At 71.3% G+C, this 55285-nt stretch carries 58 protein-coding genes (2 of these 58 running past the window's edge); 26 read left to right on the top strand and 32 right to left on the bottom strand.

What is annotated here, in order from left to right:
• The 9 genes from F0U47_RS14505 to F0U47_RS14465 all read left to right on the top strand — a co-directional run.
• On the top strand, nt 1–422 hold the 3' portion of the coding sequence (locus F0U47_RS14505; protein WP_188111362.1) for a class II glutamine amidotransferase. 403 nt of this gene lie to the left of the window's left edge; the window shows 422 of its 825 coding nt (coding positions 404–825); its start codon lies beyond the left edge, outside the window; it ends in the stop codon at nt 420–422.
• 124 nt (nt 423–546) lie between these two features.
• Nucleotides 547–2490 carry a 2-oxo-4-hydroxy-4-carboxy-5-ureidoimidazoline decarboxylase gene (uraD, locus tag F0U47_RS14500; RefSeq protein ID WP_149751175.1) on the top strand — a complete coding sequence of 648 codons (1944 nt, stop codon included), beginning with the start codon at nt 547–549 and terminating at the stop codon, nt 2488–2490.
• A 29-nt stretch (nt 2491–2519) separates the two neighbouring features.
• Complete coding sequence (locus F0U47_RS14495) at nt 2520–3986, top strand: xanthine dehydrogenase small subunit (RefSeq protein WP_149751174.1); 1467 nt, start codon at nt 2520–2522, stop codon at nt 3984–3986.
• Nucleotides 3983–6430, top strand: coding sequence for a xanthine dehydrogenase molybdopterin binding subunit (gene xdhB / locus F0U47_RS14490; protein WP_149751173.1), 2448 nt, complete (start codon nt 3983–3985; stop codon nt 6428–6430). The genes F0U47_RS14495 and xdhB overlap by 4 nt, the downstream gene beginning before the upstream one ends.
• A gap of 18 nt (nt 6431–6448) precedes the next feature.
• Nucleotides 6449–7312: a xanthine dehydrogenase accessory protein XdhC gene (gene xdhC / locus F0U47_RS14485; protein ID WP_149751172.1), complete on the top strand. Its 864-nt coding sequence runs from the start codon at nt 6449–6451 to the stop codon at nt 7310–7312.
• Nucleotides 7309–8592, top strand: coding sequence for a guanine deaminase (gene guaD, locus F0U47_RS14480; RefSeq protein WP_149751171.1), 1284 nt, complete (start codon nt 7309–7311; stop codon nt 8590–8592). The genes xdhC and guaD overlap by 4 nt, the downstream gene beginning before the upstream one ends.
• Before the next feature lie 166 nt (nt 8593–8758).
• Nucleotides 8759–9628, top strand: coding sequence for an aromatic ring-hydroxylating oxygenase subunit alpha (locus tag F0U47_RS14475; RefSeq protein WP_149751170.1), 870 nt, complete (start codon nt 8759–8761; stop codon nt 9626–9628).
• Nucleotides 9629–9633: 5 nt separating this feature from the next.
• Nucleotides 9634–11382, top strand: a complete 1749-nt coding sequence (locus tag F0U47_RS14470) for a Rieske 2Fe-2S domain-containing protein (protein ID WP_149751169.1) — start codon at nt 9634–9636, stop codon at nt 11380–11382.
• A 9-nt stretch (nt 11383–11391) separates the two neighbouring features.
• Nucleotides 11392–12048 (top strand): glutathione S-transferase family protein, encoded by a 657-nt coding sequence (locus F0U47_RS14465; protein WP_149751168.1) that lies wholly within the window; start codon nt 11392–11394, stop codon nt 12046–12048.
• Nucleotides 12049–12321: 273 nt separating this feature from the next.
• Here the strand turns inward: F0U47_RS14465 and F0U47_RS21625 are convergent, their stop codons facing one another.
• The gene (locus F0U47_RS21625; protein WP_223162780.1) at nt 12322–12600 is read right to left on the bottom strand and encodes a ZIP family metal transporter; all 279 of its coding nucleotides are present in this window, start codon (nt 12598–12600) and stop codon (nt 12322–12324) included.
• Between the two features lie 171 nt (nt 12601–12771).
• On the opposite strand from F0U47_RS21625, the gene F0U47_RS14455 reads away from it, so the two are divergent.
• Both F0U47_RS14455 and F0U47_RS14450 read left to right on the top strand, forming a co-directional pair.
• Complete coding sequence (locus F0U47_RS14455; protein ID WP_149751167.1) at nt 12772–13539, top strand: DUF2975 domain-containing protein; 768 nt, start codon at nt 12772–12774, stop codon at nt 13537–13539.
• Nucleotides 13539–13778: a helix-turn-helix domain-containing protein gene (locus F0U47_RS14450; RefSeq protein WP_149751166.1), complete on the top strand. Its 240-nt coding sequence runs from the start codon at nt 13539–13541 to the stop codon at nt 13776–13778. Before F0U47_RS14455 ends, F0U47_RS14450 begins: the two co-directional genes overlap by 1 nt.
• A 16-nt stretch (nt 13779–13794) precedes the next feature.
• Here the strand turns inward: F0U47_RS14450 and F0U47_RS14445 are convergent, their stop codons facing one another.
• From F0U47_RS14445 to F0U47_RS14365, 17 genes are all read right to left on the bottom strand, one after another.
• Entirely contained in the window at nt 13795–14169 is a 375-nt protein-coding gene (locus tag F0U47_RS14445) for a DUF4345 domain-containing protein (protein WP_149751165.1), read from the bottom strand.
• A 35-nt stretch (nt 14170–14204) separates the two neighbouring features.
• Nucleotides 14205–15503, bottom strand: a complete 1299-nt coding sequence (locus tag F0U47_RS14440; protein ID WP_149751164.1) for an RNA polymerase sigma factor — start codon at nt 15501–15503, stop codon at nt 14205–14207.
• 57 nt (nt 15504–15560) lie between these two features.
• Nucleotides 15561–15911: a YciI family protein gene (locus tag F0U47_RS14435; protein ID WP_246159639.1), complete on the bottom strand. Its 351-nt coding sequence runs from the start codon at nt 15909–15911 to the stop codon at nt 15561–15563.
• Nucleotides 15912–16174: 263 nt separating this feature from the next.
• Nucleotides 16175–16957, bottom strand: coding sequence for a GTP-binding protein LepA (locus F0U47_RS14430; protein ID WP_246159634.1), 783 nt, complete (start codon nt 16955–16957; stop codon nt 16175–16177).
• 57 nt (nt 16958–17014) lie between these two features.
• Entirely contained in the window at nt 17015–17845 is an 831-nt protein-coding gene (locus tag F0U47_RS14425; RefSeq protein WP_149751162.1) for a bifunctional allantoicase/(S)-ureidoglycine aminohydrolase, read from the bottom strand.
• The gene (gene allB, locus F0U47_RS14420) at nt 17842–19182 is read right to left on the bottom strand and encodes an allantoinase AllB (protein WP_223162779.1); all 1341 of its coding nucleotides are present in this window, start codon (nt 19180–19182) and stop codon (nt 17842–17844) included. Before allB ends, F0U47_RS14425 begins: the two co-directional genes overlap by 4 nt.
• Nucleotides 19179–20057 (bottom strand): fumarylacetoacetate hydrolase family protein, encoded by an 879-nt coding sequence (locus F0U47_RS14415; protein ID WP_149751161.1) that lies wholly within the window; start codon nt 20055–20057, stop codon nt 19179–19181. The genes allB and F0U47_RS14415 overlap by 4 nt, the downstream gene beginning before the upstream one ends.
• On the bottom strand, nt 20054–21208 hold the full coding sequence (locus tag F0U47_RS14410; RefSeq protein WP_149751160.1) for a glycerate kinase: 1155 nt from the start codon (nt 21206–21208) through the stop codon (nt 20054–20056). Before F0U47_RS14410 ends, F0U47_RS14415 begins: the two co-directional genes overlap by 4 nt.
• Nucleotides 21209–21218: 10 nt before the next feature.
• On the bottom strand, nt 21219–22985 hold the full coding sequence (gene gcl / locus F0U47_RS14405; protein WP_223162778.1) for a glyoxylate carboligase: 1767 nt from the start codon (nt 22983–22985) through the stop codon (nt 21219–21221).
• A 55-nt stretch (nt 22986–23040) separates the two neighbouring features.
• The gene (locus F0U47_RS14400; RefSeq protein WP_281290999.1) at nt 23041–23982 is read right to left on the bottom strand and encodes a 2-hydroxy-3-oxopropionate reductase; all 942 of its coding nucleotides are present in this window, start codon (nt 23980–23982) and stop codon (nt 23041–23043) included.
• A complete protein-coding gene (locus F0U47_RS14395; protein WP_246159633.1) occupies nt 23963–24832 on the bottom strand; it encodes a hydroxypyruvate isomerase family protein in 870 nt (289 codons plus the stop codon). The genes F0U47_RS14400 and F0U47_RS14395 overlap by 20 nt, the downstream gene beginning before the upstream one ends.
• A 52-nt stretch (nt 24833–24884) precedes the next feature.
• Nucleotides 24885–25805, bottom strand: coding sequence for a factor-independent urate hydroxylase (gene pucL / locus F0U47_RS14390; RefSeq protein ID WP_149751156.1), 921 nt, complete (start codon nt 25803–25805; stop codon nt 24885–24887).
• 5 nt (nt 25806–25810) lie between these two features.
• Entirely contained in the window at nt 25811–26143 is a 333-nt protein-coding gene (uraH, locus tag F0U47_RS14385; protein ID WP_149751155.1) for a hydroxyisourate hydrolase, read from the bottom strand.
• The gene (gene uraD / locus F0U47_RS14380) at nt 26140–26634 is read right to left on the bottom strand and encodes a 2-oxo-4-hydroxy-4-carboxy-5-ureidoimidazoline decarboxylase (protein WP_149751154.1); all 495 of its coding nucleotides are present in this window, start codon (nt 26632–26634) and stop codon (nt 26140–26142) included. Before uraD (F0U47_RS14380) ends, uraH begins: the two co-directional genes overlap by 4 nt.
• A gap of 164 nt (nt 26635–26798) precedes the next feature.
• On the bottom strand, nt 26799–27218 hold the full coding sequence (locus F0U47_RS14375) for a helix-turn-helix domain-containing protein (protein WP_149751153.1): 420 nt from the start codon (nt 27216–27218) through the stop codon (nt 26799–26801).
• Nucleotides 27211–27453 carry a thiamine-binding protein gene (locus tag F0U47_RS14370; protein ID WP_149751152.1) on the bottom strand — a complete coding sequence of 81 codons (243 nt, stop codon included), beginning with the start codon at nt 27451–27453 and terminating at the stop codon, nt 27211–27213. The genes F0U47_RS14375 and F0U47_RS14370 overlap by 8 nt, the downstream gene beginning before the upstream one ends.
• Nucleotides 27454–27482: 29 nt before the next feature.
• On the bottom strand, nt 27483–28736 hold the full coding sequence (locus tag F0U47_RS14365; RefSeq protein WP_149751151.1) for a DUF6986 family protein: 1254 nt from the start codon (nt 28734–28736) through the stop codon (nt 27483–27485).
• A gap of 126 nt (nt 28737–28862) precedes the next feature.
• Here F0U47_RS14365 and F0U47_RS14360 point away from each other — a divergent pair, with 126 nt between their 5' ends.
• Nucleotides 28863–29642: an IclR family transcriptional regulator gene (locus F0U47_RS14360; RefSeq protein ID WP_149751150.1), complete on the top strand. Its 780-nt coding sequence runs from the start codon at nt 28863–28865 to the stop codon at nt 29640–29642.
• A gap of 105 nt (nt 29643–29747) precedes the next feature.
• Nucleotides 29748–30350, top strand: a complete 603-nt coding sequence (locus F0U47_RS14355) for an antibiotic biosynthesis monooxygenase family protein (protein ID WP_149751149.1) — start codon at nt 29748–29750, stop codon at nt 30348–30350.
• A 58-nt stretch (nt 30351–30408) separates the two neighbouring features.
• Here F0U47_RS14355 and F0U47_RS14350 read toward each other — a convergent pair whose 3' ends face one another.
• Nucleotides 30409–30858: a hypothetical protein gene (locus tag F0U47_RS14350; protein ID WP_149751148.1), complete on the bottom strand. Its 450-nt coding sequence runs from the start codon at nt 30856–30858 to the stop codon at nt 30409–30411.
• 186 nt (nt 30859–31044) lie between these two features.
• On the bottom strand, nt 31045–31659 hold the full coding sequence (locus F0U47_RS14345; protein ID WP_149751147.1) for a hypothetical protein: 615 nt from the start codon (nt 31657–31659) through the stop codon (nt 31045–31047).
• A gap of 409 nt (nt 31660–32068) precedes the next feature.
• Here F0U47_RS14345 and F0U47_RS14340 point away from each other — a divergent pair, with 409 nt between their 5' ends.
• The 4 genes from F0U47_RS14340 to F0U47_RS14325 all read left to right on the top strand — a co-directional run bounded on the left by F0U47_RS14340 (nt 32069) and on the right by F0U47_RS14325 (nt 35448).
• Nucleotides 32069–32737 carry a DUF4386 family protein gene (locus F0U47_RS14340; protein ID WP_188111361.1) on the top strand — a complete coding sequence of 223 codons (669 nt, stop codon included), beginning with the start codon at nt 32069–32071 and terminating at the stop codon, nt 32735–32737.
• A gap of 4 nt (nt 32738–32741) precedes the next feature.
• Nucleotides 32742–34223 (top strand): sensor histidine kinase, encoded by a 1482-nt coding sequence (locus F0U47_RS14335; RefSeq protein WP_149751146.1) that lies wholly within the window; start codon nt 32742–32744, stop codon nt 34221–34223.
• The gene (locus F0U47_RS14330; RefSeq protein ID WP_149751145.1) at nt 34216–34860 is read left to right on the top strand and encodes a response regulator; all 645 of its coding nucleotides are present in this window, start codon (nt 34216–34218) and stop codon (nt 34858–34860) included. The genes F0U47_RS14335 and F0U47_RS14330 overlap by 8 nt, the downstream gene beginning before the upstream one ends.
• A 381-nt stretch (nt 34861–35241) precedes the next feature.
• Nucleotides 35242–35448, top strand: coding sequence for a hypothetical protein (locus tag F0U47_RS14325; protein ID WP_149751144.1), 207 nt, complete (start codon nt 35242–35244; stop codon nt 35446–35448).
• 20 nt (nt 35449–35468) lie between these two features.
• Here the strand turns inward: F0U47_RS14325 and F0U47_RS14320 are convergent, their stop codons facing one another.
• The 4 genes from F0U47_RS14320 to F0U47_RS14305 all read right to left on the bottom strand — a co-directional run bounded on the left by F0U47_RS14320 (nt 35469) and on the right by F0U47_RS14305 (nt 39340).
• Nucleotides 35469–35711, bottom strand: coding sequence for a DUF3263 domain-containing protein (locus F0U47_RS14320; RefSeq protein ID WP_149751143.1), 243 nt, complete (start codon nt 35709–35711; stop codon nt 35469–35471).
• A gap of 77 nt (nt 35712–35788) precedes the next feature.
• A complete protein-coding gene (locus F0U47_RS14315; protein WP_149751142.1) occupies nt 35789–36673 on the bottom strand; it encodes a universal stress protein in 885 nt (294 codons plus the stop codon).
• A 58-nt stretch (nt 36674–36731) separates the two neighbouring features.
• Nucleotides 36732–37850, bottom strand: coding sequence for an SMP-30/gluconolactonase/LRE family protein (locus F0U47_RS14310; RefSeq protein WP_149751141.1), 1119 nt, complete (start codon nt 37848–37850; stop codon nt 36732–36734).
• Complete coding sequence (locus F0U47_RS14305; RefSeq protein ID WP_149751140.1) at nt 37847–39340, bottom strand: flavin monoamine oxidase family protein; 1494 nt, start codon at nt 39338–39340, stop codon at nt 37847–37849. The genes F0U47_RS14310 and F0U47_RS14305 overlap by 4 nt, the downstream gene beginning before the upstream one ends.
• A 109-nt stretch (nt 39341–39449) precedes the next feature.
• On the opposite strand from F0U47_RS14305, the gene F0U47_RS14300 reads away from it, so the two are divergent.
• On the top strand, nt 39450–40049 hold the full coding sequence (locus tag F0U47_RS14300; RefSeq protein ID WP_149751139.1) for a TetR/AcrR family transcriptional regulator: 600 nt from the start codon (nt 39450–39452) through the stop codon (nt 40047–40049).
• A gap of 12 nt (nt 40050–40061) precedes the next feature.
• On the opposite strand, the gene F0U47_RS14295 is transcribed toward F0U47_RS14300, so the two are convergent.
• From F0U47_RS14295 to F0U47_RS14285, 3 genes are all read right to left on the bottom strand, one after another.
• Complete coding sequence (locus tag F0U47_RS14295) at nt 40062–41183, bottom strand: potassium channel family protein (protein ID WP_149751138.1); 1122 nt, start codon at nt 41181–41183, stop codon at nt 40062–40064.
• Nucleotides 41184–41193: 10 nt separating this feature from the next.
• The gene (locus F0U47_RS14290; RefSeq protein WP_149751137.1) at nt 41194–42183 is read right to left on the bottom strand and encodes a YihY/virulence factor BrkB family protein; all 990 of its coding nucleotides are present in this window, start codon (nt 42181–42183) and stop codon (nt 41194–41196) included.
• 74 nt (nt 42184–42257) lie between these two features.
• Nucleotides 42258–43649, bottom strand: a complete 1392-nt coding sequence (locus F0U47_RS14285) for a cation:dicarboxylate symporter family transporter (RefSeq protein WP_149751136.1) — start codon at nt 43647–43649, stop codon at nt 42258–42260.
• A 136-nt stretch (nt 43650–43785) separates the two neighbouring features.
• Between F0U47_RS14285 and F0U47_RS14280 the strand changes: the two genes are divergently transcribed.
• The 4 genes from F0U47_RS14280 to F0U47_RS14265 all read left to right on the top strand — a co-directional run bounded on the left by F0U47_RS14280 (nt 43786) and on the right by F0U47_RS14265 (nt 47399).
• The gene (locus F0U47_RS14280) at nt 43786–45375 is read left to right on the top strand and encodes a sensor histidine kinase (protein ID WP_246159632.1); all 1590 of its coding nucleotides are present in this window, start codon (nt 43786–43788) and stop codon (nt 45373–45375) included.
• Nucleotides 45372–46064: a response regulator gene (locus F0U47_RS14275; RefSeq protein WP_149751134.1), complete on the top strand. Its 693-nt coding sequence runs from the start codon at nt 45372–45374 to the stop codon at nt 46062–46064. The genes F0U47_RS14280 and F0U47_RS14275 overlap by 4 nt, the downstream gene beginning before the upstream one ends.
• Nucleotides 46065–46146: 82 nt before the next feature.
• Complete coding sequence (locus F0U47_RS14270; RefSeq protein WP_149751133.1) at nt 46147–46593, top strand: hypothetical protein; 447 nt, start codon at nt 46147–46149, stop codon at nt 46591–46593.
• Nucleotides 46594–46655: 62 nt separating this feature from the next.
• On the top strand, nt 46656–47399 hold the full coding sequence (locus F0U47_RS14265; protein WP_149751132.1) for a class I SAM-dependent DNA methyltransferase: 744 nt from the start codon (nt 46656–46658) through the stop codon (nt 47397–47399).
• 16 nt (nt 47400–47415) lie between these two features.
• Here the strand turns inward: F0U47_RS14265 and F0U47_RS14260 are convergent, their stop codons facing one another.
• Nucleotides 47416–48870, bottom strand: coding sequence for a glycine hydroxymethyltransferase (locus F0U47_RS14260; RefSeq protein ID WP_149751131.1), 1455 nt, complete (start codon nt 48868–48870; stop codon nt 47416–47418).
• Between the two features lie 355 nt (nt 48871–49225).
• Here F0U47_RS14260 and F0U47_RS14255 point away from each other — a divergent pair, with 355 nt between their 5' ends.
• The 4 genes from F0U47_RS14255 (at nt 49226) to F0U47_RS14245 (ending at nt 52717) form a co-directional block, all read left to right on the top strand.
• Nucleotides 49226–50947: a nitrite/sulfite reductase gene (locus F0U47_RS14255; protein WP_149751130.1), complete on the top strand. Its 1722-nt coding sequence runs from the start codon at nt 49226–49228 to the stop codon at nt 50945–50947.
• 67 nt (nt 50948–51014) lie between these two features.
• The gene (locus F0U47_RS21270; RefSeq protein ID WP_188111360.1) at nt 51015–51173 is read left to right on the top strand and encodes a hypothetical protein; all 159 of its coding nucleotides are present in this window, start codon (nt 51015–51017) and stop codon (nt 51171–51173) included.
• Nucleotides 51170–51913: a phosphoadenylyl-sulfate reductase gene (locus F0U47_RS14250; RefSeq protein WP_149751129.1), complete on the top strand. Its 744-nt coding sequence runs from the start codon at nt 51170–51172 to the stop codon at nt 51911–51913. Before F0U47_RS21270 ends, F0U47_RS14250 begins: the two co-directional genes overlap by 4 nt.
• 60 nt (nt 51914–51973) lie before the next feature.
• Entirely contained in the window at nt 51974–52717 is a 744-nt protein-coding gene (locus tag F0U47_RS14245; protein WP_149751128.1) for a sirohydrochlorin chelatase, read from the top strand.
• A gap of 16 nt (nt 52718–52733) precedes the next feature.
• On the opposite strand, the gene F0U47_RS14240 is transcribed toward F0U47_RS14245, so the two are convergent.
• The 4 genes in view from F0U47_RS14240 to F0U47_RS14225 are tightly spaced (each overlapping or abutting the next) and all read right to left on the bottom strand, a layout consistent with a single transcriptional unit that may run on beyond the window.
• A complete protein-coding gene (locus tag F0U47_RS14240) occupies nt 52734–53117 on the bottom strand; it encodes a DUF3037 domain-containing protein (RefSeq protein ID WP_246159631.1) in 384 nt (127 codons plus the stop codon).
• Nucleotides 53114–53884, bottom strand: a complete 771-nt coding sequence (locus F0U47_RS14235; protein WP_149751127.1) for a HipA family kinase — start codon at nt 53882–53884, stop codon at nt 53114–53116. Before F0U47_RS14235 ends, F0U47_RS14240 begins: the two co-directional genes overlap by 4 nt.
• Nucleotides 53881–54738, bottom strand: coding sequence for a polyphosphate kinase 2 family protein (locus tag F0U47_RS14230; RefSeq protein ID WP_223162777.1), 858 nt, complete (start codon nt 54736–54738; stop codon nt 53881–53883). The genes F0U47_RS14235 and F0U47_RS14230 overlap by 4 nt, the downstream gene beginning before the upstream one ends.
• Nucleotides 54735–55285: the 3' portion of a GNAT family N-acetyltransferase gene (locus F0U47_RS14225; RefSeq protein WP_149751126.1), read on the bottom strand. The gene runs 16 nt beyond the window's last position; the window shows 551 of its 567 coding nt (coding positions 17–567); its start codon lies beyond the right edge, outside the window; the stop codon is at nt 54735–54737. Before F0U47_RS14225 ends, F0U47_RS14230 begins: the two co-directional genes overlap by 4 nt.

The raw sequence follows: 55285 nt of genomic DNA, 5'->3' as shown, positions 1-55285 counted from the left end.
GCGAGCGGTACTTCCGGTTCGTCCTGCAGTGCATCGCCGAGCGGGGCGATGACACAGCGGGGCTCAGCCACGCCCTCGGCGTACTGACCAGCGAATTCCCCGACGCGAGCCTGAACGCGCTGCTGATGACCCCCACGCAGATGTACGGCGTCCACATCAACAGCCAGGCGTCCGCGCCGGTCACGGGGCTGCGCAAGCTCTTCCGGTCCGAGGACGAGATCCCCTTCCGGCACACCGACGACTACTTCGCGATGGACTACCGGATCACGCTGGACGCTGCGCACGTCATCTCCAGCGGCATCGACCAGGCGGGCTGGACGCCGGTGCCCGACGACACCGCAGCGATGGTGGACCTGACCTCGCTCGATGTCACGCGCCTGGACGGGTGGGCGCCCCAGCGGACGGAGCAAGCTTCGGAGTGAGATCAACAAACTGTTGACATTGGTGACCTGCGCCACATAATCTTCCGCGATAAGTAATCCAGATTCCGCTAAGCGGAAATCTTTGCTCGCAGGCCGAAACCACCTCGCCCCGAGAAGGTGCCCCATGAAACCCTGGAAGTCCAACAGCTTGGCAACCGAAGGATCGCCGCCCCGCCGCGCCAAGCACCCCGTGGACGAGGTGCTTCCCGTCCACAAGCTGGCTGTGTACGGCGCCCAGCACGTGCTCGCGTTCTACGCCGGCGCCGTGATCGTGCCGATCCTCCTCGGGAACGCGATCGGCCTGTCCGACGAACAGCTGATCCACCTGATCAACGCCGACCTCTTCACCTGCGGCATCGCCTCGATCATCCAGAGCGTCGGCTTCTGGAAGGTCGGCGTCCGGCTGCCGCTGCTCCAGGGCGTCACCTTCACCGCGGTCTCGCCGATGATCGCGATCGGCGCAGCCGCCGGTGGCGGCACCGACGGCCTGCTCACCATCTACGGCGCGGTCATCGTCGCCGGTCTGCTGACCTTCCTGGTCGCTCCGTTCTTCAGCAAGCTGATCCGGTTCTTCCCACCGGTGGTGACCGGGTCGGTGATCACGATCATCGGCATCGCCCTGCTCCCGGTCGCCGCGATGGACGCCTCGGGAGGCGGAGCCCACCTGGATCCCACCAGCGGCAAGAACCTCGCCTATGCGATGGGCACGCTCGCCCTGATCGTCCTGATCCAGCGCGTGTTCAAGGGCTTCATGGCCACGGTCGCGGTGCTCGTCGGGCTCGTCGCCGGCACCCTGGTGGCCTGGGCCCTCGGCGACGCCCACTTCGACGCCGTCGGAGGCTCCTCCTGGGTGGGCGCGACCACGCCGTTCCACTTCGGCTGGCCGCAGTTCTCGCTGGCCGCGATCATCTCGATGAGCGTCGTCATGCTGATCACCGCGGTCGAGACCACCGGTGACGTGTTCGCGACGGGCGAGATCGTGGAGAAGCGCGTCGGCCGCGAGGACATCGCCCGCGCCCTGCGCGCCGACGGCCTCGCCACCACGATCGGCGGCGTCTTCAACTCGTTCCCCTACACCTGCTTCGCCGAGAACGTCGGACTGGTGCGGTTGACCCGGATCAAGAGCCGGTTCGTCATCGCCGCTGCCGGCGTGTTCATGATCCTCCTCGGGCTGATCCCCAAGGCGGGGGCGATCGTCGCCGGGATCCCCCACCCCGTGCTCGGCGGTGCTGCGCTGGCGATGTTCGCCACCGTCGCCGTCGTCGGGTTCCAGACGCTCTCGCGGGTGGACTTCAACGACCACCGCAACGTCGTGATCGTGGCGACCAGCGTCGGGCTGGCGATGTACGTCACCGCGCAGCCGCAGGTCGCCCAGGCGGTGCCGGACTGGGCGGAGATCATCTTCGGCAGCGGCATCACCCTGGGCAGCCTGACCGCGATCGTGCTCAACTTCGTCTTCCACCACGTCGGCAAGGACTTCGGCCCCGCGGTCGCAGGCCAGCCTGGCGACACGGTCCGCCTCGACCAGGTCAACCAGATGAGCCGCGAGCAGTTCGTGGAGACCTTCGCCGGCCTGTTCCAGGGTCCGCGCTGGGTGGTCGAGCGTGCCTACGACCAGCGCCCGTTCCGGGACACCCACCACCTGCGCCGGTCGTTCCAGGAAGCCCTGTTCAGCGCCTCCAGGGACGAGCAGCGGCAGCTCATCGAGGCCTATCCCCAGCTCGGCTCGGCGGTCGTCGCCGAGGGGCTCACGGGCGAGGAGTCGCTGCGCGACCAGTCGACCCGCGGCCTGAACCGGCTCGGGGACGTGGAGCAGGAGGAGCTCGCGGAGCTCACCGAGGCCTACCGCGACCGGTTCGGCTTCCCGCTGGTGATCTGCGTCCGCGACGCCGACTCCTTCGACAAGATCGTCCAGGAGGGGCGCTCCCGGCTGGCCAACAGCGAGCACCAGGAGCACGCGGCCTCGCTGCTGGAGATCGCCAAGATCGCCGGCCACCGCTTCGACGACTTCCTCGCCGAGGCCAACCCGATCCATTCCGCCCGGACCCGGTCGGTCGGCAAGGGCTGACGGGTCCTCCGGAGAGGAAGCTGACCACCATGGAGTCACCGAGCGTCACCGTCAACGGGAGAACCGTCCCGCTCGGCGCGGTCGCCCCCCACACCTCCGCGCTCGACTGGCTGCGGGGCGTGGGCCTCACCGGGGCCAAGGAGGGATGCGCCGAGGGCGAGTGCGGAGCCTGCTCCGTCCTCCTCGCCCGGCCGGGGATCTCGACCCCGACCGAGTGGACCCCGCTCAACGCGTGCCTGATGCCGGCAGCGTCCCTGGACGGCCAGGAGGTCGTGACCGCCGAGGGACTGGGGTCCGCCGAGGACCTGCACCCGGTGCAGCGGGAGATGGCCGTCCGGGGCGGCTCACAGTGCGGCTACTGCACGCCCGGCTTCGTGTGCAGCATGGCTGCGGAGTACTACCGCCCTGGTCGCTGCGCTCGCGGCGACCAGGGGGCCGCGGCCCGGGAGGACCATCACGACGGCGAGCACGGCCCGAACGGCTTCGACCTGCACGCCCTGAGCGGGAACCTCTGCCGCTGCACCGGCTACCGGCCGATCCGGGACGCGGCGTACGCGCTCGGCGCGCCCGACCAGGACGACCGGTACGCCGCCCGCACCCACGAGGCGCCACCTGCCCCGCGGGCCACCCGGGTGGCCCGCGAGGACGCCGAGTTCGCCCGTCCGGGCGACCTCGAGGAGACCTTCGCGCTGCTCGCGGACCGGCCGGACGCCGCCCTGGTCGCCGGCTCGACCGACTGGGGCGTCGAGGTCAACCTGCGCGGCACCCGTGCGGCGCTGACCGTCGCGATCGACCGGCTGCCCGAGCTGCGGACCTTCGAGGTCACCGACGAGCACGTCGAGATCGGCGCCGCGCTCAGCCTGACCGAGGTCGAGCGCAGGCTCGACGGCCGGGTGCCGCTCCTGGCCCAGATGTTCCCGCAGTTCGCCTCCCGCCTGATCCGCAACGGCGCCACCGTCGGCGGCAACCTCGGCACCGGCTCGCCGATCGGCGACACGCCCCCGGCCCTGCTGGCGCTGGACGCCGTGGTCGTGCTGGCCTCGGCCGACGGCGAGCGGGAGGTGCCCCTCGCGGACTACTTCACCGGCTACCGCCAGACCGTACGGCGCGCCGACGAGCTGATCCGCGCGGTCCGGCTCCCCCTCCCCCTGGCCGGGCTGACGGCCTTCCACAAGATCGCGAAGCGGCGGTTCGACGACATCTCCAGCGTCGCCGTCGGGTTCGCTCTCGACGTCGAGGACGGCGTCGTACGACGCGCGCGGATCGGGCTCGGCGGCGTCGCCGCGACGCCGATCAGGGCGCTGCGGACCGAGGAGGCGCTCACCGGGCAGCCCTGGCGTGAGGACGTCGTACGACGGGCCGCGGAGGTCCTGACTCAGGAGGGAACCCCGCTCGACGACCACCGTGCCAGCGCGGCGTACCGCTCGGCGATGCTGGGCCAGTCGCTGCTCAAGCTCCACGCGGAGAGCACCAGCCCCCAGGAGGTGCCGGCATGAGCGCACTGTCCGAACGTCCCACCAACCCGGTCGTCGGGCTGGCGATCCCCCACGAGAGCGCGGCGGGCCACGTCACCGGCGAGGCGCTCTACACCGACGACCTGGTCCTGCGCACGAGCCACGTGCTGCACGCCTACCCGGTCCAGGCGCCGCACGCCCACGCCCGCATCACCGCGCTGCGCACCGACCCCGCCTACGAGGTGCCCGGCGTCGTCCGGGTGCTCACGGCGGCCGACGTGCCCGGCGTGAACGACGCCGGCGTCAAGCACGACGAGCCCCTCTTCCCCGACGAGGTCATGTTCCACGGCCACGCCGTGTGCTGGGTGCTGGCCGAGACCCTCGAGGCAGCCCGGCTCGGCGCGGCTGCCGTCGATGTCGACTACGAGCCGCTGCCGTCGCTGGTGACCGTCCGCGAGGCGATCGAGGCCGAGAGCTTCCAGGGCGGACAGCCGCACCTGGAGCGCGGCGACGTCGGGTCGGCGTTCGACGAGGCCGAGCACGTGTTCAGCGGTGAGCTCGAGTTCTCCGGTCAGGAGCACTTCTACCTCGAGACCCACTGCTCGCTGGCGCAGGTCGACGAGAACGGCCAGGTCTTCGTGCAGAGCAGCACCCAGCACCCCAGCGAGACCCAGGAGATCGTCGCCCATGTCCTCGGCCTGCACAGTCACGAGGTGACGGTGCAGTGCCTGCGGATGGGCGGTGCCTTCGGCGGCAAGGAGATGCAGCCGCACGGGTACGCCGCCATCGCCGCGCTCGGGGCGACCCTCACCGGTCGCCCGGTCCGGCTCCGGCTGAATCGCACCCAGGACATGACGATGTCGGGCAAGCGCCACGGCTTCCACGCCCGCTGGCGGGTCGGCTTCGACGCCGGCGGACGGCTGCAGGCGCTGGACGCCACCCTCACCTCCGACGGCGGCTGGAGCCTCGACCTCTCCGAGCCGGTGCTGGCCCGGGCGCTGTGCCACATCGACAACGCCTACTGGATCCCGAACGTGCGCGTGAACGGTCGGGTGGCCAAGACCCACAAGACGTCGCAGACCGCGTTCCGAGGCTTCGGCGGACCGCAGGGGATGCTCGTGATCGAGGACATCCTCGGTCGGTGCGCCCCGTTGCTCGGCGTCGAGCCCGACGAGCTGCGGAGCCGCAATCTCTACCAGGCCGGCCAGGCGACGCCGTACGGACAGCCGGTCGGCCACCCGGAGCGGCTGCACGCGGCATGGGACCAGGTGCGCGCGTCCGGTGACTTCGCCGCGCGCACCGCGGACATCGCCCGCTTCAACGCCGCGCACCCGCACACGAAGCGGGGGCTGGCGATCACGCCGGTCAAGTTCGGCATCTCGTTCAACCTCACGGCCTTCAACCAGGCCGGCGCTCTCGTCCACGTCTACAAGGACGGGTCGGTGCTGATCAACCACGGTGGCACCGAGATGGGGCAGGGCCTCCACACCAAGATGATCCAGGTGGCCGCCACCGCGCTCGGCGTGCCGCTGGAGAAGGTGCGGCTGGCTCCGACCCGGACCGACAAGGTGCCCAACACCTCGGCCACTGCGGCCAGCTCGGGCGCGGACCTGAACGGCGCCGCGATCAAGAACGCCTGCGAGCAGATCCGGGAACGGCTGGCTCAGGTCGCGGCGACCCGGCTCGGCGTGAGCCCCGCCGACGTGCGGTTCGACGACGGCGAGGTCCACGCGGTCGCGTTCTCCGGAGAGCGGGTGTCGTGGGAGGAGATCGTCCACGCGGCGTACTTCCAGCGGGTGCAGCTCTTCGCCGCCGGCTTCTACCGCACCGAAGGTCTGCACTGGGACTCCGCGGTGATGCGAGGCGAGCCGTTCAAGTACTTCGCGTACGGCGTCGCCGCCAGCGAGGTCGAGGTCGACGGCTTCACCGGCGCCTACACGCTGCGCCGGGTCGACATCGTGCACGACGTCGGCGACAGCCTGTCCCCGCTGGTCGACATCGGCCAGGTCGAGGGCGGGTTCGTGCAGGGCGCCGGGTGGCTCACCCTGGAGGACCTCCGCTGGGACGAGAGCGACGGACCCGGACGCGGCCGGCTGCTCACGCAGGCCGCGAGCACCTACAAGCTGCCGAGCCTCTCGGAGATGCCGGCGGAGTTCAACGTCGCCCTGCTGCAGCACGCTCCCGAGGAGGGCGCGGTCTACGGGTCCAAAGCGGTCGGTGAGCCGCCCCTGATGCTGGCCTTCTCCGTGCGGGAGGCACTGCGCCAGGCCGCGGCGGCCTTCGGTCCCGCCGGGACCAGCGTCGACCTCGCGTCGCCGGCCACTCCGGAGGCCGTCTGGTGGGCCGTCCAACAGGCACGCCGGAGCGGCGAGCACGGCCACGTGGCCGAGGGGTCGCCGGGCGTCGTGCCGGACCAGCCGGGGGTCGACGCACACGAGTACGAGCCCGAGTCCGAGCGCGTGCAGCACCAGCTGAGCAGGACGTGACCAGGAGTTGAGATCGCCATGGAGTGGATGAAGGCGGTCCGCCGCCTCCGCGAGACCCGCCGGCCCGGTGTGCTGGTGACGGTGGCGACGGTGCGCGGCCATGCGCCCCGAGAGGCCGGGGCCAAGATGGTCGTCGGACGCGAACGCAGCTGGGGCACGGTCGGCGGCGGCAACCTCGAGGCGGTGGCCGAGGAGCGGGCCCGGGCCATGCTCGAGGACCCCACCTCGACAGCCGAGCTCGTCACCCTGTCGCTGTCGGACAAGGTCCCCTACCAGCACGGCGTCCAGTGCTGCGGCGGCGAGGTGACGCTCCTGCTAGAGCCGCTGCCGGTCGTGCCCGCCGTCGCGGTCTTCGGGATGGGCCACGTCGGGCTGGAGCTCGCGCGCATCCTGGCGCGCCACGACCTCGAGCTGCACCTGGTCGACTCCCGGGCCGACCAGCTGACCCGGGAGCGGCTGACGGTCCTCGACGACGCTGTCGCCGCGGTGCATGCGCACCAGGTGCCGGTGCTGCCCGAGCTCGTCATCGCCGAGCTGCCGCCGGGCACCCACGTGCTGGTCATGACCCACGACCACGCCGAGGACGCTGCGCTGTGCGACGCCGCGCTCCGCGCCACCCACCTGGGCTCCATCGGGCTGATCGGCTCCACGGCGAAGTGGACGCGGTTCCGCAAGAAGCTCGCCGCGGAGGGCCACTCCCCCGACGCCATCGCCCGGATCACCACCCCCATCGGCCTGCCCGACCTCGGCGGCAAGGAGCCGGCGACGATCGCGGTCAGCGTGGCAGCCGCGCTCCTCCAGCAGTTCCAGGCCGAGCAGACCGGCCCGGCCGGGCGCGCCGGACGGACCGAGACCCCTAGCACAGCGGAGAGCACCCGATGACCATCTACCGCGGCACCGTCCTCGACACCCCGGACGACCCGTTCGCAGGCGGCGCGCTCCGCGCCGACGCCGACGCCGGCCTGCTCGTCCGGGACGGGACGATCGCCGAGCGGGGACCGTTCGCCGCCGTCCGCGCTGCTCAGCCCGACGATGACGTCGTGGACCTGCGTGGCGGACTGCTGCTTCCGGGGTTCGTTGACACCCACGTGCACTTCCCCCAGGTGCGCGCGATCGGTGGCCTCGGCCTGCCGCTGCTGGACTGGCTGGAGCGCTGCGCGCTCCCCGAGGAGGCCAGGCTCGCCGACCCGACGTACGCATCGACGGTCGCGCGCGAGTTCCTCAGCGGACTCGTGCAGGCCGGGACGACGACTGCCCTCGTGTTCGGCTCCCACTTCGCGGCAGCCGTCGACCTGCTCTTCACCGAGGCTCAGCGCGTCGGCCTGCGGGTCACCAGTGGTCTGGTCGTCAGCGACCGCCTGCTGCGTGACGAACTGCTGACCACGCCCGAGCGGGCGTACGACGAGGGCCTCGCGCTCGCCGAGCGGTGGCATGGCGTGGGGCGGAACCGCTATGCCGTCACCCCGCGGTTCTCGCTGTCCTGCGGCAACGACCTGCTCGACTCCTGCCGCTCGCTGCTGGGCGAGGTCGAGGGCGCCTACTTCACCTCGCACATCAACGAGAACGACCGCGAGATCGCCACCGTCGCGGAGCTGTTCGGCGTCGACACCTACCTCGAGACCTACGACAGCCACGGGCTCGTCGGACCGCGCAGCGTGCTGGCGCACGACGTGCACCCCACGGACGCGGAGCTCAAGGTCATGGCCGAGCGCGGGGCCAGCGTCGCGCACTGCCCGACGAGCAACGCCTCCCTCGGCAGTGGGCTGTTCCCGCTGGACCGCCACCTGGCGTACGACGTCCACGTCGCGCTCGGGTCCGACGTCGGCGGGGGCACCGGCTTCTCGCTGCTCAAGGAGGGGCTGCAGGCCTACTTCATGCAGCGGCTGCTCGGCGAGCGGGGCTATCCGCTGGCGCCCGTCCACCTGCTGCACCTCGCGACCTCGGCCGGCGCCCGGGCGCTCGGGCTCTCCTCCGAGGTCGGCGACCTCGGCGTCGGCAAGCGGTTCGACGCCCAGTGGCTGCGTCCGCGATCCGGGTCGACGCTCGACGTCGCCCTGCGGCACGCCGCCGACCCCGAGGACGCCCTCGCCAAGGCATTCACCCTCGGCACCACCGGTGACGTCGACACCGTGTGGATCGACGGCGAGGTCGTCGCCCCCTAGCCCGCGTCACCGTCCCGTCCCCCTACGGAGAGGAGCATCCACGCGGTCCCGGTCCCGCACCTCGCGGGACCACCAGCGTCCGACGTTCTGCTGTGCCCGCGTCGGAACGCTTCCGGTCACCGACCGGCAGGCGATGCACAGCCAACTTCGAGAAATCGAGACCGTCATGCCTACACCTCCTTGCACCGACCCCGTCGTCCTCAACCTCTGGCACCCGCTCTCCGCCGTCGCGGAAACCGCGGCCGGACAGGACCACACCACCACCCTGCTCGAGGAGCAGATCGGCTACGCCTGGAGCCCCGACGCCGGAGCACGTGCCTGGCGCACCGGGGCCACGCAGCACCAGCTACCGACCCTCGTGCGCTACGGCTACATCTGGACGTCGCTCGGCACACCACCGAAGGACCTCTTCAGCATCCCGGAGTACGACGAGCCCGACCGCCGCAACATGAACGCCAGCACGATCGGCGTCCACGTCTCGGCGCCCCGGGCGATCGAGAACTTCCTCGACATGGCGCACTTCCCGTTCGTCCACACCGACGTCCTCGGCTCCGAGCCGCACACCGAGGTGGTGGAGTACGACGTCGACGTCTCGGCCGAGCGGGACGAGGTGCTGGCGACCCGGTGCCGCATGTTCCAGCCGAAGGCCTCGGCCTCGTCCTCGGCCGGCGCCGAGGTCGAATACGTCTACCGGGTCCCGCACCCCTACTGCTCGATCCTCTACAAGACCAGCGGCGACGACCCCGGCCGGAAGGACGTGATCGCCGTCTTCCTGCAGCCCGTCGACCAGGAGCACGTCCGCGCCCACCTGCTCCTCTCGGTGCTCGACGACGCGCACGAGGACAAGGAGATCCGCAACTTCCAGCAGTCGATCTTCGGCCAGGACAAGCCGATCCTGGAGAACCAGTTCCCCAAGCGCCTGCCCCTCGACCCGCGATCGGAGACGCCGATCCGGGCCGACAAGTCCGCCGTCGCCTACCGCCGCTGGTTGAGCGGCAAGGGGATCACCTACGGCGTGATCCCGGCGGGGAGGTGAGCGAGATGACCAGGACCCAGCCCGGCCTTCCCGGCCGCGCATGGCACCCCGTCGCCTCGTCCGCTGACGTGGTCCTCCGGCACGTCTTCCAAGGTCGACTGCTCGGGCGTGAGCTCGCGGTCTGGCGGGCGGACGACGGCTACGTCAACGTGTGGGAGAACCGCTGTCTCCACCGCGGCGTCCGGCTCTCGATCGCGGTCAACGACGGGCGCGAGCTCAAGTGCCAGTACCACGGGTGGCGTTACTCCAACCGCACCGCGGAGTGCACCTACATCCCGGCACATCCCGCCGACGCGCCGGCTCGGACCATCTGCAACCGGACCTTCCCCGTGGTCGAGCGGCACGGCCTCGTCTGGACGACGCTGGAGCACGACCGTCCGGAGGACCTGCCGGTCCTGCCCGAGCGCGGGAGCCAGCTCCCGCTGCGCGCGGTCACGGTGGCGGCGCCGGCGGCCGACGTCGTGGGCGCGCTCCGTTCGTACGACGCCGACGACGACCTACGACTGGCCTCCGAGTCGGACCTGCTGCTGCGCTTCGACGGCGCGAGCGGTCCCGGCCTGACGTTGCTGGTGCAGCCGTCGGACGCCACCACGTGCGTCGTCCGCGGCGTGCTCCACGGCGTCGACGAGGCCGATCCGGACGTTTCCCGGCTCACCCTGCTGCGCCTCCACAACCGGGCCCTGAACCGGCTCCGGGCGCGGGTGGAGTCCGAGGTCGGGCCCCTCGAACCCGGGAACGACGAGCCGGAGCTCGAGCTCGTCCCCGAGGAGCTCGCGGAGCTGCCGCCGGCGACCCGACCGGGACGGTCCGCGAGCCTGCGCGTCCGAGTCGAGCGCAAGTGGTCGGCTGGAGTCGACGTGGCCGGCTTCGCGCTCGCGCCGCTCACCGGGCACCTGCCGGTCGCGCAGCCGGGAGCGCACGTCGACGTACACCTCCCGAACGGCTGCGTGCGGCAGTACTCCGTGGTCAACGCTCCGGGTGAGGACGACCGCTACGTGCTGGGCGTGAAACGGGAACCGGAGTCACGAGGCGGGTCCGCCTGCCTCCACGACACGGTCCGGGAGGGCGACGTCCTGGCCCTCTCCGAGCCGCGGAACAACTTCCCGCTGCGGCGGGACGCCGAGCACACCCTGCTCGTCGCGGGCGGGATCGGCGTGACGCCACTCCTGGCGATGGCGCAGACCCTGGCGCACCACGGCCTCGACCACGAGCTGCACTACTTCGCGCAGACCGAGGACCACCTGGCCTTCCACGACCGGCTCGCCGCCCTCGGCGACTCGGTCCGCCGCCACTGCGGGCTGGACGTCGCGGCGACAACAGCGCGGCTCCGGGAGATCCTGGCCGGCCACGCGCCCGGACGGCAGGTGTACCTCTGCGGCCCCGGCCCCATGATCGAGGCGGCTCGGGAGATCGCAGCGGAATGTGGCTGGCCGGTCGAGAAGGTGCACTTCGAGTACTTCCAGAACGGGCAGGAGATCGACAAGGACTCCAGCTTCGAGGTCGACCTCGCGCGCTCGTGCCTGACCGTCCAGGTGCCGCCCGGGCAGACGATCCTGGAGGCCGTGCGTGAGGCCGGGGTCACGATGCCGTCGTCCTGCGAGCAAGGAGCGTGCGGCACCTGTATCGCCCGGGTGATCGAGGGCGAGCCGGTCCATCAAGACGTCTACCTGAACGAGGCGGAGAAGGCATCCGGTGAGGCGATCATGACCTGCGTCTCCCGCTCCGCCTCCCCACGACTCGTCCTGGACCTCTAGGAGGTAGCGATGATCACGCTGTTCGACTACGAGCTGTCGTCCGACTGCTACCAGGCCCGCCTGGCGCTGGCCGTGCTCGGTCTGCACTACTCCCGGGTCGATGTCGAGTTCTACCCGGGGCGGGAGCACGAGACGGAGTGGTTCACCGAGCTGAGCCCGCTACAGCAGCTACCGGTGCTGCGCGACGAGCACACCACGCTGTACGACGCGCAGGCGATCCTCGTCTACCTGGCTGCCCGCCACGACGCCACCGGGACCTGGCTCCCCCGGCGGGACCCGGTGCTCGTCGGTGAAGTCACCCAGTGGCTCGGGCTCTCCCGCGCACTGGCCTCCTCGGCCGGTGCGGCGCGCCTGCACGAGAGCCTCGGCCACGTCACCGACGTCACCGCCGCCAGGGCTCGGGCACACACGCTGCTCAGGACCCTCGACGAGCACCTGTGGTTCGGTGAGCAGGAGGGTCGTAGCTGGCTGTGCGCCGCGGACCACCCCACCATCGCCGACCTCGCCGTGTTCCCCGACGTCGCGCTCAGCGAGGAAGGAGGCGTGTCCCGGATCGACTACCCGGCGGTGCGGCGCTGGACCGACCGGGTCAAGCGGATCGACGGCTTCGTGCCGAGGTCAGGCCTCTTCCCGGGCGGTTCGGCCGCCGCGCCTTGGCCGCGGTAACGGGCGGGTTCAGAGAGTCGCAAGGTAGAACGACAGGGCGAACCCGGCTGTGGTGCTGAGTGCGACCGTCGGTCCGCCCTCTTCGTAGGCCTCGGGCATGAGGGTGTCGGCCAAGGAGGCAAGCACTGCGCCGGCCGCGAACGCTAGCGGGAGGGACAACGTCTCCGCTTCGGCATCTGAGAGGGGCCCTGCGCCGATCAGGACCGCGAGCGTGAGAAGGATGGCGCACACGGTCCATGTTCCGACATCAGGATCGAGCTTCTCGCTGCCGTCCTACTCGCCCCCGGCTCCTTGGGCGACTCGGTCGAGGAAATAGCTGATGAGCGTGAACAGCGCTGCGCCGCCAACGAGTCCCAGAGCGGCTCGCCACAGGCCGCCTTGCTCATAGGAATCCTCGAAGAACTCGAAAGCCAACGCTGTGATGAGAGCGCCCGACGCGAACGCGAGCATCGCCGCCAACACCCTCTTCGGCAGTTCCACTCGTCCGCCCGCGAACGCTCCCAACACCAGCGCACGCGACGCGACCAGACCAAAAAGCACGGCTTGAGTCATACGCCTGCTGCTATCCACCCTCTCCTCCCCCATGACGACGCCAGACCGACCAATCGCACCGAAGCCGCTGCGCCCTGGCCCGTCCGGGTCCCGTCCGCCGTTCCTTGACACCGAAGATCGATGCGGTCACATTGTTTCTCAATAAGCCCGCGTCGAAGGTCAGGAAGGCTCATGCGCCAGAACCGCAGCTTCATGACGGCCAGCTGGATCGCGTTGGCGGCGGCGGCCATCACGACGTTGGGGGCGCTGCTGATAGCCGCCCTCGGCGTCGCCGGGCTGGCCGGCTGGAGCGACCACAGCCATCGGATCAGCCTGGTGCCCGGCACCCACCTGGTGGACCTGAGCTACCAGCCCTCGTGGGAGGTCCGTGCGTACACCGAGGTCTGCCCCCGTATCGACCTCCGCCATCCCCGGCGCGACTGCGAGAACGTCATCCTCCGCGATGCGGACGGCCCCCGCGAGGACCCACCCTTCCTGCTCCCGGACGACGACATCCGAGCGGTATCGGCCCATCTCGAGGGTCGCCTGTTCTTCGACGCCGACCCGGGGTGGAACCCCCTCATCGCGTCCCTGTACGCAATGACGGTGCTCAGCCTGCTGGTCCTTGCCTTCATGCTGTCGCAGCTGTGGCTGCTGCTGCGCGCCGTCTCCCGCGACGCACCGTTCACCGACCAGGTCGTGCGACGACTGCGCGTCATCGGCGTCACCCTGATCGCCTGGGAGCTGCTGGAGCCCTTCCTGTGGCTGTTCCTCAGCCCCAAGGCCTGGGACTACGGCTTCGTCCGCGCCGGCGCGCAGGGGGTGGGCCTGGAGCTGGGGTCGATGGAGCCGGGCGGACCGCAGCTCACGCGGATGGCGTTCGGGGCCCTGTTGCTGCTGCTGGCGCAGGTCTTCCGGCGCGGCGTACGCCTGGAAGACGATCAGAGGCTCACGGTCTGATGGCGATCGACATCCGCCTCGACCATGTCCTGCTCGACCGCCGGATGACCCTCACCGAGCTGGCTGATCGCGTCGGCATCACCATCGCCAACCTCTCGATCCTCAAGACCGGCAAGGCGCGGGCGATCCGTCTCTCGACCCTCGATGCGATCTGCCGAGAGCTCGACTGCCAACCCGGCGACCTGCTGACCCACGTCCCGGACGACGTGTCGGGGCACGCGCGTCCCACCCGTCGGTGAGCTCGGTGGCCCGGCGTCAGCGAACCGTTCGCTCGCGTCGGCCCACCATCTCCACCACCGCCGGCGCCGCGAGCTCGATGCAGAGCAGCAGGTCGTGGAAGCGATGGGGTCGGCCCATGGTCGCGCGGGTCGCCAGCCGTCCCATGCCCCCGAGTGCCATGAGCCCGGCGAGGAGGCGCATCCGGCCGAGGTCTGGCTCGGGACCCGCCGCCGCGTCGAGCCAGCCCAGGCCGTAGCCGGCGAAGACCGGACCCATGAAGCGGACGTGGGAGTCCGTCGTCGCGTCGCCGGTCATGCCGGGCTCGCCGCGCACCCCGCCCACGAGCTCGACACCGCCGATCGCGATGCAGGTCCATCCGGTCACGCGTCCCAAGGTCGTCAGTGCGGACATGAGGGCATCCTGGCATTCGGTCGGCCAAGGCGCGGTCAGCTGCTCGGCGAGGCCGCCTTCTCCGATGCTTCGGCGCGGCCCAGCAGGAGTGCTCGCTCGCTCGCGTTGCGGGTCAACGCCGCTGCCTCGCGGAAGGATGCGGCCGCTGCGCCATGGCGACCGGCACGGGCGAGCAGGTCGGCGCGCACGCTCGGGAGCAGGTGCGAGCCGGCGAGCGCCCCCTCGGGCAGGCGATCGAGCACGGCCAGGCCGGCCTTCGGGCCGGACGCCCGCCCGTGCGCCACAGCGCGGTTGACCTCGACCACCGGCCCTGGCGCGGCCTCGGCGAGCACGTCGTACAGGTTGGCGATGGCGCGCCAGTTCGTCTCCTCGGGCGTGGCGGCGCGCGCGTGGCAGGACGCGATCGCGGCCTGCAGGTAGTACCGGCCGACCGGCGTCCCGCTCGCGGCGAGCCGCTCGGCCCGCTCCAGGGCGGCCAGACCCCGGCGGACCAACAACGCATCCCAGAGACCCCGGTCCTGGTCCTCGAGCAGCACCGGGCGACCCTCGGCGTCGACCCGGGCGGGGCCGCGGGAGGCCTGCAGCTCCAGCAGCGCCTGCAGGCCGTGCACCTCCGGCTCGTCCGGCATCAGCTCGGCCAGCATCCTGGCCAGCCTGATCGCCTCGTTGGTCAGCTCGGGGCGCATCCAGTCGTCGCCCGCGGTCGCCGTGTAGCCCTCGTTGAAGATCAGGTAGATCACGGCCATCACGTCTTCGAGCCGGGCGGAGCGCTCCTCGCCGACCGGCAGCTCGAACTCCGCGCGGACCTCGCTGAGCGTCTTCTTCGCCCGGGAGATCCGCTGGCCCATCGCGCTCTCGGCGGCCAGGAAGCCGCGGGCGATCTCCGCAGTCGTCAGCCCACCGACAAGGCGCAGCGTCAGCGCGGCCCTGGACTCCGGGGTCAGCTGCGGGTGGCAGGACAGGAAGATCAGTCGGAGGACGTCGTCGTCGATGAAGTCCACCTGCGAGGTGAGGTCCGGCATCCCGTCCTCCTCACTCAGGGCGTGACCGAGCTCCTCGGTCTTGCGGCGCAGGGTCTCGGCCCGCCGGAACGTGTCGACGGCGCGGCGCTTGGCGGTGGTCATCAACCACGCCCCCGGGTTGGCCGGGATGCCGTGGGTCGGCCACTGCTCGAGCGCGCTGACCAGCGCGTCCTGGGCCAGGTCCTCGGCCAGGTCGAGGTCCCGGGTCATCCGGGTCAGGGCGCCGATCAGCCGCGCGGACTCCTCACGCCAGGCGGCGCTGATGGTCTCCGCGGTGGTCTCCCCAGTGGTCGGGGCCGGGCGTGGGGCCATGCGGCCAGCCTAGGGACTCCTCCCCCGGCCGGCCGCACGGCCAGCAGCGCAGGTTCCTCAGGCGTCGGACGGCTCCGGCGCCTCGTCCGAGATCTGGCGCAGGGTCGCGACCATCTCGCACTCCGGCCAGTACTTGGCGTGTAGCTCAGCGAACTCCTGCTGCCCGGCGATCGCTTCCTCCAGGCTGTCGTACTGCATGATCGCCCAGCCACCGACGACCTCCTTGGCCTCGGCGTACGGGCCGTCCACCCGGGTCGTCTCGCCCTTGCGGACCACGAAGTTGACTGCGTCCTCGGTGCCGTAGAGGCCGCCGCCGTCGAGGAAGTGGCCGGCTCCGGCCTGCTCCCCGATGTACTTGTCCATCGCGTCGAACAGCGCCTGCGGCGGCGCGCCGATGCCCTCTTCCATCCTCACGAAACCCATGAAACGCGGCATTGCTCGCTCCTCAACCCTTGGTGTCCACCGCTCGTCGGTGGCCGACTCGCACGTACGTCGAACGGCATCCTGCGCCTTCGACATCGCCCACGAAGATATTTTCGCCGGCGTGTGTGGACTCGATCAGGCGGCGGCAGGCTCGTGCAGCAGCGTTGGTTCCTGCGCCAGCTCGAGGCATCGTGCGAACGCGTCGGCGACGTAGGTGGGAGCGTTCAGCCCCGCCCCCTGGGCCCACATCAGCCGGCTTCGGACCGCGCCACGGACCGGGCGAACTCGTCGATCTCGCCGCGTCGGCGGATGTCGAACGCAAGCATCATCTCGCCGACCTGACGCAGCTCCTGCGGCGAGTTGGCTCCGACAGGGGCGAACGAGATCGACCGCAGCCGGCGGGTCAGCCACTGCTGCCACGGAGTCAGGCGCGCCCACAGCTCGCGGGCGGACATCTGGTAGTACGCATAGTGGCCCGGCTCCTGCCGACGGATGGGTGCCACGGCGGTGACCGCGATCGCGTCCTCTCCCATGGAGAGCAGGCCCTCGTAGAGGTGCTGATAGGCGAGCACTGCAGAACGTTCAGTGGTCATGCCGGTCAGGTAGTAGAGCATCCGGACGACGTCCTGGATCGCTGCCAGGTGGGCGATGCCGCCGAGCACCCGTAGCTTCAGCGGGACCGTCGAGACGTTCGGAGCGGACTTGGGCAGACCGAGCTCGGCCTGCAGCTGGTCCAGGATCAGCCCGTGCTGGAGCTCCTGGGGGCCCCACACCTGCCGGTAGAAGTACTGGTCGAGCTCCGGCGGCTCCGGCATGAGGACGTCGAGCTCCCGCACGTTGCGCTCGACTTCGAGCTCCGCGCGCGCCATGTAGTCCAGCACGCGGCCGTAGCGTCCGATGACCTCCTGCGGCCGGCGGACCGTGAAGTCCACCGACGTCACGTCCAGCGGCGGGTGTTCCTGCTCGAGTCGCGCGACATGGCGCTCCAGGCGTGACAACGAAGACTTCGGCTGGGCGGCGACCGGGCTCATACCCTCTGTTCGTCGCCGCGCGGTCCCTGGATTGGCGGCCAGCTCTCGCGGCGCGTGTCAGAGGAGCTGCCGGCTCAGCTTGGCGTGGCGGTTGACGTCCTTGTAGAGCAGGTAGCGGAACCGGCCGGGGCCGCCGGCGTAGCAGGCTTGCGGGCAGAACGCCCGCAGCCACATGAAGTCGCCCTCCTGCACCTCGACCCAGTCCTTGTTGAGGAGGTACACCGCCTTGCCCTCGAGCACGTAGAGGCCGTGCTCCATGACGTGCGTCTCCGGGAACGGGATCACGCCACCGGGCTCGAAGCTGACGATGTTGACGTGCATGTCGTGGCGGACGTCCGCGGGGTCCGCGAAGCGCTGGGTCGTCCACCGCCCGTCGGTCCCGGGCATCTCGCCGCCCTCGACCTCGGTCTCGTTCGTCACGAACGGCTCCGGGACGTCGATGCCGTCGACGTGCTCGTAGGCCTTGCGGATCCAGTGGAACGTGGTCGGCTCGGTGCTCTCGTTGCGCAGCTGCCAGTCACAGCCCGGCGGCAGGAACGCGTAGCCGCCAGGCGTGAGCTGGTGCTCCTCGCCGGCGACCGTGAGCCGGGCCGTGCCCTCGACCACGAACAGGACGCCCTCGGCGCCCGGGTCGAGCTCGGGCCGGTCGCTCCCCCCGCCCGGGGACACCTCGACGATGTACTGGGAGAACGTCTCGGCGAACCCCGACAGCGGCCGCGCGATCACCCACAGCCGGGTGTCGTCCCAGAACGGCAGGGCGCTGGTGACGATGTCGCGCATGGTGCCGCGCGGGAGGACGGCGTATGCCTCGGTGAATACCGCACGGTCCGTGGTCAGGTCGGTCTGGTCGGGCAGGCCGCCCTTCGGCGCGTAGTAGCGGGGGTTCATGCGTCTCCTCTTCTCAGCAGCCGGCCGCGGGGGTCCGCGTCGACGTCGATCCGCGCGCCGCGCAGCCAGGTGCTGCGGACGACGCCGGCCAGCTCCCGTCCGGCGTACGGCGTGACGGCGTTCTTGTGGTGCAACGCGCGGGCGTCCACCACGTACGTCTCCTCGGGAGCGAGCACGGCGAAGTCCGCGTCGCAGCCGACGGCGATCCGGCCCTTGTGGCGCATCCCCGTCTGCGCGGCCGGAGCCGCGCACATCCAACGGGCGACGTCGACCAGGTCGAGGCCCCGTCGGCGTGCCTCGGTCCAGACCGCGGACAGGGAGATCTGCAGCGAGGAGATGCCTCCCCAGGCCGCGCCGAAGTCGCCCTCCTCGAGCCGCTTCAGCTCGACCGTGGACGGCGAGTGGTCGGACACCACGAGGTCCAGCGTCCCGTCGCGGAGACCGTCCCAGAGCCGGTCGCGGTTGTCCTGCTCCCGGATGGGCGGGCAGCACTTGTACTGGGTCGCGCCGTCGGGGATCTCCTCGGCGGCGAACGACAGGTAGTGGGGGCAGGTCTCTGCGGAGACGCGCACTCCCCCGCGTCGAGCATCGGAAAGCAACGGCAGCGCCTCGGCGCTGGACACGTGCAGGACGTGCACCCGGCAGCCGGTCGCCCGCGACAGGTCGATCACCTGCTGCACCGCGCGGTTCTCGGCGTCCCGCGGTCGGGAGGCGAGGAAGTCGGCGTAGCGGCCGCCGTGCGGGTCGGGCGCGTGGTCGATGGCGTGGGCGTCCTCGGCGTGCACGATCAGCAGCCCGTCGAAGGTCGCGATCTCCCGCATCGCCGCCTCGAGCCCTGCGCTGTCGAGCGGCGCGAACTCGTCGACGCCGGAGTGCAGCAGGAAGCACTTGAACCCGAAGACGCCGGCGCCGTGCAGGGGGCGCAGGTCGGCGAGGTTGCCGGGCACGGCGCCGCCCCAGAAGCCGACGTCGACGTAGGACTGGCCGGCTGCGGTCTTGCGCTTCACCTCCAGCGCGGCGAGGTCCACCGTCGGCGGGATGCTGTTGAGCGGCATGTCGACGATGGTCGTGACGCCGCCCGCGGCGGCCGCCCGGGTGGCGCTGGCGAAGCCCTCCCACTCGGTCCGGCCGGGGTCGTTGACGTGGACGTGGGAGTCGACGACGCCCGGCATCAGCACCTCGTCGTCGCCCAGCTCGACCACCTGCTCGGCGGTGAGATCCGCGTCGAGCGGCTCGACCGCGACGACCGTCCCGTCCTTGACGCCTACCGCGAGCGGACGCTGACCCTCAGCGGTGACCGCCCGCTCGGCGCGGACGACCAGGTCCAGCTGGCTCACCCGCCACTCCTCTCGTCCATCCACCCGGCTGCGCGAACCGGGGTCCGCTGCCGGCCGAGGCCCTCGACCTCGAGCTCAACGACATCACCGTCCCGCAGAAACGGCTTGGGGTCGGGGCGCCCCGCCGCGACACCGGCCGGCGTGCCGGTGAGGAGCAGGTCCCCGGGCTCAAGGGTCATCAGACCGCTGAGGTAGCACAAGAGCTCCGCCACGGAGAACGCCATGTCGGCCGTGCTGCCGCGCTGCCGCAGCTCTCCGTTGACCCGCAGCTCGAGCGCGAGCGCCTGCGGGTCGGCCACGTCGTCGGGCGTCACGAGCCACGGACCGGCCGGCGTGAAGGTGTCGCAGCACTTGCCCTTGGCCCAGGTCGGGCCGTCGGCCGCCAGGTGGCGCTCGGTCACGTCGTTGACGGCGACGTAGCCGCCCACCGAGCCGAGCGCACGCGCGGGGTCGTCGCACCGGCGCAGGGTCCGCCCGACCACGACGCCGAGCTCGACCTCGTGGTCGGTGGCGGTGCTGCCGGGAGGCAGCTCGATGCCGTCTTCGGGGCCGCACACGGTGCTGCCTGGCTTGAGGAAGACCACCGGCCGCTCCGGCACCGCGGCGCCGCTCTCGGCCGCGTAACACCGGTAGTTGAGCCCGATGCCCACGACCTTGCCCGGCCTCGCGACCGGCGCACCCCGGCGCGCGCCCGGCGGCACCGCCGGGAGCATCCCCGAGCCGAGAGCCGCGGCGACCGCAGCCAGGGCGCGGTCGTCCGCGAGCAGCGCGCCGTCGATGTCGCCCACCACCGAGGCCAGGTCGCGCAGGACGCCGTCGGCGTCGAAACCTGCCGGCCGCTCGGAGCCGGCCCGCCCGACGCGCAGCAGCCTCATGCCGGCCCCCGGCCGAGGGGGACGGCGAGCGACGCGAGCCGGTCCGCCGCGATCCGCTCACCGAGCCGCTGCAGGAGCGGGACGGGCTCGGCCATGCAGCGTCGTACGTCGGGCTCCAGGTCGGTCAGGGCGTACGCCGCCGCGACCCTGGCCTCGCGCAGCCGGTCGCTGTCGAGGCTGGTGCGCCCGCAGACGGCGACGACCGGGATCCCGGCAGCACCGGCGGCGGCCGCGACCCCGGCGACCACCTTGCCGTGCAGGGTCTGCTCGTCGAGCGAGCCCTCCCCCGTGACCACGAGGTCGACGTCGGCAAGGCAGTCGGCGAACCCCATCAGCTCCAGCACCAGCTCGATCCCGGAGCGCAGCTCGGCGCCGAGCAATGACAGCGCGGCGAAGCCGACACCGCCGGCCGCACCCGCTCCGGGGACCTCCCGGTCGTCCTCACCGGTGGTGGCGCCGACCACGTCTGCCCAGTGGGTCAGCGCGCGGTCGAGCTGCCGCACCTGCGCCGGGTCGGCGCCCTTCTGCGGGCCGTAGACGGCGGCCGCGCCCCGCGGACCGGTGAGCGGGTTGTCGACGTCGCACGCGACGGTCAGCGCGACACCCGCCATCCGCGCGCGGAGCGGGGACAGGTCGAGCGTCTGCACCGCGCCCAGCGCGCCGCCGCCCTCACCGACCTCGCCGCCGTCGACACCGAGCGTCCGCGCACCCAGGCCGCGGACCAGCCCGAGACCGCCGTCGGTCGAGGCACTACCGCCAATGCCGAGGACCACGCGCCGACAGCCGGCGTCGACCGCAGCAGCGATCACCTCGCCGGTCCCGCGGCTGGTCGCGCTCATCGGCGCGGGGACACCGTGGGGCAGCCGGGCGAGCCCGGACACCGCGGCCATCTCGACCACCGCGAGGTCGTCCTTGCGGGCGTACGCCGTGCGCACCGGCTCACCGGTGGGACCGGTCGCGACGACGTCCACCAGGGCAAACCCGGCCGCCTCGGCCGCCGCGAGCGTGCCGTCGCCACCGTCGGCGACCGGGACGGTGGCCACGACCGCGTCGGGTCGCGCCCGTCGTACCCCGGCTCCCACGGCTGCGGCGACCTCGGCCGCGGTGAGCGAGCCCTTGAACTTGTCGGAGGCGATGAGGACCCGGGGCATCGGTGGGCCCTCAGTCCAGCAGGGCGATCGCGGTGGGGGCGTCCTCGCCGCGCTCGGCCAGCTCCTCGAACTCCACGACAGCGTCGATCTCGGTGCCCATCGACACGTTCGTGACGCGCTCCAGGATGATCTCCACGACGACCGGCACCTGGAACTCGGAGATCAGCTTCTTGGCCTGCTCCAGCGCCGGCAGGATGTCGTCGGGTTCGGAGACCCGGATCGCCTTGCAGCCGAGTCCCTCGGCGACCTTGACGTGGTCGACACCGTAGGCGCCGACCTCGGGCGAGTTCACGTTCTCGAAGGACAGCTGCACGCAGAAGTCCATGTCGAACCCGCGCTGCGCCTGGCGGATCAGGCCGAGGTAGGCGTTGTTCACCAGCACGTGGACGTAGGGGATGTTGAACTGAGCCCCGACCGCGAGCTCCTCGACGAGGAACTGGAAGTCGTAGTCGCCGCTGAGGGCGACGACGGTCGCCTCCGGGTCGGCGGTCGCCACGCCCAGTGCGGCCGGCAGCGTCCACCCGAGCGGGCCGGCCTGGCCGGCGTTGATCCAGTGCCGTGGCCGGTAGACGTGCAGCAGCTGCGCCGCCTGGATCTGCGAGAGCCCGATGGTGGTGACGTAACGGGTGTCGGGCCCGAACGCCTTGTTCATCTCCTGGTAGACGCGCTGCGGCTTGACCGGCACGTCGTCGAAGTGCGTCTTGCGCTGCATGGTCCGCTTCCGGTCGCGGCACTCCTCGGCCCAGGCAGAGCGGTCGGCGAGCTTGCCGGCGGCCTTCCAGTCCCTGGCGACCTCGACGAAGGCCTCCAGCGCCGCCCTGGCGTCGGACACGATGCTGTAGTCGGGCGCGAAGACCCGGCCGATCTGGGTCGGCTCGATGTCGACGTGCACGAAGGTCCGGCCGCGGGTGTAGGTGTCGATGCTGCCGGTGTGCCGGTTGGCCCAGCGGTTGCCGATGCCGAGCACGAAGTCGGACGCCAGCATGGTCGCGTTGCCGTAGCGGTGCGACGTCTGCAGGCCGACCATCCCGGCGGTCAGCGGGTGGTCGTCGGGGATCACGCCCCAGCCCATCAGCGTCGGCACGACCGGGACGCCGGTCAGCTCGGCCAGCTCCACCAGCAGCTCTGCCGCGTCGGCGTTGACGACGCCCCCGCCGGCGACGATGAGCGGCCGCTCGGCGGCGTCGAGCATCGACAGGGCCTTCTCCGCCTGCTGGCGGGTCGCGGCCGGCCTGGTGACCGGGAGCGGCTCGTAGGTGTCGATGTCGAACTCGATCTCGGCCAGCTGCACGTCGATCGGCAGGTCGATCAGGACCGGGCCGGGACGGCTCTCCCGCATCAGCTGGAAGGCCTTCTGGAAGGTGCCGGGCACCTGGGCGGGCTCGAGCACGGTGACGGCCATCTTGGTGAGCGGCCGGGCGATGTCGGCGATGTTGATCGCCTGGAAGTCCTCCTTGTGCAGCTTGGCCACGGGTGCCTGGCCGGTGATGCACAGGATCGGGATCGAGTCGGCCGCTGCGGCGTAGAGGCCGGTGACCATGTCGGTGCCGGCGGGTCCGGAGGTGCCGATGCAGATGCCGATGTTGCCTGCCTTGGCCCGGGTGTAGCCCTCGGCCATGTGGGAGGCGCCCTCGACGTGACGAGCGAGCACGTGCTTGATGCCGCCGTGGGCCTTCATTGCGCTGTAGAACGGGTTGATCGCGGCGCCGGGCAGACCGAAGGTCTGGGTGGCCCCCTCCTTCTCCAGGATGAGGACCGCGGCGTCGACTGCACGCATGCGGGGCATGGGACTTCTCTCTGTGTTGACGGGGTTCGACGGGTGGAAGGGCAGGTCAGGAAGAGGCGAGCCCGCTGAGACGCTCGACGCCGCGGAGCAGCGCGGAGTGGTCGAGGCCGCCGTCGCCGGAGGCCTTGGCGGAGGCCATCAGCTGGGCGACGAGCGCCCCGAGAGGTACGACGACGCCCGCCTCGCGCGCGGCCGAGGTGACGATCCCCATGTCCTTGTGGTGGAGCTCGATCCGGAACCCGGGGTCGAACGAGCGGGAGAGCATGTTCTCCTTCTTCTGGTCCAGCACCTTCGAGCCGGCCAGCCCGCCGCCCAGCACCTCGAGCGCGGCCTTGGTGTCGACGCCGTACGCCTCGAGGAAGACGACGGCCTCGGCGAGCGCCTGGATGTTGGCGGCCACGATGAGCTGGTTGGCAGCCTTGACGGTCTGCCCGGAGCCGTTCGCACCGACGTGGACGATGGTCTTGCCGACCACGTCGAAGAGGGGCTTGGCGGCCTCGAAGTCGGCGGCGTCGCCGCCGACCATGATCGAGAGAGCGGCGTTCACCGCGCCCGCCTCACCGCCGGAGACCGGCGCGTCGAGGAGCCGGAAGCCCTGCTCCTTCGCCGTGACGGCGAGGTCGACGGTCACGTCGGGCCGGATGCTCGAGAAGTCGATGACGAGGGCGCCCTGCCGGGCGTTGGCGAAGACCCCGTCCTCGGCGGTCAGCACCTCTTGGACCTCGGGTGAGTCCGGCACCATCACGCAGACGACCTCGGCGCCGTCGACCGCGTCGGCGATCGAGGACGCGGCTCGGCCACCGGCTGCCACCAGCGGCTTGGTCCGGTCCGGGGTGAGGTTGTAGCCCGCGACCTGGTGGCCTGCCTTGGCGAGGTGGACGGCCATCGGGCTGCCCATGATGCCGAGGCCGATGAATGCGATGTCGGTCATGTCCTTCTCCTGTCCGTGGTGGGGGTCGTGCCCTGGGTCAGCCGGCGGTGCCGGCAGTGCCGGCGGTGCCGACTGGGCCGCCAGCGCCGACTGGGGCGCTGGTGGCCGCGCGACGGTCGCGCGGGAGCCAGCCGAAGCTGGCGAGGGTGGGGCCGGAGGGCTTGTACTCGAGGCCGACCCAGCCGCGGTAGCCGCCGGCCTCCAGGTCGGCGAGCTGCTGCTCGAGCGGCAGCGTCCCGGTGCCGGGCTCGTTGCGGCCCGGTGCGTCGGCGATCTGCACGTGCGCGACCCGGCCGGCGTGCTCGGCGACGACCTTGTCGACGTCGTCGCCGTTGACCGCGAGGTGGTAGAGGTCGGCGAGCAGGCCGAGGTTCCTGACGCCGGACGCCTCCCGGACCCGCTCGATCACGGCGAGCACGTCGGCAGCGGTCCGGAGCGGGTACCGGTCGGCCCCGCTGACCGGCTCCAGCAGGACGGTCCCGCCGATCCGGGCGACGGCGTGCCCGGCGAGCGCGAGGTTCTCCACGGCCACCTCGCCCTGCTCGGTCGGCGCGGCGTCGTCGACGCGGTTGCCGTAGAGGGCGTTGAACGCGCGGCAGCCGAGCTGCTCGCCGATCCCGGCGACGACGTCGACGTTGTCCCGGAACTCCTGTGCGCGCGCCGGCCACGACACCAGTCCGCGGTCACCGCCGGGCATGTCGCCGGCGAAGAAGTTGAGCCCGACCAGCTGGACGCCCGCGTCGCGGACGGACCGGATGAAGGCGTCCACGTCCTTGTCGGCGGGGACCGCCTCCGCGAAGGGCCACCAGAACTCGACGCCGTCGAAGCCGGCGCTCTTGGCGGCCGCGGGGCGCTCCAGCAGGGGCAGCTCGGTGAACAGCAGGGAGCAGTTCACCTCGAAGGGCAATGAGTGCAGCATCGTTCTGGTCCAGTCCTTCCGGATCGTCGGGTTGCGGGCCTCAGCAGAAGCCGGGCACGGCGTGCCAGGCCGAGCCGGGCTCGGAGGCGTCCTCGCGGAGCACGGTCGCCTCGATCAGCCCGTAGGGCCGGTCGGCGGCGACGAAGACCTCGCCTGCGTTCTCCAGGCCGAAGGGCGACAGGTCCACCAGGAAGTGGTGCTTGTTGGGGGCCGAGAAGCGGATCTCGGCGACCTCGGGGTGCTGTTCGAGGACGGACTCACCCATGCCGTAGAGCGTCTGCTGGAGCGCGAGGCTGTGGATCTCGGCGAACCGCTGCAGGAGCAGCGCCTTGATCCCGTCGAAGGACTTGTCCCAGTCGATCTCGCCGCGCTCGATGGACGGGCTGTCGTAGCGCCACCGGGCGACCAGCGACGTGGCGAGGATCCGGTCGTCGGTCTCCTGCAGCGTCGTGTACTTGTCCTTGAGGTAGCCCTGGAACTCCGAGCCGGTGGACTTGAGGACGGTCAGGTCGTTGATGCCGGAGACGACGTGGGCCCGACGGTCCGCGCCGCTGCCGTCGACGTTGACCACGGTGGTGCGGATCCCGGAACCGGAGCGGACGAAGGAGTGGTCGTGCCCTGCGCCGTCCACCGCGATCCGCTCCCAGGGGTACTCCTCGACCTCGACCCGCGCCCCGTCCGCGGCGGGCGCGGCGGCGATGAAGTGGTCGGCCAGGGTCAGGGCGTACTCCTCGATGGAGCGGACGCCCTTCTCCTTGGCGAAGGCGAAGCAGGTGTTCTTCTGGGTGTCGGTCGGGAGGACGTCCTTCTGGTCGCCCACGGTGTGGGCGTCCTCGAACCGGCCCCGCAGCGACGTGGAGACGTTGAGGTCGCGGATCTGGTGGCGAGCCGAGTCCCGGTAGACGCGGAAGACTCGGTTCTCGGCCTTGCCGTACTGGTTGGCGCCTAGGCGAACGGTCATGGGATTCAGCTCCCTCTGTAGGTGGAGTAGGCGAACGGGCTGAGCAGCAGGGGTACGTGGTGGTGGCTCTCGTCGCGCACCGCGAAGGTGAGCGCGACCTCGGGGAAGAAGCAGTCCTGGCCGGTCGTCGCGGCGTACGCCGCCACGTCGAACACGAGCCGGTAGGAGCCGGGCGCGACCTGGTCGGGGCCGAGATCTCCCACGCGGCCGTCGTCGTCGGTGTGGGAGGTGGCGAGGACCTCCTCGCGGTCGGCAACCAGGCGCAGCAGCCGGACAGGGACGCCCGCGGCCGGCCGGCCGCGCGCGGTGTCGAGGACGTGGGCGGTGACCTGGCTCATCCCGCCAGCACCTTCCGAAGTCGGAGCACCGCGATCTTGCGCAGCTCGTCGGCGACCACCGCGGCCTCCGTCTGCTCGTCGTTGCCCAGGCGCTCCCGCAGCGCGGCGAGAACGTCGTCTCCGGAGAGGCCGGTGGCACAGATCAGGAAGACCCGGCCGAACCGCTCCTCGTAGGCGCGGTTGCCCTCCAGGAGGGCGTTGCGGGTCCGGGCGTCCGTGGAGACGCCGGACTGCTCCTCCCGGGAGAGCTCTGCGTCGGCGCCGCGGCCTTCCGCACGCTCCCCGATCCGGGGGTGCGCGGCCAGCGCGCGGTCCACGTCCGCAGGGGCGAGCTCGCGCGCGGCCTTGTCGGCGGCGTCGAGGGCGGACTCGATGTCCGGGTAGGGCCGGCCGTCCCGGACGGTGGCGGCCCAGCCGGGCACGTCGCAGCACGTGAGGAGTGCCGACGTGGCCACGTCAGCGGGCGCCGAGTTGAACTCGTCCAGGGTCACGTCAGCCACCTTTCTCGCTATGTGGAATAGCACTTCCGAACAACGGAAGCCTTGCATGTGGCCGCCGTCACGTCAACAGTTTGTTGAAAAACTGTTGGAAGGTGGCCGCCAGCGCCCGGCGAGCCGGGTCGCTGGAGTGGCGGGACGAGCGAGGAGAGCCGGGCCTAGGAACCAGCGCGGTTGAGGTAGTTGTAGACCGTGAACCGGCTGACCCCGAGGGCCTCGGCGACGGTCTCCGCGGACTTGCGGTAGGTGAACGCCCCGCGCTCCTCCAGCAGCCGCACCGCGCGTTGCTTCTCGGCGCGGGAGAGCTCGACCAGCGGCACGCCCAGCTCGTCGGCGAGGCCCTCCAGGAGGCGGCCGAGGTCGCCCACCGCCTCGGACCCGGCGGCAGTCGGTGAGGGCAGCCGGACGCCGGCCACGACGTCGCCCTCCCACACGAGGGGTACGTCGTCCGCGCCCATGTCGTCCGGCGCCACGAGCCGTCCCTGGACCCGCTCCAGCAGCGGCTCGAGCGCGCTCAGCAGCGGATGGGCGGCGTCGACGACCGCGGCCTCGTCACCCCGGGCCCTCTGCTCAGGCATCGGGGCGCTCGACTTGCAGGGTGATCCGGGTGGCGCCGTTGTCGATCGCGGCGCGGAGCACCGCCGGCAGCGCGTCGTACATCGTGTCCTCGTCGCCGGTGACCGAGGTCCCGAAAGGGCCGAACTCCGCCTCCAGGCCCGCCGCCTGTACCGCGTCGAGGGCGGCTGTCACGTGCGCGGGCGGCTCCCCCTCGCCGTGGAACGGCTCGGTGGTGAACTCCGCTCTCAGGCGCATGGGGGAAGGTTACTCGCGCGCACCGGCGGTCAGGAGGACCGACGGCGTGCGAGCGCCGCGAGCCGGTCGCGGTCGGTGTCCACCAGCCGCTCGACCTCGGACTCGTCGACCGCGCCGCACTCGACGCCACGCAGCACGAAGCCGGCGAGGGCGGTCGCGGTGGCGGGCTCGTCCAGGAAGCCGGAGTCGCCGCCGCCGAGGTAGGCGCGCAGCCGGGCCGCGGCGCTGGGAAGGCCCTCGCGGTAGAAGGCGTAGGTGGCGGCGAACCGGCTCGGCAGCTGCGCGGGATGCAGGTCCCACCCCTGGTAGAAGCCACGCTCCAGCGACCGGCGGACGAGCCGGGCATGCAGCCGCCAGCCCGCGTGCACCGCCTCACGGTCGCCGACCGGGAGCACGTTGGTCGAGCCGTCCGAGACGAAGACGCCGGTCCCGGCCGCCGCCACCTGCATGACGGTCTTGGCGTGGTCCGCGGCGGGATGCTCCATGCTCTGGTACTCCGCGGCGATGCCGCAGGAGGCCGAGTAGTCGTAGGTGCCGTAGTGCAGGCCGCTGCACCGACCGTCGGCGGCGTGGATCATTCGCGCGACGAGGACGGTGCCGTCGGGACCCAGCACGGACTGCGGGGTCTCGACCTGGATCTCGAACCGGAGCGCGCCGGACGCGAGCCCGTGCGCCTTCTCGACAGCGGCGCAGGCGACGACAATCGCCTCCACCTGGTCCACCGAGGTCACCTTGGGGAGCGTCAGCACGAACCCCTCCCCCAGGCCGTCGGCTGCGGCGAGCTCGCCGACGAACCGGTGCAGGGTGCGGACGCCGCGGGCGCGGGTCGGCGCCTCGAAGCTCTTGAACCGGATGCCGTGGAACGGCGCAGCAGCGCCGTCGGCCAGCGATCGGGACAGGGCCGTCGCGGCCGCCGTCACGGTCGCGTCCTCGTCCTCGTCGGACCGCGCGCCGTAGCCGTCCTCGAAGTCGATCCTCAGGTCCTCGATCGGCTCGGCTCCGAGCTTCGCGTGCACCCGCTCGTAGACCTCGTCGGCCAGGCCGGCCGGCAGGTCGAGGAGGCCGGCGAACGCGCCCGGTCCCCCGCCGTGCTCCTCGAGGACCGCGCGGGCCTGCCGGCCCCAGGCCGGGACGGTCTCCGCGTCGTACCTGTCGGCGGGGACGTAGACCGTGTGCACCGGTTGCCGCACGCCCCGGTCGCCCGGGAAGTCCCGGGCGAGCTCCTCGTCGGCGGTGGCGAGACGGGCGTCGAGGTCGCGGGTCAGCTCATCGAGCGAGGTCACGGGGCCACCACCAGGTCACGCTTCTTTCGGTTGTCCGATTTTCCGTATCGCGGAGGCTACTATCTGCTGTACGGAAGTCGCAACGGCGTGGGCCGAAGCGGCCCGCGTGACCAGAGGAGAGAACCCGTGAGCGAAGAAGCGGCGGACGCCGCACCCGAGCGGCGCGCCCGGACCGGCGGGGTGCAGTCCATCGAGCGGGCGTTCACCGTGCTCGAGGTGATGGCCGACCTCGGCGGCGTGGCGGGCCTCTCGCGCCTGTCGGAAGCCTCCGGGCTGCCCCTGCCGACCATCCACCGCGTGGTGCGCACGCTCGTCGACATCGGGTACCTCCGCCAGGAGCCGTCAAGGCAGTACGCACTCGGCCCCCGGCTGATCCGGCTCGGCGAGAGCTCCGCGCGGATGCTGAACATCTGGGCGAGGCCGCACCTCGTCCGGCTGGTCGACGAGCTGGGCGAGTCGGCCAATCTGGCCATGCTCGACGGCGACCAGATGGTCTATGTCGCCCAGGCGCCCTCGCGTCATTCGATGCGGATGTTCACCGAGGTCGGCCGTCGGGTGCTCCCCCACTGCACCGCGGTGGGCAAGGCGATCCTCGCGGAGATGCCGGCCGACCAGGTCAAGGAGCTCCTGGACCGCACCGGCATGCCTCGCTTCACCCCGCAGACGATCACCGAGCAGGACGCCTTCTTCACCGCGCTGGAGAGGATCGCCGAGCAGGGGTACGCCATCGACGAGAGCGAGCAGGAGATGGGCGTACGGTGCGTCGCGCTGACCGTCCCGGGTGCGCCCGCTCGGCTCGCCCTCTCCCTGTCGGGCCCGGCCGTGCGGATGACCGAGGACCTCGTGGAGCGCGCCGTGCCCCTCATGCGACAAGCAGGTGCTTCGCTGGCGCGCGACCTGGCCTGAGGCAAAATCGCGCAGCGGGCTATGGCTTCCTCGCGTCCAAGGGAGTAGGCAGGGAGGACCGGTGGTGCCGGCCGGGCACTGCCCCGTCCCAGAGAGGAATGAGCCGTGTACGCACGATCCACCACGCTCCACGGGAAGCCCGACAAGGTCGACGCGGGCATCAAGTTCGTCAAGGACGAGGTCGCGCCCCAGCTCGACCAGATCGAGGGGTGTCGCGGCCTCTCGCTGCTGGTCGATCGCGAAACCGGTCAGTGCATCGCCACCAGCTCCTGGGAGAGCGAGGAGGCCATGCGCGCCAGTGACGAGAAGCTTCGTCCGATGCGCGATCGCGGGCGGGACATCCTCGGTGCGTCCATGCAGATGGACGAGTGGGAGATCCTCCTCATGCACCGCAACCAGCACGGCGAGTGCTGCCGGGTCAGCTGGCTGCAAGGGGACGTCGACAGCCTGACGGAGACGTTCCGCACCGGGATCCTGCCCGAGCTCGAGCGGACCGACGGGTTCTGCAGTGCCAGCCTGCTGGTGAACCGGTCGACCGGGCTGGGCTGCGCCACCACGACCTGGGAGTCGCGCGCGGCCATGGAAGCCAGCCGCGCAGCGGCCGACGACATGCGCAGCCGGGCCGCGAACGAGACGGGCGGCGAGATCGTCGACGTCCACGAGTTCGACCTCGCCTACGCGCACCTGCACGTCCCTGAGATGGCCTGACGATCACCTCGTTCGACCGAGCCCGTCCCCCTGGGCGGGCTCGGCCGCAAGGTGGCCGTCACCCGACCGTCACCTGCGGCCACCGCCTGGTCAGCTCGCGCAGCCCCTCGCGCGTGATGAACGACGGGTTGCTGCCGGCCGCCATCTTCAGCACCTCGATCTGCCCGAGGAGCGGATGCTCGACCAGCTCCGCGCGCAGGACCGGCGGCTCCACGGGCCCGAGCTCGACCGGCATCGTGAGCTCGGGCGACCCGGGCTCGGCCGCGCCGGTCGTGCGGCCCTGCGCGTAGATGCCCGCCGGGATGCTCGGGTCGCCACCGCTGACCCAGAGGAGCACGGGCTGACCGGCGGCGATCAGGTCGGCGCGGTACGTCGGCCGCACGCACCGAGCGGTGACCGTCCGGAAGCCGCTCCGCACGAGCTCCCCGACGGGCTGCTGTCGGGGATTGGTCTTGAGCACCCAGGCGCCGAGCGACTCCGGGGTGAGGGCTCTCGCTCTCGGTGCCACGTCGAGCACGCTATCCAGAGGTGCCCAGCGGCCGTCCATCTCCCGCTGGATCTTGTCCCAGCTCCGGGCCGCTCAGCGGCGATCGTGCTCCCGTTGCGCACCGCGGCGGCCGCGTACGCCGTCGACACGGCCTCACCTGACGCGGGAAGCCGTGGTCGTCGGCGACGCGACCGCGCGCGGCCCCCCTCAGGTCTCCGGAGTCGGCGTGTTGTCGACCAGGATCAGCCCGCGGTTCGCGTTGCGCAGCACGGTGATGTGGCTGCCGGCCACGTTGCGCTTCAGCCGGATCGCGCCGATCCGGTGGTGGCGCCCGTCACCGGGCTGGTGGTTGTAGGCCAGGTTGTTGTTCACCGCGATGTTGCGGCCCACATTGTTGTCCCGCAGCATGATCCGACCGTCGTTGCGGGTGACCCTGATGTTGTTGTTGACGGTCATCCAGCAGATCGCGACGTTGTGGGAACGCGTCACCTTGATGTTGTTGCCGACCGGCGGGTCGACCCGACAGCCCGGGGTGCCGATCTTCACGGTGCGCTCGGACCCGCGGATGTGGATGTTCCGCTGGACCTCAGTGTTGATGACGAACACGCTGCCCGAACCGTGCAGCGCCTTCAAGTTGCCGGTCACCAGGGCGTTCCTGAGGTAGCAGGAGGCGCCTGCAGGCACGGTGACGTTCGTGTAGGTGCCCGTGAACGGGTCGTTCCTGGTGTTGTCGCAGACGAGGTCGGTGACCACGCCGGCGGCTTGGGTGGAGGAGCCTTGTGCGGAGGGGCTCAGCGTGACGGGCGCTGCCAGGGTCCCCATGACCAAGAGGGCAGCACAAAGTAGCCGCTTGTCCATGTCCATGTCTTTCTCGAGGAGGGAGCACGCCCGGCTGCTTGACGCCCCGAGAATCCGCGTGTCAACTGGGCGACCGCTCATTACCCCGAGCCTGAGGAATTAGCACTCGGCAAAAAGGTAAAGATTTTCGGACAGTCCCGGCACCGGGACACCGCGAGTACGTCTTCGAACACTTGCACCCTTGAGCCCCCACCGCCAGACCTGCGCCCTGACCATGGCACCTGCGACATGGCGTGACAGCCGGCCGCCTTGCGCGCGGTCATGCCGATTTGCAGCATTCGGCGGGACTCAACTGCGGCCGAGCGCCCGGGTCCCGCAAAGACGGGACCGTGAGCCCATGCGCCGGGACGGGGTCGACCACGACAGTCGGGACATGAAACGAAACCGAACCCTCGTCATCTCGGCGCTCCTTGCCAGCCTGGGCCCACTCGCGGGCAACGGGCTATGGGCCGGCCCCGGCACCGACGGCGACAAGATCCTCGCCGACGCCCGGGATGGGCTCCCCACGATCGCGTACGTCGGCCTGACGCTCGAGCTGCTCGGCTTCGCCGCGCTCGCCGTACTCTTCGCCTGGCTTGTCACCTTCCTCTTCGAGCGCGCATCGGTCGCCGCGGTCACGACGGCGATCACCGGCACGGCCATGCTCGCGGTGAAGGTCGGGTCCGCCGGGCCGATGATGGTCGTGCACTCCATCCCGGAGAAGCTCGATGCCGTGACGGCGGAGGCGCTGATCTCGATGAACGACCAGTCGTTCGTGGTCTCCGGCTTCCTGATGTGCGTCGCATTCCTTGCGGCCGGGATCGGGCTCCTGGCCACCGAGTTCCCCCGCTGGCTCTCCTGGTGGGCAGCTGTCGCGGGCGGGCTCGGAGTCGCCGCCGGCATCGTCGGGATAACCCGGCCGGACAGCTACGTGCCGATCCCGTTCCTCCTCTGCCTCGTCTGGATGATCGCCGTCGCTATCACGTCGGTCATGCGCCCCGACGACGCCGCTTCGGTGATTCCCGCAAAACGGGTCGACCCTCACGCCGCTGCAACAGAATGACGAGGTGAGTACGTCGCGTGGAGCCACGGTCGCCGCATGGTGGCCGTGGCTCGCGCTGCCCGCCCTCGCGACGGGCCTCGTCTCGGCTGGCCTCGCCCTTGGCCTCACCGATCCTGACGGAAATTGGATCAAAGGGGAGGCGTGGGTCAACGTGCCGCTCGCCATCGGGTTCAGCACCGTCGCGGCCGGGATCTGGTCGACCCGCCCGCACCCGGTCGGCCTGCGTCGTCTGGCCGTGCTCTACACGGTGGTCGGCCTCGGCGCCGCGTTCGTACTCCCGGCCCACGGCTGGGCCCGCAGCGACGTGGCCGGCGACGCCTTCGCTGCATGGGTCTCGAACTGGGTGTGGTCACTCGGGGCCGCGCCGCTCCTCGGGGTCGGGCTGCTGCTCTATCCCGACGGTCACCTGCCCGGTCGCCGGTGGTGGCCTGCCGCCGCCATCGGCCTGACCGGTATGGCGACGCTCACCGCGTCCGCGGCGCTCCCACCCGGTCCGCTTGCGGACCACACCAAGTTCGACAACCCGGTCGGGTTTGGGAGCCGGGGTCTGTGGGAGGTCGCCGGAGGGGTCGGTTTCGGACTCCTCATGCTGGGCGCGGCGCTCGGGGTGGTGGCTCTAGTCGTCAAGTTCCGGCGAGCTCCGACGGGCGGTGACGTCCGTGGCCAGGTCGGCGGCTTCTCGCTCGCTGGCGCTCTGGTCGTCGTGGCCGCCTCACTCCCTGAGAGCGACGACGTGACCACCAATCTGCTGGCACTGGCTGCGGCGACCGCGCTGCCCGTCACGGTCGGGGCCGCCGTCGTACGCCACTCGCTGCTCGACCAGCGCGCGGACGTCGAGGGACTGAACCGGCGCGTCAAGGACCTGTCGGCCTCCCGCCGGCACATAGTCAACGAGCGCGAGGAGGAACGCGTCCGGCTGCGTCGCGACCTGCACGACGGCCTCGGCCCCTCGCTCGCCGCGATCGGGCTCGGCCTGCGTCAACTGGAGCAGCGCAAGGACGCCGGCGACAACGGCGTCGTACGCGAGCTCGCGGACGAGGTGCAGAGAGCCGTGTCCGAGGTACGCCGCATCTGCGACGGCCTGCGCCCGGCTGCACTCAACGAGCTCGGCCTGGCCGGCGCGCTCACCGAGTCCATCGAACCACTCCAGCGCTTCGGCCCGCGGGTCACTCTCACCGTCGACGCACTCCCCCCGCTGACCCCCGCGGTCGAGGTGGCCGCCTTCCGGATCGTCATGGAGGCGGTCACGAACGCAGTACGTCACGCGGACGCGCAGCACGTCCAGGTCCACGTCGCGTACGACGACGGGGTCGCCGTGAACGTGGCCGACGACGGCCGCGGCCTTGCCGACGACCGCGTGCCGGGCGTGGGCCTCCGCGGCATGTCCGACCGGGCGGACGAGGTCGGAGGCCGACTCACGGTCAGGTCCACTGCGCCTGCAGGCACCGCAGTCCACGCCTGGCTACCGGCGGCCGACCATGACTGAGTCCGTGCGTGTTCTCGTGGTCGAGGACCATCCGCTCTACCGGCAGGCGGTCGGCTCCCTCGTCGACGGGATGCACGGATGGCAGGTCATCGGGTCGTACGCCGACGCCGAGAGCGCACTGCCACGAGCCTCGGAGGCCGATCTCGTCGTGCTCGACCTCGGGCTGCCCGGCGTCGATGGAATCGAGGCGACCGGACTGTTCAAGGCTGCGAACCCGGACCTAGCGATCTTGGTGCTGACCATGTCGGAGGACACGCCAGTGCTCACGGCTGCGCTGAGAGCCGGTGCCCAGGGCTACCTCGTCAAGGGCGCCGAGCCAGAGGACATCGAGCGCGCCCTCCAGGCTGTCGCGCGGGGTCAGGTTGTTTTCGGCGAGCAGGTCGCCGCCGCCGTACTCGCCCAGGCCGGTCGGCGCACGACGGTGGCCGTTGACTCCGTGTTCCCGACACTCTCGGGCCGCGAGGTAGAGGTGCTCGACCTCATCGCCGCTGGTCGATCCAACGCCGAGATCGCCGCGTCGCTGGTCGTATCACCGAAGACGGCCAAGAACCACGTCTCGAGCATCCTCACAAAGCTCGGCTGCACGCGCACCGAAGCCGTCGCCCGCGCCCGCGACGCCGGCCTCGGCCGACGTTGAGCCGCCTCGACGTCGCGGAAATGCTTGAGCCATTCTGGTCTACTGCAGACGGTACGACGCTCGCCTGATCTCGCGGCATAGTCGGGCGTCGCGCACGGCAGCGGGCGAGCATGCTTACCTCTTGCCGCGGCCTGTCGGGACGTGCCCTGTGTTGGCCGCGCGCAGCGCCCCGTGGGCGCCCGTTCCGCCGGCCCGTCACGTGGCTTGGCGTGCTCGGCACGCTGCTGGGCAGCAGCGAGAAGGTGGGGCTGTTGTCAGCTCGCATCGATGCCCGCCTCGCCATTGTCGTCACGGGGGCTTGAATGGCAGTGATGGTGTTCTCGGCCACTTCAACGACACGTCAGTGGGTCCTTAAGGGAACATCTGTTCTATTGTGGATGGATGGGTGGCGTGCGGCACGTGTGGGTGCGGCCGTCGTTCACGCCCACCGAGATGCCCGGTCTGGTCCTCGGGTGGCGGCAGTCGCCTGAGTGGGAGGCACAGGTCGTGTACGTCGATCCGCGCGGCCGGGTCGCCCTCGAGTGGCTCTCCCCCGACCAGCTGAGGCCGGTCCAGGGGCAGCAGCGGACCGGGTCGCGGTACGGCTGACGACAGGTCTTCCTGGCCGGTCAGGCGACCCGGCGCTCCGAGCGCTGGATCCGCCGGGTCGCGCGCATGCGGCGGAGCCGGCGCACCAGCACGGGGTCGTGCGCGAGCGCCTCCTCGCGGTCGATGAGGTCGCTGACGATGCGGCCGTGGTCGGACCCGCTGAGACCGAACCGGCGGCGCGCCGCGTCGGCGCGGCTGGCGCCGTACCGCCACCAGTGCCGCTCGAAGGCGAGCAGGGAGCGCTCGAGCTCGGTCAGGTGCATGACTCCACCGTGGCGGCCTGGAATGACGGATCGGCCGCGTTCTCACGTCACGGACGGAGATCCTGGCGTGGTCCTCGTCACGGCCGGGGGACGACGACCACCGTGCACGGGGCGTGCTCGACCAGCGTGGCCGCGACGGATCCGAGCAGGAGGTCGGTGAGCGTCGAGCGCTCGCGTGAGCCCACGACTGCCACGTCCTTCCCGTGGGCCAGGTCGAGGAGCACGTCGTCGGCCAGCCCGTGCGCGAGCTCGACCGTGACCGGCACGTCGGGATGGCGCGCCCGGAAGGTGCTCAGCATCTCGGCGACGATCTGCCGGTGCTCGACGTGGACCTTGTCCGACACCTCGCGCGTCGGCAGGTCGATGCCGGCCCCCGCCGCCCAGAAGCAGTGCGCGACGGTGAGCGGTGCACCGCGGGAGGCGGCGAGCCGGAAGGCCTGGTCGAGCGTCGGCAGCGAGCGGTCGCTGGCGTCGACGCCGACCAGGACGCCGCCTCCCGACGGCACCCCACGACCGAGGCGCACGACCGCCACCGGGCAGTGCGCGTGGCGGGTCAGGCCGACCGAGACCGAACCGAGCAGCAGCCGCTTGACCGGACCGCGCCCGTGCGAGCCGACGACGACGAGGCCGGCGTGCTCGGACGCCTCGATCAGGAGATGGCGGGCGTCCTCGGACCTCCAGCCGGTGGTGACCTCCAGGTGCGGGTGCTCGGCGAGCGCCACGTCCCGCGCACTCGCCAACAGCCCTTCCGCGCCCTCGACCATCGACTTCTTGAGGGCGTGGACGTCGACGAGCGGCTGGGCCATCCAGTACGGGTCGACCGCGCCGAGGGCGTGCAGGACCATCAGCGGCCGCTGCTCGCGCTCCGCCTGGTCGGCGGCCCAGGCGAGGGCGCGGGAGGAGTGCTCCGAGCCGTCGATGCCGACCACGACGGCTCCCGCGGGGATCCGCAGCGCGTCCATGCCTCGATCGAAGCACGCATCGGCTCCGATTCCCAGCACCGGTCCCTGGGCATCACCCCTAGCGACGCACTCCCGCACCACGGGGGACGAAGACCGGCACTCCCCGCTCCCCGACGTGCACGTCGAGGATCGCGTGGTGGTCGGTCGTGCCGAAGAAGCTCTGGTTGGCGACCAGCACGCTGCGGCCGGCGAACGTGACGTTCGACGGGGTGTCGTAGGGGACCGCCGAGCCGTTGTCGCCGGCCAGGGGAAGCGCCGGCACCCGCTCGACCTCGGTGAAGTCCTCGTCGAGCACCACGAGCTGGTTGCTCCCGGCGTTGGCGACGTAGACCCGGCCGGAGCGGGCGAAGCTGAAGCCGTCCGGCAGGTCCATCGGCCGCGACTGCCAGAGCTTCGTCAGCGTCCGCTCACCGCGCAGCGGCACCCGGTAGAGCTTGCCCTGTGCGACAGCCGGGTCGCCGAGACCGAGCGACGTCTGCTGCATGACGAACAGCGCGCGGCGTCCCGGCCCGAGCGCCAGGCCCGCGGTGCCGAGTTCGATCCCGTCCAGCCGCCTGTCCGCGAGCCACACCCGCGCCCGGCCGCCGCCCGGCGGGACCCTCCAGAGCACGGCCTGGCCGTAGTCGGTGAGGTAGAGCGCGCCGTCCGGCCCCCAGGCGGCGTAGTTCGGGATCGGGCCGGCGTCGTGGAGGTTCGGCGTGCAGCCCTCGCCGGGCTGTCCGGGCGCGCAGGCCGGGAGGTCGCGGAGCCGGGAGTACGTCGACCAGCGGCCGCTCTCGAGGTCCAGTCGCATCACCTTGCCGGTGCTCTTCTCGAGCACGACCAGCCGTCCCCGGGCGTCGACGTTCGCCACCTGCACGCCGTGGCTGGCCTCGAGGTCCTGGCCCGGCACCTCCCACGACCGGAGCAGGTCGCCGCGTCGAGACCACTCGCGGACGATCGACGGCACGGTGTCGCCGCGCGGGTTCGAGAAGGTGCCGGCGTAGACCCGTCCGTTCGGGTGGACCACCACGTTCGCCGGGTACCCGGGCGCCTGGACCTTGGCGAGGACCTCGGTGTGCCAGCGCTCGCGCTCGTCGGCGACGGTTCCGGACCCGCCGGCCGGGGCGAGGACCACGAGGAGCGAGCCGAGGATCGCGCCGAGCAGTGCGGCGAGGGTCGTGCGTCGGACGGTCATGACAGCTTGTCCAGCACCTCGCGCGCGGCCCTCTCCCCCGCCCGCACGGCGCCGTCCATGAAGCCGGACCAGTAGGTGGACGTCTCGGTGCCCGCCCAGTGCACCCGGCCGAACGGGCGACGGATCTCCGGGCCGTGGGTGGAGATCACCCCCGGCCGCGGGAGCGCGATCGGGCCGCCGGCGGTCCACCGCTCGAGCGTCCAGTCGTGCTCGGTGTACTCGATCGGGTGCAGCGCCTGCTCGCCGAACATCTCGGCGAAGCCCTCGAGCACGGCCCGCTTCCGCTCGGCCCGGGGCAGGCGGCCGTAGGTCCGCCACGTCGACCCACCGACGAACGCCAGCAGCACGCCCGGCGCGCCGGAGGCGGGCGTGTTGTCGAAGACGACGCGGGTCGCACCCTCGTGGGACAGCCCCGACCCGGACAGACCGGCCTTGCGCCAGAACGGGGTCTCGTAGACCGCGTCGCACTTCATCAGGTTGCCCATCGGCATGCCCGCCAGCAGGTGCCGGCGCCGTGCCGGCAGCTGCGGCGACCAGTCGATGTCGAGCACCAGCGGCGGCGGGCACGCGACGACCACCCGCTTCGCCCGCACGGTGCCGCGGTCGGTGTGGACGTGGGCCCAGGCGTCGCGCTGGACGATGCGTCGCACCGGCGCGCGGAGCGCGACCCGGTCACCCAGCTCGCGCGCCATCCGGATCGGCACCATCTGCGAGCCGAGCTTGAACCGGGAGTCCTGCGCCCCGCCAGCCGTGCTGGAGGAGCGCTCGAACGTCCCCACGTGGCGCTCGTTGCCGGCGGTCGCGATGAACCACGCGAGGAAGAGCACCGAGACGTTCCCGGCGTCGGAGCCGAAGCTCGGCTGGAAGTAGCACTCCAGGAGCGTGTCGGTGTCGGTCGAGAGCGTCTGCCGCGCCACCCACTCCTTCACGGTGACGGCGTCCCACTCGGCAGCCCGCGGATGGCTCCACGGCGCGTCGACGGCGATCTCCGAGGCCATGCCGTTGATCCGCTCCTGCAGCAGGGCGGCGTCGACCAGGATGCTCGGGTCCGGCGGGACGGTGCCGGTGTACGTCGAGCGGCGGCCGTTCTTGACGTAGACGTTCTCGCCCTCGACGTACTCCTTGAAGGTCCGCACGCCGAGCTCGTCGGCGAGCCGGAGGATGCGGTCCTGCGTCGGGCCGACGAAGGCGCCACCAGCCTCGATGACGCCGCCCGCACGCAGGTGGTGGTTGAGGACCCGGCCGCCCACCCGGTCCCGCGCCTCCACGACGAGGACCTTCGCACCGCGCGCCCGCAGCACTCGCGCGGCCGTCAGCCCGGAGATGCCGGCGCCGACCACGACCACGTCCACCCGGTCGGGCAGCGGCCCGCTCGTCGTGGCTGCGGTCGCGGGGGCCGAGGTCCACGGCCCGCTGGCCAGACCCGTCGTGCCTGCCGCGCCGATCGCGAGACCGCCGAGCAGCTGCCGACGTCCGAGCCCTGTACCCATGTCCACCTCGCGCCATCAGGTCACTTGACCTAGAACCTAACGAGACCGCCCGTTCGTCGTTACGCCAGACACATAGGCTGAGACAGAAGAGGCAGAAGGAGGATCGCGAATGGCGCGCATGCCGCTGGCACAGCGACGGCAGCAGCTCGTGGACGCCGCCATCGCCGTCCTCACCCGCGACGGCGTCCCGAAGGCCACCACCCGGGCGATCGTCGCGGAGGCCGGGACGTCGCTGAGCGTCTTCCACTACTGCTTCGACTCCAAGCAGGAGCTCCTCGATGCGGTCATCAAGAGCCTGGTCGGCACGACGGTGGACCTCGCCGAGGCGTCATTCGAGGCGGGCGCGACCCGCCAGCAGATGATCCGGGCCGGGCTCGCCGCCTACTGGTCGCACGTCACGTCCAACCCCGACCGCCATCTGCTCACCTACGAACTCACGCAGTACTGCCTCCGCACGCCCGGCTATGCCGCGGTCGCGCGCCAGCAGTACGACCACTACGCCCACGCGTTCATCGCGATCCTGGACGCGCTCGGCGCCGAACCGGCCGTGCCCCTCGAGACGATCGGGCGCTACTGCGCGGCCATGATCGACGGCCTGACGCTCGACTGGCTGGTGCGCCGCGACGACCGCAGCGCCCGCCAGGTCCTCGACCTGCTCGCCCACCACATCGACGAGGTCATGCTGCAGCCGGAGGCCGCGGCGAGCTGACCGGCCCGGTCCTCAGTCCTCGTGGTCGTCGCTGGCGAAGTCCTCGTTGTGCGTGCCCGGCCGCGGGGCCCACGGCAGCTCCTTCGCCGGACGTACGACGACCAGCCGGTCGCCGCGCGCCAGCAGGGTCACGACCGGGTCGAAGTAGCGGTAGACCTTCTCGTCCCGCACGACGGCGATCACCTGGTCCGGCAGTGACTGCGGCGGCACACCGACCTCGTTGACCAGCAGCTCACGCTCGGCGACCTCCAGACCCTCTCCTCCGTAGGTGAGCAGGTCCTCCATCACCGTGCCGAGGGTGGGCGAGAGCGTCGAGAGGCCGAGCAGCCGGCCGACGGCGTCGGCGGAGATGATGACCGAGTTGGCGCCGGACTGCCGGATCAGCGGGGCGTTCTCCTGCTCCCGGACGGCCGCGACGATGAACGTGTCGGGGTTGAGCTGCCGCACGGTGAGGGTGGCGAGCACGTTGGTGTCGTCACGGTCGGTCGTGACGATCACCTGGTCGGCGGTGGCCACGCCGGCCCGGCGGAGCACCTCTCGTCGGGTCGCATCCCCCGTCACGACGGCGAGCTGGTCGGCGTGGGCCTCGGCGAGAGCCTCGGGGCTGGGGTCGACGACGACCACGCTCTCGCGGTCGAGCCCGTTGTTGACGAGGGTGTCGACGGCGCTGCGGCCCTTGGTGCCGTATCCGATGACGACGACGTGGTGTCCCATGTGCTTCCTCCAACGGGCGATGCGGAACATCTCGCGGCCGCGCTGTGCCAGCACCTCGAGCGTGGTGCCGATCAGCAGCACCAGGAACGCGATGCGGGCCGGCGTGATGACGAAGGCGTTCACCAGGCGGGCCTGGTCGGACACGGGCGCGATGTCGCCGTACCCGGTCGTGCTGAGGGTGACCGTCGTGTAGTAGATCGCGTCGACCAGCGAGACCGTGCCGAACGGGTTGGCGGTGGTGGCGTCGCCGGAGTCGCGGTAGCCGCCCCGGTCGATCATCACGAGGACGACCGTGCCGGCCAGGATGCCGAACGCGGCGAGGATCCGCCGGCCGAGCTCCCACCACGGCGAGCGCTCGCGCTCCGGCAGCGCGACCAGGCTCGTGGCCTGGTCGGCGTCCGGGGACAGAGGGGCGCGCACAGCGGCGAATCTAGTCGACGTCGACCTGTGCGCCGCGCTCCCTCGCCTGCGTCACCCGGCTGCGGAGGCGGGTGACCAGCTCCCGCCGGGCGCGGGTGGTCACCTCCTGCGGGAAGACGGCGTCGAACGCGGCGTTGACCGCGGCACCGATCAGCACGGCCAGCGCCAGGAGGTAGAGCCACAGGAGCACCGCGATCGGCGCGGCGAGCGGACCGTAGATGGAGCGGGAGTCAGCGGCCGTCACGGTGAGGAACCAGCGCAGGACGTAGGAGCCGAGGATCCAGGCGACCAATGAGAACGTGGCGCCAGGGAGGTTGAAGCTCCAGTTCGTCCGGACCGGCACCGAGACGTGGTAGAGCGTCGCGAGGAAGCAGATGCAGATGACGATGATCGTGGGCCAGTAGAAGGTCATCAGGAACTCGGCCCGCTCCGGGAGCCAGTCGCGGACCAGGGTCGGCCCCGCGAGCACCAGCGGGATGGAGACCGCGCCGGTGATCAGCGCCAGGATGTAGAGGACGAATGACAGTGCCCGGGTCTTGACGATCCCCCGGCTCCCGCCGAGGCCGTGCATGATCGTGATGGTGTCGACGAAGACGTTGAGCGCGCGCGAGCCCGACCACAGCGACAGCACGAAGCCGATCGAGATGACGTCGAACCGGCCGCCACGGAGCACCTGGTTGAGCGTCGGCTCGATGACCTTGTTGACCGCACGGTCGGTCAGGAACGTGGAGAAGAGCTCGAGCACCGCCTCGCGGATGTCCTCGATCTGACCCGCGGTGAAGTTCTCCGAGACGTAGCCGACGCCCCCGATGAGCGCGAAGATCAGCGGCGGCACTGAGAGCACCGCGAAGAACGCGCCCTCGGCGGCCAGGCCGGTGACGCGGTATCTCAGACACGAGCCCACCGTGGTGACGACCAGGCGCCAGACCAGGTGCAGGAAGCGCCGGTGCCAGGGCTGCGGCGACGGGACTCCCCCGGCGCCCGGGTCCTCGGCGCTCATGGCCGCAACCGTAGTCGCACGCGACACCGGGAGCCGCCACGCCGCGCGTGGTCCGGCTCCCGGCGTCGTCAGCGTCACACCAGGGCGGGCGCCTTCTCGGAGGAGTCGCGCTGCGCCTCCTCGGGAGCCGTGTCACCGTGGTCGTCGACCATCGTGGTCTCGTCGAACGGGTCGTCGCCGGCCAGCACCCGGTCGAGCTGGGCGCGGTCCACACCGCCGGTCCAGTGGCCGATGAGGACGGTGGCCACCGCGTTGCCGGCGAAGTTGGTCAGCGCGCGGCACTCCGACATGAACCGGTCGATGCCGACGATGAGGCCGACGCCGTCCACCAGGTCGGGACGGTGCGAGCTCAGGCCGCCCGCGAGGGTTGCCATCCCCGCGCCGGTGACACCGGCAGCACCCTTGGACGCGATCATCATGAACAGCAGGAGCGAGATCTGCTCCCCGATCGACAGCGGAGACCCCATCGCGGTCGCGATGAAGAGCGAGGCCATCGTCAGGTAGATCGCGGTGCCGTCGAGGTTGAACGAGTAGCCGGTCGGCACCACCACGCCGACGGTCGGCCGGTCGACGCCCGCGTGCTCCATCTTCGCGATCAGGCGGGGCAGCGCGGACTCGGACGACGACGTCGACAGGATCAGCAGGAACTCACGGCCGAGGTAGCGCAGCAGCGAGAAGAGGTTGACGCCCGTCGCGAGCTTCAGGATCGCGCCGAGCAGCACGAACACGAACACCGCGCAAGTCGCGTAGAACCCGATCATCAGCACCGCAAGGCTCTTGAGAGCGTCGAGGCCGGTCTCGCCGACGACGCCGGCGATCGCACCGAACGCACCCACCGGAGCGACCCACATGATCATCGCGAGCACCCGGAACACCAGCCGCTGGAGGTGCCCGACGCCGCGGAGCACCGGCTCGCCCGCCGAGCCCATCGCCTGGAGGGCGAAGCCGACGAGGAGCGCGATCAGCAGGGTCTGCAGGACCTCGCCGGAGGTGAGGGCCGACAGCATCGAGTCGGGCACGATGCCGAGCAGGAAGTCGGTCGTGCTGGCGTGGCCGGTCTCGGCCGCCTGCTCGGCGCCGGCGGACGCCGTCTCCTCGGTGATGTGCAGCCCACCGCCGGGGTTGAGCACGTTGCCGACGACCAGGCCGATCGCGAGCGCCGCGGTCGACATGACCACGAAGTAGAGCATGGCGAGACCGCCGACCTTGCCGACCCGGGCGGCACTGCGCACGGAGCCGACTCCGAGGACGATCGTGCAGAAGATGACCGGCTGGATCATCATCTTGATCAGGGCCACGAATGCCTGGCCCAGCGGCTTGAGCTCGACGGCGAACGACGGCGCCGCCAACCCGACGGCGATGCCGGCGGCGACGGCGACGATGACGGCGACGTAGAGGTAGTGGGTTCGGTCCCGGCGGGCCCGACGGCCCGCTGCTGCGGGTGGGGTGGCGAGCTGGTTGCTCATGGTTGACCTCCTGGGGGTGCCGGCGGTCCCGGCTTTCCCCGACTGTCCCGAGCGGAGTGACCTGCGTCACCGTTGCGTTCGTTGTGTTCGTGACGCCCGCCACATCACCGGCCCCGACCTGCGTGACAATGACGGAGTGCGTCGCCCCCGCTTCCTGACCGACATCTCGGTCGCCCGGCAGGTCCTGCTGCTGCAGGTCGGGGTGGTCGTCGTCCTGGTCGCGACCGCGATCGCGTTGACGGCGTACGACGCGCGCCGGGACGTGCGCGACCACGCCACCGACCGCGCTGTGGCCGTGGCCGAGGCGGTGGCCGACGCCCCCACCGTCCGCGCCGCGGTCCAGTCCCCCGACCCCACCTCGGTCCTCCAGCCGTACGCCGAGCAGGTGCGGGTCGACACCGACACCGACTTCGTCGTGGTGATGGCGCTGGACCGCACGCGCTACACCCATCCCAACCCGGACAACATCGGCAAGCCGTTCGTCGGCGACCTCGGGAGCGCGCCGGAGGGCGAGGTCTTCACGCAGGAGTTCATCGGCACCCTCGGCCCTTCGGTCCGCGCGGTCGTGCCGGTCCGCGACGGTGACGAGGTCGTCGCGCTGGTCTCGGTCGGCATCACGGTCAGCGACCTCAACCGCGAGCTGCGTCGCGACGTGCTGGTGATCCTGCTTTGCGCGGCCGCGGTGCTCGCCGTCGGTCTCGTCGGCGCCGGGCTGGTGAGCCGGCGGCTGCGGCGGATGACGCACGGGATGGGCGAGCGTGAGATCGCGCGGATGTACGAGTACTACTCGGCGGTCCTCCACGCGGTCCGGGAGGGCCTCCTGCTGCTCGGCCCGGACGGTCGCGTCGAGCTCGCGAACGACGAGGCCCGGCGCCTTCTCGAGCTGCCGGACGACGTCGTCGGCCGCCAGGTCGGCGAGCTGGGCCTCGCGCCCGGCCTGGTCGCGGCCGCGCTCGGCCGGACCGCAGAGTCCGACGACCTCTACCTCGCCGGGGACCGGATGCTCGTCGTCTCCACCGCGCCGGCGCGGTGGGACGGCCGCGAGGTGGGCTCGGTGGTGAGCCTGCGCGACCACACCGAGCTGCGCTCGGTGACCGGTGAGCTGGACGTGGTCCGGCGGCTCACGGAGTCGCTCCGCTCGCAGAACCACGAGTCCGCCAACCGGCTCCACACGGTGGTGTCCCTGATCGAGATGGGGCGGCCGGACGAGGCCGTGGACTTCGCCACCGAGGAGCTCCAGGTCGCCCAGCTGCTGGCCGACCGGGTGGTCGGCGCGGTGGACGACCCGGTGGTGGCCGCGCTGCTGCTCGGCAAGTCGGCGGAGGCGACCGAGCGTGGCATCGACCTCGCGATCACCGGCAGCGTCGCCGACACCGGCGAGGTCCCGCGCCGGGACGTCGTGACGGTGCTCGGCAACCTCGTCGACAACGCGTTCGACGCGGTCGCCGACGCCGAGGAGCGCCGGGTGACCGTGCACCTGGAGCGGGACGGGCAGTCGCTGGTCATCACGGTCGACGACAGCGGCCCGGGCCTCGACGACGAGGACGCCGCCCGGGTGCTCGAGCGCGGGTGGACGACCAAGGCCGCGCCCGGCACGGGCCGCGGGCTCGGGCTTGCGCTCGTCGTACAGGTCGCGCGGCGGCACCGCGGCGACGTGACCGTCGGCCGGTCCGCGCTCGGCGGGGCGCGGTTCACGGTGACGCTGCGGCCCCAGGAGCCGTCGTGACGGCGCGGGTGCTCGTCGTGGAGGACGAGGTGCGGGTGGCCGAGGCGCATGCGTCGTACGTCGCCCGCGTGCTCGGCTTCGAGGTCGCCGGCGTCGCGCACTCGGTGGCCGACACCATGCGGCTCCTCGACGCGGAACGGGGCCGCGGTCGCCCGGTCGACCTGCTGCTGCTCGACATGAACCTCCCCGACGGCCACGGCCTCGGGCTGCTCAATGGCGTGCGCGCCGCCGGTCACCTCTGCGACGTGATCGCGGTGACCGCGGCCCGCGACACCGACGTGGTGCGGCACGCCGTCGCCCAGGGGGTGGTCCTCTACCTGCTGAAGCCGTTCACGTTCGCGACGTTCCGCTCCAAGCTCGAGCAGTACGCCGCCTACCGGGAGCAGTTCGCGGCCACGCCGCGGGAGGTCGTCCAGGACGAGGTCGACCGGCTGCTCGGCTCGCTCCGGCCCACCGGCACAGCGCCGCTGCCGAAGGGGATGAGCGCCGAGACCCTGCGCGACGTCACCACTGCCGTGCGCGACGCGGCGGAGGGCATGTCCGCCAGCGAGGCGGCGACAGCGGTCGGGATCTCCCGGGTCACCGCCCGGCGCTACCTCGAGCACCTCGCCGGCGTCGGCCTCGCCGAGCGGCAGCCGAGGTACGGCGGAGGCGGCGGCCGCCCCGAGGTCGCCTACCACTGGCGCTGACCCACACAGGCCAGCCAGCCGTTATCCACAGGCCGGGTCGGAGGGTCTCCCGTACGTCGGTCGAGAGGGACACGATGACGCCATGACGAAACCTTCTCGGGAGCCTCACTTCCCCGTCCTCACGACCGATGCCGACGTCACCACGATGTGGCGGACCATCATCGAGCCCCTCGGCTGGCACACCCGCCGGATGTACTTCGTGCTCGTCGACCCCGACGGCCGTCCGCACCCCAACGTCGTCGAGCTCGACGAGATGCCCACCGCCTTCGGCGCTGACGACGCGGCCCGCTTCGTCGAGCTCCTCGCGATGCTCGTCAGCGGTCTCGGCGGCGACGCGTGCAGCGTGGCGCTGATGCTCGCGCGGCCCGGTGGTGGCGGACTGTCCGAGGACGACCGCGGGATGTGCCGCGAGCTCTATGCCGCGGCCCGGGCCGCCGACGTGCGCCTGGAGCTGCTCCATGTCGCCACCGACACCGCGATCATCCCCGCGCCGATGGACGAGATCCTCCCCCGCACGCGATCCGCCTGAGCGATGCGGCGGGCGGAAACTCGGTCGACAGCCTGGCTGCCGGCGGACCAGGGTGGTGGACCGTGACCAGCAGCAAGGTGTGGAGCGCCGCGACCGCGGCGCGCTACGACGAGGAGGACGCGGCGATGTTCGCGCCCGAGGTGCTCGCGCCGACGGTGGACCTGCTCGCGGAGCTCGCGGGCGACGGACCGGCGCTGGAGCTGGCGATCGGGACCGGCCGGGTCGGCGTACCGCTGCGGGAGCGCGGGGTGCCCGTCACCGGGATCGAGCTGTCCGCGCCGATGGCGGAGCGGCTGCGCGCCAAGGTCGACGAGGCCCGGCTCCCGGTGACGATCGGCGACATGGCGACGACTGTCGTCGACGGTGCCGGTTCGTTCTCGCTCGTCTACCTCGTCTACAACACGATCTCGAACCTCCTCACCCAGGACGAGCAGGTCGCGTGCTTCGTCAACGCCGCGCGACACCTAGCTCCCGGCGGCAGGTTCCTGGTCGAGGTCGGGGTTCCCCCGCTCCGGCGGCTCCCACCGACGCAGGGAGCCGTCCCGTTCGACGTCTCAGACGCCCACGTCGGGTTCGACACGTTCGACCTCGCCACGCAGCGGTCGACGTCCCATCACTTCACCCGCACCGCGGACGGGACCTGGCGGCGCGACGCCGGCGACTTCCGGTACGCCTGGCCGGCCGAGCTCGACCTGATGGCGCGGATCGCCGGCATGGAGCCGGAGGCGCGCTACGCCGACTGGGACCGCAGCCCCTTCACCGGCGAGAGCACGAAGCACGTGTCGGTCTGGCGCAAGTCCGCCTGACGACCGCGGGCGGACCTCAGGCCAGCTCGAGCCCGGGGTAGAGCGGGTGCTTGTCGAGCATCTCGACCGAGGCGTCCTTGACCTTGTCGGCCACACCCTCCGCCAGGACGTACGACGCCTTGGACGGATCGCCCGCCTTGGTCGTGCCGGGGGTGGTGTTCTGCAGGACGTGGACGATCAGCTCGGCGACCCGGTCGAACTCGTCGTGCCCGAAGCCGCGGGTGGTCAGCGCCGGGGTGCCGAGCCGGATGCCAGAGGTGTACCAGGCGCCGTTCGGGTCGGCCGGGACCGAGTTGCGGTTGGTGACGACGCCGGCGTCGAGGAGAGCCGACTCCGCCTGGCGGCCGGTCAGCCCGAACGACGTCACGTCGAGCAGCACGATGTGGTTGTCGGTGCCGCCGGTGACGAGCTTGCCGCCGCGGCTGAGGAAGCCCTCGGCCAGCGACTTGGCGTTGTCGGCGATCTGCTGGGCGTAGGTCTGGAACTCCGCGGTCCGCGCCTCGGCGAACGCCACCGCCTTCGCCGCCATCACGTGCGAGAGCGGACCACCGAGGACCATCGGGCAGCCGCGGTCGACGCTCGGGGCGTACTCCTCGGTCGCGAGGATGAAACCGCCGCGCGGGCCGCGCAGCGACTTGTGGGACGTGCTGGTGACCACGTGGGCGTGCGGGACCGGGTCCTCGTCGCCGGTGAACACCTTGCCCGCCACCAGGCCGGCGAAGTGCGCCATGTCGACCATCAGGGTCGCGCCCACCTCGTCGGCGATCTCGCGCATCTTGGCGAAGTTCACGCGCCGCGGGTAGGCGGAGTAGCCCGCCACCAGGATCAGCGGCTTGAACTCCTTGGCCTTCGCGCGGAGGGCGTCGTAGTCGAGCAGCCCGGTCTCCGGGTCGGTGCCGTACTGCTGCTGGTGGAACATCTTGCCGCTGATGTTCGGGCGGAAGCCGTGGGTGAGATGGCCGCCGGAGTCCAGGCTCATGCCGAGCAGGCGCTGGTTGCCGAGCTCGTGGCGCAGCTTCTCCCAGTCGGCGTCGCTCAGGTCGTTCATGTTCTTGACGCCGGCGTTCTGCAGCCACGGCCCCTCGACCCGGTGGGCCAGGATCGCCCAGTAGGCGGTGAGGTTGGCATCGATGCCGGAGTGCGGCTGGACGTAGGCGTACTCCGCCCCGAACAGCTCGCGGGCGTGCTCGGCGGCGAGCGCCTCGACGGTGTCGACGTTCTGGCAGCCCGCGTAGAAGCGGTGGCCGACCGTGCCCTCGGCGTACTTGTCGCTGAACCAGGTTCCCATGGTCAACAGCACGGCCGGGGACGCGTAGTTCTCGCTCGCGATGAGCTTCAGAGACGCCCGCTGGTCGGCGAGCTCCTGGCGGGTGGCGTCGGCGATCCGCGGCTCGACAGAGGCGATCACGTCCAGCGCCTGCTGGTACGCACTGCTGACGAGGCTGCTGGAGTTGGGGTTGACCGGGCTCATGCGGAAGATCGTAGGGGGGACGGGCGTTCCGATCACTGTGACCCCGTTCGTAGCCGCCCGCACTGCGTGTGACGTGCGTCGCAACAACGGCGTTCACGCGGCGGAAGGCGGAGATCACCGTCCGCATCGCGAGACGTCCGTCCACATCATGAGATCCCGATTTGTGGAAGCTCCGTCCGCGGACTGAGACTGGTTGACATGGTCTCTGCTGCAACGCACAAGTTCCTCGTGGTACGCCGCCACGTGGACCTCGGGCGTACCCGCAGCATGATGTGTTGGCCCCGCTGATCCGCATCGCTCCCAGACCTCAGCCGCGCGTTGTACGCGCCCATCAGCGAAGGACCTTCGTAGAACCATGGCCGACCTGCGCTTCGACTCCCAGCCGCCGAAGTTCACCGACGTCCCGCGTCCCCGCCGTGCCGAGGGCCAGTGGTCCTTCGGCTACCGCGAGCCGCTGAACAAGAACGAGGAGAGCAAGAAGAACGACGACCCGCTCAACGTGCGGGACCGGATCCTCTACGTCTACTCCAAGCGCGGCTTCGACTCGATCGACCCCGCCGACCTCCGCGGCCGGTTCCGCTGGATGGGTCTCTACACCCAGCGCAAGCCCGGCATCGACGGCGGCAAGACGGCCTCCCTCGAGGAGGAGGAGCTGGACGACCGCTACTTCATGCTGCGGGTCCGCACCGACGGCAAGCTGCTCTCCCCCGCCGCGGTCCGCGCGCTCGGCGAGATCGGCGTCGACTTCGCCCGGGACACCGCCGACGTCACCGACCGCGAGAACATCCAGTACCACTGGATCGAGATCGAGAACGTCCCGGCGATCTGGGACCGTCTCGACGCCGTCGGGCTCCACTCGATGGAGGCCTGCGGCGACTCGCCGCGGCCGTTCCTCGGCTCGCCGGTCGCCGGCGTCGCCGCCGACGAGATCATCGACGGCACGTCGGCCCTGGAGGAGATCGAGCGCCGCTACATCGGCCACAAGGACTTCTCGAACCTCCCCCGCAAGTTCAAGACCGCACTCACCGGTCACCCGAGCCACGACGTCTCGCCCGAGACCAACGACGTGTCGTTCGTCGGCACGGTCCACCCCGAGCACGGCCCCGGCTTCGACGTGTGGGTCGGTGGCGGGCTGTCGACCAACCCGATGCTCGCCCAGAAGCTCGGCGTCTGGATCCCGCTCGACGAGGTCCCGGACGTGTGGTCCGGTGTCGCCGGCATCTTCCGCGACTACGGCTACCGCCGGCTGCGCTCGCGCGCCCGGCTCAAGTTCCTCGTCGCCGACTGGGGCGTGGAGAAGTTCCGGGAGGTGCTCGAGAACGAGTACCTCGGCAAGAAGCTCGTCTCCAACCCGTCCCCGGAGTCGCCGGTCGGCCACCGCGACCACATCGGCGTGCACCCCCAGAAGGACGGCAAGTTCTACGTCGGCATCGCGCCGACCGTTGGCCGCGTCTCCGGCAGCCTGCTGGTCCAGCTGGCCGACCTGCTCGAGGAGTACGGCGTCGCCGGGGCCCGCCTGACGCCGTACCAGAAGATCGTGCTCATCGGCGTCGACGCCGACCAGGTCGACGGCCTCGTCGCGCGCCTCGATGAGATCGGGCTCTCCGCCCGGCCCTCCAACTGGCGGCGCAACACGATGGCCTGCACCGGGATCGAGTTCTGCAAGCTGGCGATCGTCGACACCAAGGACCGCGCCCGCGACCTGGTCGACGAGCTCGAGCGCCGCTTCCCCGAGCTCGACACCCCCATCACCGTCAACGTGAACGGCTGCCCCAACGCCTGCGCCCGCACCCAGGTCGCCGACTTCGGCCTCAAGGGCCAGCTCGTCCTCGACGACGACGGCAAGCAGGTCGAGGGCTTCCAGGTGCACCTAGGCGGCGCGACCGGGCTGGGCGCCAACTTCGGCCGCAAGCTGCGCGCCCACAAGGTCACCAGCGTCGCGCTCGACGACTACGTCAGCAGCGTGGTCAGCAACTACCTCGCCGACCGCAAGGACGACGAGCGGTTCGCCGACTGGGTCGCCCGCGCCGACGAGGAGCTGCTCCGCGGCGACAAGACGCTGGAGTCCGTCCAATGAATCACCCCACCCGATTCTTCGCCTCCTCCGCTTCGCTCCCCCAGCGAACAATCGTGCGGGGACCCCGATGACGGAGCGCGCAGTGCCGTTCCACTGCCCCTTCTGCGGCGAGGGCGACCTCTACCCGCACGGGGCGACCCACGGCGCCTGGGAGTGCCGGTCGTGCCTGCGCGCTTTCTCGTTGAAGATGCTCGGTCTCGTGCGGCCGGGAGGTGAGCCGCGATGAGCGTGTCCACCGCCAAGGCCCGCCTCGCCCGCGGTGCCCACACCGACGGCCGCTCGCCCGAGGAGCTGCGCGAGATCGTGTCCCATTGGGGCGCGGAGCTCGAGCTGGCTCCCGCGGAGGTGATCATCGAGTGGGCCGCCGCCACCTTCGGCGACCGGTTCTGCGTGACGTCGTCGATGGGTGACGCCGTCCTCGCGCACATCGCGTCCAAGGTCGTGCCCGGCATCGACGTCGTGTTCCTCGACACCGGCTACCACTTCGCCGAGACAATCGGCACCGCCGACGCCGTGCGCCACACACTGCCCGTCAACCTGCTCACCATCACGCCTGTGCAGAGCGTGGCCGAGCAGGATGCCGAGTACGGCAAGGACCTCTACAAGCGCGATCCCGACCTGTGCTGCAAGCTGCGCAAGATGCAGCCGCTGCAGGACTCCCTGGCCGAGTACGACGCCTGGGCCACCGGTCTGCGACGCGCGGAGACCCACAACCGGGTGATCGCACCCGTGATCGGCTGGGACGCCAAGAAGGGCAAGGTCAAGGTGTCCCCGCTCGCCCGTTGGACGGACGAGCAGGTCGAGCGCTACATCGCGGACAACGGCGTCCTCGTGAACCCCCTGGTGTACGACGGCTATCCCTCGATCGGGTGCTGGCCGTGCACGCGCCGAGTAGCCCCGGGCGAGGACCCTCGCAGTGGGCGCTGGGCCGGCACCAACAAGACCGAGTGCGGGATCCACTCGTGAGCACATCCCCCCGTGACTCATCCACTTTCCCCTGCACCACATGAGAGGAGACAGCTCCTGATGGCCGCTCCTGCACTGGTGGCCCTGGCTCACGGCAGCCGGGACCCACGCTCCGCCGCGACGGTGACCGCCCTTGTCGACGAGGTCAAGGCGCTCCGCCCCGACCTCCGCATCGAGAAGGCGTTCCTCGAGCTCGCCAAGCCGGGCTTCCAGACCGTCGTCGACAAGCTGGTCCGTGCGGGCCACGACGAGATCGTCGTCGTACCCCTTCTGCTCAACGAGGCCTTCCACGCGAAGGTCGACGTGCCCGAGGTGATCGCCGAGGCGACCGCCCGTCACCCCGGTCTCCAGATCCGGACGACCGACGTGCTCGGGCTCGAGACCCGGTTCCTCGAGGTCCTCGACGAGCGGATGCGTGCCGCGCTCAAGGACGCCCGTGTCCGCGAGCTCGACGCGCTGGTGCTCGCCGCCGCCGGCTCGTCGGACCCGCTGGCCAACCAGGCCGTCGCCCGGCTGGCGCGGCTCTGGGGCGCCCACCACAAGCTGCCGGTGACGGCCGCCTACGCCGCGGCCGCTCCGCCGGCCACCGGTGAGGCGGTGCGGGCATTCCGCGCCGAGGGACGCCGGCACATCGCGGTCGCGTCGCTCTTCCTCGCGCCGGGCAGCCTGCTCGACCGCGCGACCGAGCTCGCGTTCGAGGCCGGCGCCGTCGCCGTCTCCGAGCCGCTCGGCGCACACCCGGAGATCGCCCGCACCGTGCTCGCGCGCTACGCGGTCGGCGCCGTGGAGCTCGTCCCCGTCTGACCCCAACCCAACCCGGTCAGCCGACCAGGCGACCGAACAGGTGCTCCAGCTCCCGGGCCGGATCCGCGGTGACACCACCGTGGACCGGGCCGGGCTGGAGCACCGTTGATTTCGGCGCCTTCAGGAAGCCGAAGCGCTGGGTCAGCGGCTGGCCGGACAGCGCTCCCCCGCGCTCGTCGCCCGCGCACACCCCGTCGACGAACGCGAGCGCGTCGCACACCCGCTCGACGTCGAGCAACGGGTCGACCGCCCGCAACCGGTCGGCGTCGCAGTGCCAGGTCACGTCTAGGAAGTCGGCTGCCTGGCAGTAGACCACGACGCCGACGTTGACGAACTCCTCCCGATCGACGCGCGGCACGCAGCGCAGCACGACGTACTGGTAGGGCATCGAGGTGCTCACGCGGCACCAGCCACCGGCAGCCACTGACGGGTCGCGAGCCGGGCCGCGAGGAAGGCGACGTACGACGCGCGGAGCTGGTCGGGTGTCTCGGCGCCCGGCACGGGCTCGAGCCAGGCGTCCGGGACCTGCGCCACCACGTCGGTGAGGTCGGACGCGGAGAGGAGACCCGCGATCTCGGCGTCGGCGGCCGGGAGCCCGTGCCGGTAGCTGCCGAGCACGTGGTCGGAGCTGTCCCACGGCTGGCGGGCGAAGCGCTCCGGGTCGGTCACGCCGCCGCTCCAGGCGTGGTGGAAGTAGAGCGCCGCCCCGTGGTCGATGACCCAGAGGTCGTCGTGCCACAGCAGCAGGTTGGGGTTGCGCCACGAGCGGTCGACGTTCGCGCAGAACGCGTCCAGCCAGAGGACCCGGGCGGCGATGTCGGCGTGGGGGGCGAGGTCGCCGTCGTACCCGAACGCGCCGGGGAGGAAGTCGATGCCGAGGTTGAGCCCGACGCTCGCGCGGAGCAGGTCCTGCACCTCCTCGTCGGCCTCGTAGCGCGCGAGGTCGGCGCCGAGGTCGAGGACCACCTGGCGCGGCGTCCGGAGCCCGATCCGCTCGGCGAGACCGGCGACGATCACCTCGGCGACCAGGACCCGCACGCCCTGGCCGGCGCCGCGGAACTTGCAGACGTAGGTGCCGAGGTCGTCGGCCTCGACCACGCCCGGGAGGCTGCCGCCCTCGCGGAGGGGGGTGACGTAGCGGGTCACCGTGACGGTCGGCAGGCTCACCGGAGCGGGTCCTCCTCGGTCAGCCGGCGCTTCTCCTCGGCGACGTCGAAGTCCGCCTTGGGCCACTGCGGGCCCATGTCCTCGAGCGCGGCGAGCAGCAGGCTTCCGATCGCGAGATTGCGGTACCACTTCCGGTCGGCCGGGACCACGTGCCATGGCGCCGCCCCGGTGTTGGTGCGCTCGATCGCGAGCTCGTAGGCCTCCTGGTACACCGGCCACTGCGACCGCTCGTCGATGTCGCCGGGGTTGTACTTCCAGTGCTTGTTCGGATGGTTGAGACGGGCGAGCAAGCGCTCCTTCTGCTCGGCGGGCGAGATGTGGAGCATGCACTTCACGATCGTGGTGCCGCCCTCCACGAGGTCTGCCTCGAAGGCGTTGATCGCGTCGTAGCGCCGCTCGATCTCCTCCGGCGGCGCCAGCGACCGGACCCGGGCGATGAGGACGTCCTCGTAGTGCGACCGGTCGAAGACACCGACGTATCCGGCCTCGGGCAGCGCCTTCGCAATCCGCCAAAGGAAGTCGTGCGCGCGCTCCTCCTCTGTCGGAGCCTTGAACGAGGTGATCCGCACGCCCTGCGGGTCCATCAGGCCGACCGTCGAGCGCAGGGTCCCGCCCTTGCCCGAGGTGTCCATGCCCTGGAGGACGAGCAGCAGGTTCCGGCTCCCTCCGGACCGGCCCTCGGCGAACAGCCGCTCCTGCAGGTCGGCGAGCGGGTCACCCATCCCGAGCAGGACCACCTCGCCGTCCTTCTTGGCGCCGGTGAACCCGGGTGTCGCATCGGTGGTGATGGACGCGAGGTCGACCGGCCCGGCCGGCACGCGCAGCGAGGCAGCCATCGCCACGTAGTCGATCATGGACGCAATCCAAGCACCGATGCCGCGGCCAGGGTGTGACCGACGAGTGTCGCCACGGTGCCGTCGCGCTGCGGCTCGTCGAACCAGGTGCCCTCGACGAAGCCCGCCTTCACGAGCAGGCGGCGCGAGGCCGTGTTGCGGTGGTCGGGCGCGGCGAAGTACGTCGTCGCGTCCGGGTAGCCGGCATGCGCGACGGCGTACCAGCGCTGCAGCATGCGCAGCCCGACGCCGCGCCCCAGCCACGCGACCTCCCCGATCGCGTAGTCCACCCCGATCGCATCGGGGTCCGGGGTGAGCACGGCGAACTCCGGGTGGTCGCTGATGCGGTAGTCCTGCAGGAAGCCCACCGAGCGACCGTGGGCCTCCACCACGAACATCCGGGTCGCTCCCCGGCCGTCGACGCGGGGACCGTAGCGAGCCTCGATCAGGGCGAGGGTGGCCGCCTCCGTGCTCGGGAACCACCGCGCGACGTGCGGCGCGGTCCGCCAGCGCAGCAGGTCGGGGAAGTCGGCCCGGGTCATCGGCCGGAGGCCGACGGCCGGCAGGT

The organism is Nocardioides antri (genome assembly GCF_008373765.1).
Taxonomy (GTDB): domain Bacteria; phylum Actinomycetota; class Actinomycetes; order Propionibacteriales; family Nocardioidaceae; genus Nocardioides; species Nocardioides antri.
This window is presented reverse-complemented; position numbering and strand designations above follow the sequence as displayed.

Coding starts and splice junctions, on each gene's coding strand:
- pucL (WP_149751156.1), bottom strand. CDS start 25,805: ATGACCGTTCGCCTAGGCGCCAACCAGTACGGCAAGGCCGAGAACCGA.
- F0U47_RS14410 (WP_149751160.1), bottom strand. CDS start 21,208: ATGCCCCGGGTCCTCATCGCCTCCGACAAGTTCAAGGGCTCGCTCACC.
- F0U47_RS14430 (WP_246159634.1), bottom strand. CDS start 16,957: ATGAGCCCGGTCGCCGCCCAGCCGAAGTCTTCGTTGTCACGCCTGGAG.
- F0U47_RS14255 (WP_149751130.1), top strand. CDS start 49,226: ATGGCCGACCTGCGCTTCGACTCCCAGCCGCCGAAGTTCACCGACGTC.
- F0U47_RS14290 (WP_149751137.1), bottom strand. CDS start 42,183: ATGAGCGCCGAGGACCCGGGCGCCGGGGGAGTCCCGTCGCCGCAGCCC.
- F0U47_RS14285 (WP_149751136.1), bottom strand. CDS start 43,649: ATGAGCAACCAGCTCGCCACCCCACCCGCAGCAGCGGGCCGTCGGGCC.
- F0U47_RS14300 (WP_149751139.1), top strand. CDS start 39,450: ATGGCGCGCATGCCGCTGGCACAGCGACGGCAGCAGCTCGTGGACGCC.
- F0U47_RS14455 (WP_149751167.1), top strand. CDS start 12,772: ATGCGCCAGAACCGCAGCTTCATGACGGCCAGCTGGATCGCGTTGGCG.
- F0U47_RS14330 (WP_149751145.1), top strand. CDS start 34,216: ATGACTGAGTCCGTGCGTGTTCTCGTGGTCGAGGACCATCCGCTCTAC.
- F0U47_RS14435 (WP_246159639.1), bottom strand. CDS start 15,911: ATGGAAGAGGGCATCGGCGCGCCGCCGCAGGCGCTGTTCGACGCGATG.
- F0U47_RS14320 (WP_149751143.1), bottom strand. CDS start 35,711: ATGCACCTGACCGAGCTCGAGCGCTCCCTGCTCGCCTTCGAGCGGCAC.
- F0U47_RS14440 (WP_149751164.1), bottom strand. CDS start 15,503: ATGGCCCCACGCCCGGCCCCGACCACTGGGGAGACCACCGCGGAGACC.
- F0U47_RS14425 (WP_149751162.1), bottom strand. CDS start 17,845: ATGAACCCCCGCTACTACGCGCCGAAGGGCGGCCTGCCCGACCAGACC.
- F0U47_RS14340 (WP_188111361.1), top strand. CDS start 32,069: ATGAAACGAAACCGAACCCTCGTCATCTCGGCGCTCCTTGCCAGCCTG.
- F0U47_RS14465 (WP_149751168.1), top strand. CDS start 11,392: ATGATCACGCTGTTCGACTACGAGCTGTCGTCCGACTGCTACCAGGCC.
- F0U47_RS14370 (WP_149751152.1), bottom strand. CDS start 27,453: ATGCGCCTGAGAGCGGAGTTCACCACCGAGCCGTTCCACGGCGAGGGG.
- F0U47_RS14415 (WP_149751161.1), bottom strand. CDS start 20,057: ATGAGGCTGCTGCGCGTCGGGCGGGCCGGCTCCGAGCGGCCGGCAGGT.
- F0U47_RS14260 (WP_149751131.1), bottom strand. CDS start 48,870: ATGAGCCCGGTCAACCCCAACTCCAGCAGCCTCGTCAGCAGTGCGTAC.
- F0U47_RS21625 (WP_223162780.1), bottom strand. CDS start 12,600: ATGACTCAAGCCGTGCTTTTTGGTCTGGTCGCGTCGCGTGCGCTGGTG.
- uraH (WP_149751155.1), bottom strand. CDS start 26,143: ATGAGCCAGGTCACCGCCCACGTCCTCGACACCGCGCGCGGCCGGCCG.
- F0U47_RS21270 (WP_188111360.1), top strand. CDS start 51,015: ATGACGGAGCGCGCAGTGCCGTTCCACTGCCCCTTCTGCGGCGAGGGC.
- F0U47_RS14450 (WP_149751166.1), top strand. CDS start 13,539: ATGGCGATCGACATCCGCCTCGACCATGTCCTGCTCGACCGCCGGATG.
- guaD (WP_149751171.1), top strand. CDS start 7,309: ATGACCATCTACCGCGGCACCGTCCTCGACACCCCGGACGACCCGTTC.
- F0U47_RS14495 (WP_149751174.1), top strand. CDS start 2,520: ATGGAGTCACCGAGCGTCACCGTCAACGGGAGAACCGTCCCGCTCGGC.
- F0U47_RS14315 (WP_149751142.1), bottom strand. CDS start 36,673: ATGGACGCGCTGCGGATCCCCGCGGGAGCCGTCGTGGTCGGCATCGAC.
- F0U47_RS14305 (WP_149751140.1), bottom strand. CDS start 39,340: ATGGGTACAGGGCTCGGACGTCGGCAGCTGCTCGGCGGTCTCGCGATC.
- F0U47_RS14250 (WP_149751129.1), top strand. CDS start 51,170: ATGAGCGTGTCCACCGCCAAGGCCCGCCTCGCCCGCGGTGCCCACACC.
- F0U47_RS14345 (WP_149751147.1), bottom strand. CDS start 31,659: ATGGGGACCCTGGCAGCGCCCGTCACGCTGAGCCCCTCCGCACAAGGC.
- F0U47_RS14270 (WP_149751133.1), top strand. CDS start 46,147: ATGACGAAACCTTCTCGGGAGCCTCACTTCCCCGTCCTCACGACCGAT.
- F0U47_RS14325 (WP_149751144.1), top strand. CDS start 35,242: ATGGGTGGCGTGCGGCACGTGTGGGTGCGGCCGTCGTTCACGCCCACC.
- F0U47_RS14375 (WP_149751153.1), bottom strand. CDS start 27,218: ATGCCTGAGCAGAGGGCCCGGGGTGACGAGGCCGCGGTCGTCGACGCC.
- F0U47_RS14470 (WP_149751169.1), top strand. CDS start 9,634: ATGACCAGGACCCAGCCCGGCCTTCCCGGCCGCGCATGGCACCCCGTC.
- F0U47_RS14230 (WP_223162777.1), bottom strand. CDS start 54,738: ATGATCGACTACGTGGCGATGGCTGCCTCGCTGCGCGTGCCGGCCGGG.
- gcl (WP_223162778.1), bottom strand. CDS start 22,985: ATGCGTGCAGTCGACGCCGCGGTCCTCATCCTGGAGAAGGAGGGGGCC.
- F0U47_RS14245 (WP_149751128.1), top strand. CDS start 51,974: ATGGCCGCTCCTGCACTGGTGGCCCTGGCTCACGGCAGCCGGGACCCA.
- F0U47_RS14310 (WP_149751141.1), bottom strand. CDS start 37,850: ATGACCGTCCGACGCACGACCCTCGCCGCACTGCTCGGCGCGATCCTC.
- F0U47_RS14475 (WP_149751170.1), top strand. CDS start 8,759: ATGCCTACACCTCCTTGCACCGACCCCGTCGTCCTCAACCTCTGGCAC.
- xdhB (WP_149751173.1), top strand. CDS start 3,983: ATGAGCGCACTGTCCGAACGTCCCACCAACCCGGTCGTCGGGCTGGCG.
- uraD (WP_149751175.1), top strand. CDS start 547: ATGAAACCCTGGAAGTCCAACAGCTTGGCAACCGAAGGATCGCCGCCC.
- F0U47_RS14445 (WP_149751165.1), bottom strand. CDS start 14,169: ATGTCCGCACTGACGACCTTGGGACGCGTGACCGGATGGACCTGCATC.
- xdhC (WP_149751172.1), top strand. CDS start 6,449: ATGGAGTGGATGAAGGCGGTCCGCCGCCTCCGCGAGACCCGCCGGCCC.